We start from the raw sequence: 57,671 nt of genomic DNA, 5'->3' as shown, positions 1-57,671 counted from the left end.
GGCCGCATCTCGGTGATCACCTCTACGCAGGTGCCCTTCCACGTGCGCCGCATGGTCGCGCAGTCGCTCGACATCCCGCAGTCGCAGGTGCAGGTTATTAAGCCGCGCATCGGCGGCGGCTTTGGCTCCAAGCAGACGGGCTGCTGCGAGATCTTCGTGGCGTTCGTCACCCAGCAGACCGGCCGTCCGAGCTATTGCTGCTACACCCGCGAGGAGACCATCACCGCGGGTAACTCGCGCCACCAGATGCAGATGACCGTCAAGCTGGGCGCCATGAACGACGGCACCATCACAGCTATCGATCTGCACACGCTGTCCAACGCCGGCGCGTACGGCGAGCACGCCACCACGACGATCGGCCTTTCGGGCCACAAGAGCCTGCCCATCTACAACCACGTGAAGGCGAGCCGCTTTAGCTGGGACGCCGTCTACACCAACACCAACCGCGGCGGCGCGTATCGCGGCTACGGTGCCACCCAGGGCCAGTTTGCCGTGGAGAGTGCCGTCAACGAGCTCGCCGACATGCTGCACATGGACCCCGCCGACCTGCGCCTTAAGAACATCGTGCGCGAGGGCGAGACCATGCCGCAGTACTACAACGAGAAGCTCAACGCCTGCGCACTCGATCGCTGCCTGCTGCGCGCGATGGACATGATCGGTTGGCGCGACAAGCCGCTGGCCGTGGACCTGGGCGACCGCGTGCGCGCCCTGGGTTGCGCGCTCACCATGCAGGGCTCGGGCATCTCCAACGTGGACATCGCCGGCATCGACATGCGCCTGGAAGAGGACGGCTTCATTACCATCGGCACCGGCGCCACCGATAACGGTATGGGCGTCGACACGATCCTGGCGCAGATTGCCGCCGAGGAGCTGGGCGTGGAGAGCTCGCTGATCGTGGTGCGCGGCGTGGACACCGACGTGTCGCCGTTCGACGCCGGCTCGTACGCGAGCTCGGGTACGTACGTGACGGGCCTGGCAGCCAAGAACGCCGCGACCGAGCTGCGCCAGAAGATTTGCGCCAAGGCCGCCCAGATGTGGGACGTGGACGCCGCCGACGTGGTCTTCGACGGCCAGTACGTGCGCCTGTCCGATGAGCGTGCCGCGCGCGAGCAGAACCGCTACCTCACGCTGCGCGACTTTGCCAACCTGTGCGTCAAGAACATCGCGGGCGGCGACGCACTGACCTCGCACGCCTCTGCCTGTCTGCCCGTTTCACCTCCGCCGTTTATGGCCGGCATTGCCGAGGTCGAGGTCGACAAGGCCACCGGCAAGGTAACCGTGGTGGACTATGCGGCGGCTGTGGACTGCGGCACCGTGATCAACGAGGCGCTCGCGCGCGTCCAGGCCGAGGGCGGCATTGCCCAGGGCATCGGCCACGCGCTCTACGAGATCGTCGAGCACGATGAGCGCGGCCGTCTGCGCACCGGCAACTTCATGAGCTACAAGCTGCCCACGCGCTTGGATATCGGTAGCATTCGCGTGGCCTTTGAGCCGAGCTACGAGCCGACGGGTCCGTTTGGCGCCAAGTCGATCGGCGAGGTCGTCATCAACACGCCGCTCGCCGCCGTGGCCTCGGCCGTGGCACACGCCACCGGACATCAGGTTCGCTCGCTGCCGATTACGCCCGAGAAGGCCCTGCTGGGGGAGTAGCGGGTCAGCGAACAAATCGTAATTGGCGGGGCGGGGCAACTCGCCCCGCCTTTTGCACTCGTGGTGAGGTCGTGAGCCTGTAAAAGGTGTGCGTGCGCTTGCCGCTCGTATCTGCTATCATTCCTAGTCTGTGCGCTCATGCGGGCGTGGCGGAATTGGTAGACGCGCCAGATTTAGGTTCTGGTGGGATTCCCGTGAAGGTTCGAGTCCTTTCGCCCGCACCAACGCACCCGCGTCGGCTTTTGCCCTCGCGACGCTTGTTGCATAAAGGTACCAGCACCTCAGATAAGCTGGGCAGTATGAGGAGGAACGTGTTGAACATCACCGCTTCTGACGTCAAGGACGCCAAGCTCACCGCTACGGTCACCATCCCGGCCGCCGACGTCGACGCCGCGATCAAGAAGGCCTACAAGGAGACCGCCAAGAAGTACCGTTTCCCGGGCTTCCGCGCCGGCAAGGCCCCCCGTCCGGTCATCGACTCCGCTCTTGGCGCCGAGGCTACCCTCGCTCAGGCCACCAACGACCTGATCGCCGCCAACGAGCCCGTCGTCCTCAACGAGCTGGACATCGTCCCCACCAAGAACGGTGACTACAAGGAGCTCGACCTCGCCAAGGATCACGAGGACTACACCTACACCGTCGAGTTCTCCCTGCGTCCTGCTGCCGAGCTCTCCTCCTTCGACGCCGTCGAGATCGAGATGCCCCCTGCGGAGGTCACCGAGTCCGAGATCAACAACCAGGTCGAGATGCTCCTCAACTACCGCGCTACCTTCGAGGACGTCGAGGGCCGCGCTGTCGAGGCTGACGACTACGTGACCGTTGACCTCAAGGCCGTTGAGAACGCCGACAACTTCGCCGCCGAGGGCCGCATGCTCATCGCCGGTAGCGACAGCAACCCCGCCGAGTTCAACGAGGCCCTGATCGGCGCCAACGTTGACGACGTCAAGACCGTCACCTGGACCGACGAGGTCGAGGAGGGCGAGGAGGCCGAGACCCACACCGTCGAGGTCACCGTCAAGGGCATCAAGGTCCGCAACACCCCCGAGCTCACCGACGAGCTCGTCAAGTCCGACTTTGGCTTCGACAGCATCGACGCCATGCGCGACGCCATCAAGATCGAGATCGAGCAGGACAAGGCTTCCCGCCTCCCGGCCGAGAAGGAGAACCGTTGCGTCTCCGCTCTCGCTGAGCGTCTGCAGCTCGACGAGATGGACGCCGACTACGAGCAGTCCGTCTTTGAGGAGCTTGGCCAGAACTTCCTGTCCAACCTCGCTGCCCGTGGCATGACCCTCGACACCTGGCTGCCCGCTTCCGGTCTGACCATGGAGCAGTTCATCGGCGACCTGCACAAGCAGGCCAACGACGTTGCCCGTGAGTCCCTGGCGCTCGACGCCCTCGCCCGTGAGCTCAAGATCGAGGTCACCGAGGACGACATTAACGCCGAGTTCGAGAAGGCCGGCGTCAAGGACGTCGAGGCTTCCAAGGCCGAGTTCATCGCCGATGGCCGCATGCCTGCCGTCCGCGAGTCCATCCGTCGCTCCAAGGCCGTCGACCACCTGGTCGAGAACGCCAAGGTGACCGAGGTCGACGAGACCGCCAAGGACGCCGAGTAATTCTCGCCACCTTGCCCACGAGCGCATGCGTGCGCCCGTGATGGGGTAAAGTTATACACCGGTTATCCGGTAGCTTCGTACGGTGCCAGCCAATGCATAGCATGCGGGCACCGTACGTTTATCTAGAACCAATTTGGTCCGCAAGAGAGAAATGGAGATGCGTATGATCGCTAAGTTCGATTCCGCCCTCGTGCCATACGTTATCGAGCAGACGCCGCGCGGCGAGCGCAGCTACGATATCTATTCGCGCCTGCTCAACGACCGCATCATTTTCTTGGGCGAGGAGATCAACTCCGTCAGCGCCAACCTGGTCGTTGCCCAGCTGCTGCATCTTGAGAGCCAAGATGCCGAGAAGGATATCTCGCTCTACATCAATTCGCCCGGTGGCGAGGTCTACTCCGGCCTGGCAATTCTAGACACCATGAACTTCATTAAGCCGCAGGTCTCCACCATCTGCGTCGGTATGGCCGCGTCTATGGCCGCCGTGCTGCTTTCGGCCGGTGCCAAGGGCAAGCGCTTCTGCCTGCCGCACTCCAAGGTCATGATTCACCAGCCCAGCGGCGGTGCTCAGGGTCAGCAGACCGAGATCGAGATCGTGGCCGAGGAGATCAAGAAGACCCGTCGCGAGCTCAACCAGATCCTGTCCGACGCCTCGGGCCAGCCCATCGAGAAGGTCCAGGCCGATACCGAGCGCGATAACTACCTGACTGCTGCCGAGGCCCTCGACTACGGCCTGATCGACCGTATCGTCACCTCGCGCGACCTCGCCGCGAAGGACGCCTAGGATGGCCGGTAACATGCAGGACAATTTCGACGAGAACGGCAACCCCATCCGCTGCTCCTTCTGCGGAAAAGAGCAGGGACAGGTCCGTCGTCTCGTAAAGGGTCCGACCAACATCTTTATCTGCGACGAGTGCGTTGCCGCCTGCTCCGAGATCTTGGAGGAGTCGCTGGCTTCGGACTTTATGGATGCTGCCCGCAATGGCAAGCTGCCGGGCTTCCTCAACGATCACGGCCAGGCTGCATCCCAGCCCGCCGTGGACCCCGAGGCCGAGGGCTTTGAGCTCGAGGACGACGCCCGTCAGGTCATTACGCACGTGCCGACGCCGCACGAGATCTATGACGAGCTTTCGGCCTATGTTATGGGCCAGGAGGACGCCAAGCGTGCCATGTCGGTTGCCGTGTACAACCATTACCGCCGCGTGATCGAGGGCGGTGCTGCGCTTTCGGCCTTTGACGACGGTTTGGACTCGCAGCTCGACGATGATATGGACGAGGTGGAGCTCGCCAAGTCCAACATTTTGCTGCTCGGTCCCACCGGTACCGGTAAGACCCTGCTCGCCCAGACGCTCGCGCGCATCCTCGAGGTGCCGTTTGCCATAGCCGACGCTACCGCGCTCACTGAGGCCGGTTATGTGGGCGAGGACGTGGAGAACATCCTGCTCAAGCTCATCAATGCCGCCGATGGCGATATTGAGCGCGCGCAGGTTGGCATTATCTACGTGGACGAGATCGACAAGATCGCCCGCAAGGCAGAGAACCTGTCCATCACCCGCGATGTCTCGGGCGAGGGCGTTCAGCAGGCACTGCTTAAGATTCTTGAGGGCACGGTGGCAAGCGTTCCGCCCACCGGCGGCCGCAAGCATCCCCAGCAGGAGCTGCTGCAGATCGATACGACCAACATCCTGTTTATCTGCGGTGGTGCCTTTGTGGGTCTGGACAAGATCATCGCCGACCGCGTGGGCAATAAGGGCGTGGGCTTTAACTCTGAGATCGCCGGCCCCACCTCGGTCGACGAGAACGACCTGCTGCGTCAGGTGCTTCCGCAGGACCTCAACGCCTTTGGCATGATCCCCGAGTTTGTGGGACGTACGCCCGTCGTCACGCAGACGCAGGCGCTCGACGAGGACGACCTGGTGTCGATTCTGACCGAGCCCAAGAACGCCGTGGTGCGCCAGTACCGCAAGATGTTCCAGCTCGAGGACGTTGAGCTTGAGTTTGAGGACGCGGCCCTGCACGAGATCGCCCGCATGGCACTTGCCCGCAAGACCGGCGCCCGCGGCCTGCGCTCCATCTGCGAGGACGTACTGCAGCAGACGATGTTCGACCTGCCCAGCGAGGAAGGCGTTGCCAAGGTCGTCGTAACCGAAGCCTCCGTAAAGGGCGAAGAGCAGCCCCAACGTATCTACGGCTAGACTTGCCTAAAACGTGCTTGCAAATAGCCTCCGACCACCCGCGGTCGGAGGCTATTTTATATATACGCAATAACCCCAACTACCTGTGTTATTCTGTGTGTTTGTTTAAGCAAAAGCGAAGTCAATTCAGACTGAAGTAATCGATACCTAAGGGGAGGAATGTAGGCCCGATTTTCGTAGATTCCGCACGAGCCGAAGAACACTTAATGTGTTCTTCGTGCGAGCCAGGACTTGACCGAGCGAAAATCGGGCCTACATTCCTCCCCGATGGGCAAGGGAGAGATATATGGAAGAAATGCCCAAGAACTACGATCCGTCGACCAACGAGCCGGCGATCCTGCAGAAGTGGCTCGATGGCGGCTACTACAAGCGCCGCGAGGGCGTGGGCGACTGCACCGTTACCATTCCGCCTCCCAACGTGACCGGCAAGCTCCACATGGGTCACGCCACCGACGACTCCATCCAGGACGCCATCATCCGTATGGCTCGCATGCGCGGCAAGTCTACGCGCTGGGTGCTCGGTACCGATCACGCCGGTATCGCCACGCAGACCAAGGTCGACAAAAAGCTCAAGAGCGAGGGCATCAGCCGCCTGGAGATTGGCCGCGACAAGTTTGTCGACGCCTGCTGGGACTGGACTCACGAGTACGGCGGCATCATCGTCGAGCAGATCAAGCGCATGGGCTGCTCCGTCGACTTCGACAACGAGCGCTTTACCATGGACGAGGACTACGCCCAGGCTGTGCGTAAGGTCTTCTGCGACTGGTACCACGATGGCCTGATCTACCGCGGCAAGCGCATCGTCAACTGGTGCCCCAACTGCACCACCGCTATCTCGGACGACGAGGCCGAGTACAAGGACGAGAAGGGCCACCTGTGGCACCTGCGCTACCCGCTGACCGAGCCGGTCAACGGCCAGGACTACATCGTCGTCGCCACCACGCGCCCCGAGACCATGCTCGGCGACACGGGCGTCGCCGTCTCCCCGAAGGATCCCGAGAAGGCCGCCTTCGTGGGTAAGACCGTCAAGCTCCCCATCGTCGACCGCGAGATTCCCATCTTTGAGGATTGGCATGTCGACGCCAACTTTGGTTCCGGTTTTGTCAAGGTCACCCCGGCCCACGACCCCAACGATTACGCCATGGGTCAGGCTCACGACCTGCCGCAGATCAATATCTTTGATGAGCACGCGGTGGTCGTCGAGGGCTACGGCGAGTTTACCGGCATGAACCGCGACGAGTGCCGCGAGGCCGTCATCAAGTGGTTTGAGGAGCACGGCCTGCTCGATCACGTCGACGAACTCGATCACTCCGTCATGCATTGCTACCGTTGCGACTCCGCGCTGGAGCCGTGGCTGTCCGAGCAGTGGTTCGTCGCCGTCGATAAGCTCAAGGGGCCGGCGCTCGACGCCGTCAACTCCGGTAAGGTCACTTTCCACCCCGCGCGCTGGACGCAGACCTACACCACCTGGATGGAGAACCTTAAGGACTGGTGCATCAGCCGCCAGCTTTGGTGGGGCCACCGCATCCCCGTGTTCTACTGCGAGGACTGCGGCTGGGAGGACGCCCTCACCGAGGACACCGACGTGTGCCCTAAGTGCGGCGGCCATCACGTGCACCAGGACGAGAACGTGCTGGACACGTGGTTTAGCTCGCAGCTGTGGACCTTCGCCACGCAGGGCTGGCCGCAAAAGCCGGAGCTGCTCGAGGGCCATCACCCCACGACGGCGCTCGTCACCGCGCGCGACATCATCGCGCTGTGGGTCGCCCGCATGGTCATGAGCTCGCTGTACTTCCTGGACGAGGTGCCGTTTAAGGACGTCGTCATCTACCCGACGATCCTGGCCAAGGACGGCAGCCGCATGTCCAAGTCCAAGGGCAACGGCGTTGACCCCATGGACCTCATCGGCATGTACGGCGCCGACGCCATGCGCTTCAACCTGCTGACGCTCTGCACCAACAACCAGGACGTCAAGTTCGACGCGAACATCGACAAGAAGACCAAGAAGCTCATCGATAGCCCGCGCACCGAGCAGGCCAAGTCGTTTGTGACCAAGATCTGGAACGCCAGCCGCTTCCTGCTTATGAACATGGAGGGCTACACGCCCGGCGAGCCCGTCGTGGAGACGCCTGCCGACGCGTGGATGTTCAGCCGCCTGGCCAAGGCCGTGAAGATGGTCACCGAGGGCATCGAGCAGTACACCTTTGGCGACATGGCCCGCGGCGTGCAGCAGTTCTTCTGGAACGAGGTCTGCGATTGGTATGTCGAGGTCACCAAGGCCCGCCTGAAGGGCGAGGGCCGTCTGCAGGCGCAGCGCAACCTGATCTTTGTGCTCGACACCTCCATTCGCCTGATGCACCCGCTCATGCCGTTTGTCACCGAGGAGATCTGGGACAACATGCCGGCGAGCGTGCTCGACCTGGACGCCGAGGGCAACGTTGACCGCGCCGAGGCGCTCATGATCGCCAAGTGGCCCGAGCCCGCCGACTACGCCAAGTACGTCGACGAGGACGCCGAGCGCGCGTTTGAGCTGTGCCGCACCGTCGTGTCTGCCGCCCGCGCCACGCGTTCGCGCTATCGCTTGAGCCCCAAGGCCGAGCTCGACGCTGTCGTGCGCGCCGGTGCCGAGGACGTCGAGAAGCTCGAGAGCCTGCGCTCCACGATTGAGCCGCTGGCCAACACGGCTTCGCTGGTTATGGGTACCGACGTCGAGAAGCCGGCTGCGAGCATTGCCGTGGTCGACAGCGGCGTCGAGGTCTTTGTGGTGCTCGAGGGCAAGGTTGACCTTTCGGCCGAGAAGGCACGCCTGGAGAAGGAGATCGCCGCGGCCCAGAAGGAGCTCGCCGGCTGCGAGAAGACCCTCGCCAACGAGGGCTTTGTGGCTAAGGCCGCGCCTGCGGTGGTCCAGAAGAAGAGGGACCGTGCAGCTGAGCTCAAGGAGATCCTGGCGGCGCTGACTGCTCAGGTTGCTGACTTCTCGTAAGGTTCACTCGGGGGCGCGTCCCGATGCTTTGCTCTCCGCTGCGGACAGTCCTGCGCAAGACGGACAGCACATTAAGTGCTGTCCTTTGCGTGCGGAACTTGCGGCGAGCAAAGCATCGGGCCGCTCCTAGTTCGTTTACGTTGTTGTTTGCATCTGGCGTGTTAGGGCCACTGGGTTGTGGCCTTGATCTCGCTGCAAGCGGGTAAAGGCTGATATTGTCAACGTGAGGGGCTCATTCTTTTTGATGGGCCTCTTTTTCTGTTATGGGGGACTTTGGGTTATGGCTAAGCGTTCGGGGTCGTATGTCGTTCCTTTCTCGTTTGAGCTGCTTTCGTTTGATGAGGCTGTGGGACTTGCTGCTGATACGGGGCGGATTTCTGGGGATGCTGGTCCTCTGCTCGAGACGGTTGTCGATATGCTCGATGAGCTGGGACGTCCGGATGAGTATTTCGATTGCATTCAGGTTGCCGGTACCAATGGCAAGACTTCGACCACGCGTTTTTCGGCTGCTATCTTGCGTGGTGAGGGGTTAAAGACCGCGCTGTATACGTCGCCGCAGCTGGTGCGCTATCCCGAGCGCATGGAGGTCGATGGGCGCGTCGTGAGCGATGAGGCCTTTGCCCGTGGCGTTTCCGCCGCTGTTGAGGCGGGACATCGCGTGAATGCCCGTCGTGTGGCGGCGGGGGAGCGTGCCTATGCCATCACGCCGTTTGATCTGCTGACGGCTGCCGCACTTGTCGTGTTTGCCGAGGCCGCGGTGGATGTTGCTGTGCTCGAGGTCGGCATGGGCGGACGCTGGGACGCCACGAGTGCGACCGATCCCGTCGCCGTTGCCATTACGGGCATCGGGCTCGACCATACACGCATTCTGGGAGATACGCTCGAGGCCATTGCGGTGGAGAAGGCTGCGGTTATTAAGCCTGGGCGCCTGGTTGTTTTGGGCGAGGGTACGCATGAGGCAAGTGTTCAGCGCGTGATGGATGCACGTTGTCGCGAGTGCGGCATTGTGCCGCTCGTAGTGAACCATGCCACGACCAAAGTGCCGGAGCACGTGGGCAATACGGTTGAGTTTAGCTGCACCACGCCGCGTGCGATCTATACGTCGAGCATGGTCAAGCCGGCCTATCAGCCGCAGAATGCCGCGTGCGCGATTATGCTGTGCGAGGGGTATCTGGGTCGCGAGCTCGATCATGACAAGCTCGATGCGTCGCTTATGGGCTGCCCCACGCCGGGCCGATTTGATGTGCTGGGAACTGATCCGCTTAAGCTGATTGACGCCTGCCATAACCCTCAGAGCTGCGAGAACTTTGTGAGCGCGCTGGACGAGATCGATCCGTGCGTGGAGAACCGCCCCACGTTGCTGTGTGCCGCGCTGGCCGACAAGGACGTGGCTGGCATCGTCGACGTGCTGATTCCGGCCTTCCCCCGTGTGGTCGTGACGCAGACCGATTCCGATCGCGCCCTGCCGGCAGAGGAGCTCGCCGCCCTTGTGGACGCTGACAAGCTCGCGGGCGTGTACCCCAGCGTATCCGAGGCCCTCGCAGCTTTCGAGGCCGCGGGCGAGCCCTTCGTAGCAGCCGGCACCATTACCCTAGCCGGCGAAGTGGCAGGCTTGCTGCGCTAACCCATCCCCTCATCAGTTGCGGTGAAATAGGGACTGTTTTATGGGCTAGAAGCCTTAAACAGTCCGTATTCCACCGCAACTTCTAGGGGAGCTTTGGTGGCGTGCCTAGTCTAGGCGGACCGGATCGTGGGGGTAGGCGTTGAGAATCTCGACGCCGTTCTCGGTCACCAGGGCCAGGTCCTCGATGCGGACACCGGTGCGGCTGGGGAGGTAGATGCCCGGTTCGATGGAGAACGTCATGCCCGGCTCCACGACCTGCTCGTTGACGAGCGAGACGTCGCCTGGCTCGTGGTCCTGCAGGCCGATCGAGTGTCCCAGGCGATGCGTAAAGTATTCGCCGTAGCCCGCGTCCTCAATCACGTCGCGCGCGGCACGGTCCAGATCGCACATGCGCACGCCCGGCGCGATGAGCGCCTCGGCGGCCTCGTTGGCGCGGCGCACGATATCGTAGATGCGCTCCGTCTCCTCGTCCGGCTCGCCCCAAAAGAATGTACGCGTCATGTCCGAGCAGTAGTTGCAGCGGCGTCCGCCAATGTCGAACAGCACCACGTCGCCACGCTTGAGTACGGTGTCGTCGGGCTCGTGATGCGGATCGCCGGCGTTGGCGCCAAAGCTCACGATGGGCGGAAAGCTAAAGCCCTCGCAGTCGTGCTTGCGGTACAGGCCGAGCATCTGGTCGGCAATTTCGCGCTCCGTTACGCCCTCGTGAACGAGCTTGATGGCGTCGACCATCACGGCGTCGTTGGCGGCCGAGGACATGCGCATGAGCTCCTGCTCGGCGGCATCCTTGTGGGTGCGTGAAGCGGTGACGGCAAAATCGCCTAGGAAAAACTCGCTCGCGGTATGGCGCTCCATAAGGGGCATCAAAAAGCCGGAACGCATGACGGTGTCGATGCCAAGCGGCTTGGTCGGATCGACCTCGCGAGCGATAGCGTCTGTCACGACTTCGGTGTCGGTGTGATAGGCGACGCGGGCATTGTCGTACTCCGGCAACTGATGCAGCGCGTTGACCAAGATCACGGGCTCGTCATCGCGCGCGAGCAGCACACCGCAAAAACGCTCGAACATATCGGCATAAAAGCCGGTCAGATAGTAAATCGACCACGGGTCGTTTACGAGCAGCTGCGCACCGGGGTGCTGAGCCTCGAGCGCATCGAGCACGCGCGCCACGCGCTGGTCATCGACATGTGCCATGAAACATCCTTTCGCTAGGCTGCCACCATGGTATCCCAAGCCCGGCACATAGGGACGTTCCTTTTATGCCGGCACTTCGGGACACTCCTTTGCATCCCATGCGCGCCCTCATAAGTTGCGGTGAAATACGGACTGTTTAGCGGCCTGAAGCCATAAAACAGTCCGTATTTCACCGCAACTGCGGAGGAGGACCGGGTGGATGGCGGGGTAGCTAAAAGAGCTCCGTCCCTAATTAGCTAAAGAGCCCCGTCCCCAATTAGCTAAAGAGCCCCGTCCCCAATTAGCTACTTAGGCTCGGTCGATGTCCATGCTGGCGATGAGGTCGATGTTGGTGTTGAGGAGGTTCTCCAGCACGACGTCGCCCATGCGGATGGGGGCGTTGACGACTAGGCCACGGATGAGGTTCATGGCTTGGGCGTGGAGTGCCAGCGGGATGGCATCGGCGGTGCGCACGGGCAGCAGAGCCTCATCGCCGCCGGATACGGCAACGGTGGTGGTGAGCACGCGCATGGGACAGGTGAGCTCCTGATGCGCGAATTTATCACCGCGCGGGCAGTTGTTGCCGGTTACGGAGCGCACTTCCACCACGGCGCCATTGGCGTCGCGCTCCACCTTTACGGTCAGGAGGCATTCGGATGGGCAGGTCGTGCAGTTGAACTGCAGCGTTTCGATTGCGTTATCGCTCATAGTCTATGCCTCCTCGACGGGATCGACGGACAGGACAATTTCGCTAGCACCCAGGTCGAGCGCTTGTTTGATGACCTTTGCCGGCAGCGGGAAGCTTTCCATGACGCTCGGTTTAAACGCGCGTCCCTTGCCCGCAAACAGTTCCTCGTCGCCTGCCAGAATGCGCACGCGGGCGGCGTCGACGGGCCGGCGCACGCGGAAGTTCAGCTTGGTGAGTGCCACAGTCGTAATGCGTCCCGGCAGCGCGTAGCCCGCGATGCCGGCAGGGGAGACCGAGAGCTCGCAGTCCGGAACGGCGCCCGCGCCGGTCCCCAGCGTGTACGCGGCCGCAGCTGCGCCAGCGCGCTCGGACTCAGTCGTCACGTTGTCGGCCAGGTCGTGCACGTGCAGAACGTTGCCGCAAGCAAAGATGCCTGGTATGCCCGTCTGCAGGCTCTGGTCCACCACGGCGCCGCGTGTGCGTGGGTCAAGCTCTACGCCTGCGGCAACCGAAAGCTCGTTCTCGGGAATCAGGCCCACCGAAAGCAGCAGCGTGTCGCACGGAACAATGCGCTCGGTACCCGGAATGGGCGCCAGGTGCTCGTCGACCTGACTCACCTCGACGGCCTCCACGCGATCGTGCCCGATCACGCGCGTCACGGTAGTGGACAGGTGCAGCGGAATACCAAAATCGTCCAGGCAGTTCTTCACATTGCGGCGCAGACCGTTGGCGTACGGCATGAGCTCGTACACGCCCTCGACCGAAATCCCTTCGAGCGTGCAGCGACGTGCCATGATGAGCCCGATATCGCCCGAACCCAAAATGACGGCGCGCGAGCCGGGTTTGAGATTTTCGATATTGATGTATCGCTGCGCCAGGCCGGCCGTAAACACGCCGGCGGGACGGCTACCGGGAATCTTGATCTCGCTGCGGGTGCGCTCGCGGCATCCCATGGCAAGGACGACCGCGCGTCCGGTGAGCCGCATCATGCCGGTGGGGCTCATGAGCGTGACGGTATGGACCGCGGTGTCTTCCGCAGGCTCGCCTGTATCAATCCCAATCACCATGCTGTTCAGGAACAGCGCAATGTCGGTTGCGTGCACCTGGTCGATGAAGCGCTGCGCGTACTCGGGACCGGTGAGCTCCTGTTTAAAGTGCGACAGGCCAAAGCCGGGGTGGATGCATTGGCGGAGGATGCCGCCCAGGTGCTGCTCGCGCTCCACGATGGCCACGCGCGCTCCGGCCTTATGCGCGGCCAGCGCGGCCGCTATGCCGGCGGGGCCGCCGCCGATAACGACCACGTCGAAGGCTTGCGTTTGTACGGCTTCTACGACGCCGCAATCAATCGCGCTCGATTTGAATTTCGCCATCCTAACGCACCCCCTTCAGCGGTCCCTCAACCAGCCAAGATCCGGCGTCCTCCAGTAATACCTCGCTGGGGTCGCAGTCCAGCTCTCGGGCAAGAATCGCCACCACACGGCTCTGGCAAAAGCCACTTTGGCACCGACCCATGCCGGCGCGGCAGCGGCGCTTGACGCCCTCCACCGAAACCGCGCCCGGCTGGCGTCGGATCGCGGCCACGATCTCGGCTTCGGGCACCTTCTCGCAGCGGCAGACGATCTGTCCCCACGCGGGATCGGACTCGATCAGCTCCTCCTTGCGCGCCAGCGGTGCGCGGCCAAAGTCGTCCGGCGCGCGGCGAATTGAGTTCCAGTCCGCCCGCTCGTGCAGCTCCACGCCCGCCTCACGCATCACAAGCTCCATGCGCTCGGCAATGGCCGGCGCGCTTGCCACGCCCGGCGACTGAATGCCCGCCGCCTGGAACAGCCCCGGCACCACGGCCGACTGTCCAATAAAGAAGTCGTTCGTTCCCTGAATGACCGGACGCCCGCCGGCAAATGCACGCACCACGCGACGCGTATCCAGATCGGGCACCAGCTTGTGCGCACCGGTCAGGAGTGCGTTGACATCGGCAGCGTAGGTCTGCGTGTCGCCCGGCTCGCGCACAGCGGCGGTCGCGGTAATCACGGTGTTGCCGTGCACGGTACCCGTTACGATAACGCCCTTGGACACCGGCGTCGGCACGGGGTAGAGCGGCATGAGCGTGCGCGGCTCCTTTTCCAGCACCACGATGTTGCCCTGACGCCAGACCATCTGGAACTCCTCGGCGCCTGCCATATGCGAGATGTCTGCGGCGCCGTTGCCCGCGGCGTTGATCAGGTAGCGGCAGCGCACGTTGCTAGCGGGGGTCGCCAGCGTAAAGCGCGCGTCGTCGCCCGAGCCCGCGACTTCAATCGCTTCCACCGGCGCAGACCGCATAAACGTCACCCCGTTGGCCACGGCGTTCTCCAGTGCGGCGATGGCAACCTCAAACGGGTCGACAAAACCGGTCGAAGGGCACCACAACGCGCATGTTGCATCGGCACTGGCGCGCGGCTCCAGCTCGTGGATGCGGTCGGGTCCGACAATCGACAGTTCGGGTACGCCGTTGACAAGGCCGTTGCTGCGCAGCTGCTCCAGATGCGCGCGGTCCTCGTCGTTAAAGCCCAACACCATCGACCCGGTGCGGCGGAACAAAAATCCCAGCTCCTGGGCCCACGTGCCATATAGCTCGCAGCCGCGGGCGTTGACCTGCGCCTTTACGGTTCCCGGAGCCGGATCGTAGCCGGCGTGAACCAGGCCGCCGTTGGCCTTCGAGGCGCCCAGCGCAATGTCGTTGGCCGCCTCGACCACGCATATGGACAGGTCATAGCGCGCGAGCTGCCGCGCGATGGCGCACCCGGTGATGCCGGCGCCCACAATCGCGATATCAAACGTTTCTGCCACGGTGCCTCCCAGACGAGTTGACAGGCTGTCAATAAGACTATCCTACGGTCTGCACACTCCCAGCGCGGCGGCAATGCGGTGAACAGCCCCGCAACACCCGCCAACGGCAGAAAAGGGGAGACGTGGCAACGTCGACAACCTCGTCCGCCGACAACTACGGCAACCTTTCGTCTCAATCTGTAACAGCTAGCTGACGATTTTGGTTCTAGATGCTACAGATCAAGACAAACCTTCAGGCGGATTTTGAATGTCTCGATCTGTAACAGTAAGAGGGGTTTTGGGGCCCAAGATGTTACAGATCGAGATTGAAGTCGGGGAGGGGCCCTGTGTCTCAATCTGTAACACCTAGACCCGGATTTCGCCTCCACCTGTTACAGATTGAGATGTTTGTGTCCGCGCCAGCCCCGTACCCAGCCGTGGTCCCATATAAACAAACCCCGTGGTAAACTTGACCGGACTGTTAATATTCCGAAAGGTACCCGTAATGTCCAAGTACATCTCCGAGCTCATGTCGCCGCAGCTTATGGGCGTCGTCTATGCCTTTGTTGGCTTTATCATCGCCCTGTATGTGCTGTCGGTCGTCTATGTGTTCATCGATGCTCGCCGCCGCGGCGCCAGCGCCTACGTGGCATGGGGCATCATCGCCCTCATCCCGTTTGTGGGTCTCATTGCCTACCTGGTTCTGCGCCCGCACTCCTACGCATCCGACCGCGAGGAGCAGGAGCTGGACATGGCCCTGCGCGAGCGTCAGCTTGCCCAGTACGGCACCTGCCCGCAGTGCGGCGCGCCCATCGAGAAGGACTTCGTCGTCTGCCCGGTGTGCGATACCCAGGTTCGCAACGTGTGTCCCAGCTGCCATCGCCCGCTCGATGCGCACTGGAAGGTCTGCCCCTACTGCCGAACTCGCATCCAGTAACGCATCCATCGCCGGGCCTGCCGCAAGCCACGGGCACCGTGCGTCCCGCGTAAGCCACGCGCGCAACCCGCCCCACACGATGAAGCATGCGTAGAAAATCGCCCGCCGTGCCATTAAGGTGCGGCGGGCGCTTGTATACCAAGGCAACCTGCCTATAATGATGCAAGTTAAAACGCCGAGCGCATCGCACGCACTTGCATCAGGCATCCGAGAGGAGAAAACATACCCATGAAGGCACTCTACAATGACGGTTCGGTGGCCGAGCTCCCGCAGGACGAGGTCACGCACGTCATCCGCCACTCTGCCGCGCATATCATGGCGCAGGCCATCAAGCGCCTGTACCCCGAGGCCGACTTTGCCTACGGTCCCGCGACCGACAACGGCTTCTACTACGACGTCGACCTGCCCGAGGGCGTCAAGATCAGCGAGGACGACTTCCCCGCGATCGAGGCCGAGATGAAAAAGATCGTCAAGGAGAACCTCAAGTTCACCGTCTTTGAGAAGCCCCGCGCCGAGGCCATCGCCCTTATGGAGGAGCGCGGCGAGAAGTACAAGGTCGAGCACATCGGCGACCTGGACGACGACGCCCGTATCACCTTCTACCAGCAGGGCGACTACATCGACATGTGCGTCGGCCCCCATATCTGCTACACCAAGGCGCTGAAGGCCTTTAAGCTTACCGGCGTCTCGGGCGCTTACTGGAAGGGCGACAAGGACAACAAGATGCTCACCCGCATCAACGGTGTCGCCTTTGCCACCAAGGAAGAGCTCGACGAGCACATGCACATGCTGGAGGAGGCCAAGAAGCGCGACCACCGCAAGATCGGCCGCGAGATGGACCTCTTTATGATGCGCGACGAGGCCCCCGGCTTCCCGTTCTTCCTGCCCAACGGCATGATCCTTAAGAACACGCTGCTGGACTACTGGCGCGAGATTCACCACAAGGCCGGCTACGTGGAGATCTCCACGCCGCTCATCATGAACAAGCAGCTGTGGAAGACCTCGGGCCACTGGGACCACTACAAGGACAACATGTACTCCACCGCCATCGACGACGAAGAGTACTGCATTAAGCCCATGAACTGCCCTGGCGGTGTGCTGGTGTACGCCTCCAAGCCGCACTCCTACCGCGAGCTGCCCATCCGCGCCGGCGAGATTGGCCTGGTGCACCGCCACGAGCTGCGCGGCGCCCTGCACGGCCTGTTCCGCGTGCGCTGCTTTAACCAGGACGACGCTCACCTGTTTGTGCGTCCCGACCAGCTGACCGACGAGATCGTGGGCGTGGTTAACCTCATCGACTCCGTGTACCAGAAGTTTGGCTTTAAGTACCACGTTGAGCTTTCCACCCGCCCCGAGGACTCCATGGGCTCGGACGAGGACTGGGCGCGCGCCGAGGAGGGCCTGCGCACCGCTCTGGAGAAGCTCGGCATGGATTACGAGGTCAACGAGGGCGACGGCGCCTTCTACGGCCCCAAGATCGACTTCCACCTGGAGGACTCGCTCGGCCGTACCTGGCAGTGCGGTACCGTGCAGCTCGACTTCCAGATGCCGCTCAACTTTGATCTGGAGTACGTGGACGCCGACGGCACCAAGAAGCGCCCTATCATGCTGCACCGCGTATGCTTTGGCTCCATCGAGCGCTTCATCGGTATTCTGATTGAGCACTTTGCGGGCAAGTTCCCCACCTGGCTGGCTCCCGTGCAGGTCAAGGCACTTCCGGTCTCTGAGAAGAGCCGCGACTACGCCCACGAGGTCTGCGCCAAGCTTGAGGAGGCCGGCATTCGCGTGGTCTGCGACGACCGCGACGAGAAGATCGGCTACAAGATCCGCGAGGCTCGCAGCATCGACCGCGTGCCCTACATGCTCATCCTGGGCGAGAAGGAGGTCGAGGCCGGCAACATCTCCGTCCGCGACCGCTCCAACGAGACCGTTCAGATGAGCGTTGACGAGTTTGTGGCCAAGGTGCTCGAGGAGATCAAGACCCGCGCTTAAGGTAAACTTCACAACAATTTACAAAGGCGACCGTCCACATAGGGCGGTCGCCTTTTTTCATGCCCAAATAAGAAAAGCCGCTGGTCGAGCGGCTTTTTTTGTTGCACAAAAAGGTACGCAATATCGCTTCGTCGCCCTCGACGATCCCTGTCCCGTACGAAGCACTTGATCATCTTGCTGAAACCATCGGCAGGAAGGTCCTTAGAAACGAGCTGGGCGCGGTGATCGACGTGAGTGACCATCCGGCCCTGTTTGACTATCTTGATTTGCTAGCAATAAAGAACGGGCCCGACAAGGAGGAGCTCGACGAAATTCTCGCAAGACTCGATGACGGCAGAACGCATCTCTGCTTGGAAGATTTGGAGATAGTCGAGCCAAAGCATCCTGGCTATATCCTCAAATATGCTTCTTGGCTTTCCGAACATATACACAATGATGGGGTTTGGCGGTTTTTCGGCAACTGCGGAGACGAAAAGCGCGTCTCCGCTCTAGATTCGTACTTCGAATCCAATCCCTCACCGGCCGTCAACCTGTATTTTCTCGCACTTGAAGGATATCCTACTTTCGACTATAACCTCGCTTTCCTACGCTGCCTTTTACGCCTTGACAGCTCAATGATTGACCGTTTTTTGGAGTACGTTGCCAACCTCGACTACCGACAAAGGCACGATCTCCTGCGAAGAATCAGCTCGTTTTGGACCGTCCAGGATGATCATGCCTGGAATCTGCTGAAAGCAATGATCGATGAAGCGCTGAGCGAACCACTCGGCAGGCTTGAAATAGCCGTTTTGTTTCCCGTTCATGACGCAAATGCGCTCTCGAGCGATATTTTTTGGGAGCGCTTGGAATATACCATCCGCGAAAGGATCGCCGACGCAAATAGCCTCGATAGAATTAGCTGGGCCTTGTCCGATTGCAATGACGAGACGAGGATTAGGGCTATCACCCTCATTCTGACGCTCGATAAAGACGGGATATCGATCAACCATTTGGATCTCCGTCGATCTTCAATGAGCGGGTCCCCTGAAAAAGGCTTTATTCCAGCAAAGCTCAAGGAGATTGAGGCGATTGACTCGATTGCTGCTCAGCTGCCCGCAGGTGTTGCATATTTAAAACACAGAGAATGGCTGTCAAAAGTGAAGTCATCAATTGAAAGAGACATCGAAGACGAAAAGTGGAGGCTATTCCACGGCAGGCAGTAATCGACTTTAACACCTAGAATTAGGAAAAGCCTCGGGGCTCCTGCCTAGCCCTTCGACCTGCACTGCGTGCAGAAGACGGTCGAGGGCGAACCGTGGTGCAGCTCCATGAGCTCGAGCTGCATCGCCCTGAACAGGTCCTCGGGCTTGTTCAGCAGCCGCTCGTCGATGTTTGTGTCAACGGCCTACTGAATACTGTTCAGTTTTACGCTACCACTGACAGCGAGGTCGAAGTGGCTCGTTGCTATTTCGAAGCCGCGCGCGCGGCGCGGAAGGGCGGCGTGGACCCCGAGGCCACTGCCTACAAGCTCGACAAGATGATTTGGTTGCTCTGCACAAGCGACTTTTACCTCGAAGGGGGTCTAAAGCTCTTTTCAACCAATGCACTTGTTGAATCGAACCTGAGCGCTTATTCGGGGGATGGCATTTAAATCGGAGCCACTTTCAGAAAAGCGGCGCTGCAAACGCATGCCAAAACTGGCAAATTATTATGAAAGGTAATCTTATGGCAAACGCAGAGGAATCAACTAAGGCCGGTCTATCGCGCTTGCAAGACGACGCAAGGCCGACTATTTGCAGCGACTCTCTCGAACTTATTTCGAATATCGCAGAGGTTGGCCTGGACGAAATTCTCCAAAACGAGTTCTTGAAGGACATCCCCGTCATCTCAAGCCTAGTGAGCATCTACAAAATCGGAAACAATATCCACAATGCGCATCTGCTGAAGAAGTATGCGTGTTTCCTCGATGAGTTCAACCGCGACTCTTTTGAAAATGGCTCATGGAACAAGTACAAGCAATACTTTGAAGAGTCAAATAGGAAGCGCGATATTGAGTACCTGCTTATCCTGCTCGAAAGATACATTGAGGAGGACAAAGCGCGGCGACTAGCAAAGATTTATGAGGCCTACCTAGATAAAGAAATTAGCTGGGACGATCTTCGTTTGTTTGCAGAGACTTTGGACAGATTTCTACCTGGAGACTACGAAATGCTTCGAGAAAAGGAAACTTTTCAGACGCTCAGAGGCAGAGATGCAGAAGTTCTTCTTCGATTAACCGGACTGGGATTGCTGATTGAGGATATCCATCGGCAGCAGTGGGACGTAGTAGATACGACGCTCATCTTCGACGATCCCGACGAAATTGAGAAAGAAGAAAGGGTTTATCGTAGGACCGAATTTGGAAACAGGATGGTATCTATACTTGGCTAGCTACTGCAGACAGCAATCTGAGCGCGCTCTTGTCGTCTTGGTTAAACTGCTCGGATCTACCAGTGATTTTTACTGCATTAGGCATTCGTAAAGGGAATCGGTTCTTCACGATTCGCATCCTTTCTAGTGCTGCCTTTATTTAATGATCGAGATATGCTCGGCGACTGCGGTGTTCTGCCCCTTAGGTTACAGACGGTTGTTTCTATTGAGCTTCCAGAGGAAATACATGGGGTTCTCTTTTGCCTTGGCTTCTCGCAAGAAATCTGCGGATTGAGATGCAACGGCCCCTATGCCGGCAGCCCCGAGGAAGGCCATGGCATCAGAAGGTGATGCGATTCCGTATTGCCCCAATGTAAAGCTCGCAATTCCGATAGCGGCTTCAATGCCTGCGGAGGTGACTAATCGGGATCGCTCGTTTTTCATCACTAAAGATATCTTGTGAAGCTCGGGCTCAATTAGGTTGTTCTTCAGGTCAGCTAATGTCGAGGTGTCGATGGGCCTTTCGCTCAGGCCTTTGGACAAGGTATCCCTAAACACAAGAAACGACTCTTCGTTTCTAATGCGGCAATCAAGGATGCTACGCAACGTTGCATTTTCAGCAATGGGGAGGGGGCAAGATAACCGGCGAATGGGTATGGTCTGATCTTTTCGAGGATAAAGGGTGGAAGTTGCGGACTCGAGGAACTCAATCTGAGCTGGACGAGTGGTTAAATACGAGCTATTCGAAAAATAGGGATTGACGAGGGCTTGAAAGCAATCGTCCAACAATGGCAGTAGGATAGTCAAGATGCTGCCTTTCTCCAGCATGTCTCTATCCAATCGCGTTTCGCCTTGGCTTGCATAGAGCGATTCGTATTCAGACGGGATTACCAGGAAATCGACATCCATCTCATCATGGGACCCATATGCATCCATTCCCTCAATCGCTACATACAGATTCCCATCTGGTGCTTGTTTTAAAGTGCACGAGGTAGAGGAACAGAATTGTCGTACGAGTTCATCCCAATAACTCGATATCAATCCTTTTGCTTTTGATTCTCTTTCGATTTGTCGCGCTAGGCAATCTTTGCAAAGAGGAATGTAATTGCTCGAAAATCCGAGTATTCCAGCTTTGACTATGTCTTCGACTCGCATGGTCAAATAGATCCCGAATGCAAGTTCATCGACTGAGACATAATCATCGTGCCCCATTTCGAATGCCGATTCTATAGGGCAATGAATCAGTGTTTTATCTGCATACAATGCTGAGAACTTTGCCAAATGGTAAATGTTTTGCTCTCGACAGGCATAGTCAGTGCAGGGGAATTTGCCTCCTTCAAGGGTGGAGTCAACAGAAAAATTGAACAGGGATTGATTTTCGATTTTTTCGATTGGGATAAGGGGTGCAAGGCCCCTAATAAAGGCGTCGAACCTCCTTTGCCCCAGTTCTTCTAGGTACGCAATTATTTCGGCAAGAGAGCTGTTCTTGAATGCGGCTAGATAAGAATAAAGGTCATCGTATGCATGAGTCGCCATTTCGCTCACCTACACTTTCGGAAAGAGTTTTGCGTCGTTATTTCCGAGGCGTCGTTGGGCTCGCAATCGACTCTAGTGTGCAGCTGCTTCTCGACGTACTCCCTCATGTTCTGCCTCCACATGTAACTAATTGATTTGCTATGTGCCATTATGAATGGTATATAGCAAATCAATTAGTTACATTTAATGGAGCATTGCGAGCGTGGCGCGCGCAAAGAAGAGTCGTTGTATGGAGGCTTCCGGCAACGGCCTTTTGTACGTCCGTGACTGTTGGGTGCTATCGCGGATGACGTCATTGTTGCCTGCACTCTCGATCCAAGGATGTAATTACGGAAGTGCGGGGAAAATCGAGAACCTTCGAGCACAACGCGATTTTTAGCACCAAAACCGCAGTTCGCGGAAGCGAAAACTGGGGCCTGGTTAGCATTTCTTCGATTTTCCCCGCACTTCCGAATTTGACCCCTTGCCGCACCTTGATCACGTCTTCAAGTGGCTGGTTCATCGCTAATGGAGTTTTCTGCGGTGCTTGAATTGCGGTGTTGTGATTAGGGCAAAAGGCTCTTGGCTCCGGGGAGGCTCATCGCACGAAAATTCAAGTTGCTGCTGAAGTAGGGCTTGCTTCGGCAGCGCTAACAATAAGGGCGGCTCTGCTAGTCTCGGGAGACCGCGGCATTCGGCGGGCCTGCCGAATGCCGCGATCAGTAGCGGTCAGTAGCGGTCAGTATATTCTTCGGAGCCGTTTCTCTGGGCTTCGGCGGACTTGCCAACTCGCGCTTGGGCACTACTCAGTAGATTACTCAGCAGTGCCCAGTAGATTACTCAGTAGTGCCCAGCAGGGGGAGGGCAGCAAACGCAATGGGCCTGTTTCCCGGCTAGGACCTGCAGCCTCAAACTTCGCTTGGCATCCTGTAGAACTGGTGCGGGTCTTTCGGGCTTTTCCCTACCCATTCCAACAGGCCTCGCCCGGCAAGGTCTTTCAGAGTCTTCGAGGCCGTTTTCCTACCGACATTGGACTCCCGCGCGAGGTCGGAGGTCGTGATTTTCCCCTGAGCGGCGGCAATTGCCATCGCTGCTCGTTCGCGCTCGCTGAGGAGCGGTCGGTTGTCGGCCGCGGTTCTCCTGAAGGCCGCTTTCTGTAACCCAGGACGCTCGAAGACGACGACGGTGCTGTTGACGGTCTGCTCGAAGCGGAACCTCACGCCGGCTGCCTCGCAGGCCTCCTTGATGCGCGGTATGCCCGTGCCGTACTGCTCGATGACGCCGGCGCGGAACAGGGTGCGCGCGATCGCGGGGTTTCGGAGGCCGAACTCGCTCGCGGTACCGTCTAGGTGCTCTTGCGGCGAGTCGCCCTCGGGGAACAGGCCCGGGCTCACGATCTGGACGGTGTCCATGAACACGTTGACCTCGACGGCGGTGCCGGTGGTGTAGTCGCGGTGGCACAGCGCGTTGGCAACCGCCTCGCGGATGGCCTCGGCCGGGATCTCGGGGATCTCCTTGCGGTACATGCCCGTCTCGCCGATGACGAACTCGCGCCTGATGTTCGACGTCACGAAGTACTCGGCGAAGTCGAGCAGCTTGAGCATGGTGCCGCACTCGCGGCGCAGGTCGAGGATCTTGGCCTTGGTGTTGCCGCCCAGAAGCCCCAGCTTCATCCTGGGGTAGGTGTCGGATCCCTCGCAGAACAGCTCCACCGCGGCGTTTCTTAGGCTGCCGTCGGGCGCGACGAGGTCGAGCCTTGCCAAGGTGTCCTCCACGCCGGCGAACCCGCCGCCCACGCGTCCGGCCCTGCCGCCGCGCGCGACGAAGTCACGCACCGCCTGCTCGTCGGCGTCGGAGACGGGCCTGCCGGACGGCAGCGAGTCCCACGGGCTACGGGCGCGCTCACGCTTGACGACCATGGCGCTCAGCTCCGAGGCCGACAGCGCTTTGTTCGAAGTCCCCACGCGGGTGAAGTAGCGTCCGTCGGCGGAGTAGGGGGCGTCGGCACCTGAGAAGGCAATTTTGATGTATCGCAGCCCATCATCGGCGTCGAGGCACTCGACCGTCGGGAACACCGCGGGCTCGATCTTGTCGGACACCCACGACGTCACCTGGCGCAGCGTTGCGTCGCTGACATCCTGGCCGATGACATCGCCGTTGTCCTTCACGCCGAAGTAGAGCTCGCCGCGGCCGTGCTTGTTCAGCATGGCGCTGATGGCTTGCAGTGCTTCTTTATGCTCGCCAGTGGACTTCTTGAACTCGACGGTCTCGCTCTCGCTGCCCAGGTTCATCCGCGCTGCCTTTCCCGTTCGTTGCTTGTCTCGTTGGATTATACCGTGGTCACCATGGGCGAAAACGTGGAAGCGCGCTTGCTTGCCTCTACCATGTTCTCATGCGCCTTAATGCCCTTTGTGAAGAATCGTCCCATTGGGAAACGGGTCCCTATGGAACGATTTTGGTATCAGGCATAGGGGGGCGCTATCGTGGATGTCGTCACCATTGCCTGCGCCCTCGATCCAGAGATGTAATTACAGAAGTGCGGGGAAAAATCGAAAACCTTCGAGCACAACGCGGTTTTTTTGTATCAAAACCGCAGGTCGCGGAAGCCTAAAACGGGGGTCTGGTCAGCATTCCTTTGGTTTTCCCCGCACTTCCGAATTTGGCCTCTCGCCACATCCCGATTACGTCTTAAAGTGGCGCAAAAAGCCGTGTGCTCTGCTTGATTTTGCTCAGGAATTATGCCTGAGGGGTAGTGGATTCGCCTTTCTCCGCCGTGCAGCGGCACGTGTAGGGCTCTCTGGCTCAGGCGCGAGTCGCTTCCCGTCTGAAAAAGTTCTTAAAACAGCTTTAAAGTTGCCTTTGGCCTACATTGACAGCGTACAATACGCATGTTTACCATGGCAAAAGCTAAATTTGGGGAGGGGGAGCGCACGGTGGAAGTGCTGGTTGTTGGCAATACCGCGTATGTCGATGACGACTTTTGTGCCAAGGCGTTTCCCGGTGACCATGTTCAGGTCGTGGCGGCCAACGAGGCGCGCCGCGACGGGTCGTCGCTCCATGCGTCTTGGAAAGAGCTGCTGCAGCACCTGGACCAGGCTTACGAATTCGACCGTGTGGTCTACCTCTCTACCTATCTCACGCCGCATACCGAGACCGTTGGCGACATCGAGCTGCTGCGCTCCGTCTTTCGAGCTTGCATGGGTCGCCAGATTCAGCTGCTGTTTGTGACTGGTCCCATGGGAGCGGACGGTGCGGTGGACGTTGCGGGGCAAAACGGCAAGGGCATCATTGCCCGTGCGGCCAACGACCTGTGCCGCTACTATGCGGTCCGCGACGGCATTCAGGCCAAGATCTTGCGCGTGCCGTATCTGTACACCGCCTCGCCCACGCTGGAAGACCCGATTTTGACCCCGCTGTTCGAGGCGTGCTCGCAAGGCTCTGCTGTCATGAGGGCTGGGGCGGACTCACCGCTCGGTGCCCTCTGCGCCGAGGAGCTGGCCGTTCTGGTGCGTCGCATCTTCGACAGCTGGGATGCCACATTCGAGGAACTCGAGGTTCCGGATAACTTTGCCCACACCGTGGGAGACCTGGGCGAGGCGCTCAAGGGCTTGTTCCCGGGGCTCGACATTACCTACGACGGGGACGCCGTCGTCTCCATTGCTCCGAGCGATACCGTCCGCACGCGCTACGGGTGGTTCCAGCGCTATGACGTGCTGCGCGATCTTTCGACCATACACGCCCGCTGGGAGCAGACCCTCGCGGGCAAGCGCCATCCGCTGCGTGCCGCCATCGACCGCATGCGCGGGCGGACACTGCCCATCAAATGCCTGGAGACCGCGCTGGCCTGGGTGCTCTTTGAGGGCCTGGAGCTGGTGTTTTCGCAGTCTGCTCAGCTTAACGTGCTCGACTACCGCCTGCTGTACGTGGTACTGATCGGCACGCTGTATGGGCTCGATTTTGGCCTGGTTGCGGCGCTGCTGGCGTCGGTGGGTTTGGCCGCGAGCTACTTTACTCAGTACGGTTATACCTTCCAGGGTCTCTTTTACGAGCCGTCCAACTGGCTGCCGTTTATTGCGTACTTTGTGGTGGGTGCCGTGTGCGGCTATGTGCAGCTGCGCAACAGCGAAGCCATTAGGGCGGAGCGCGATCAAAACGAGCTCGTGCGTAATCGCAATACGTTCCTCACACAGCTTTACCACGACGCGATCGAGGACAAGCGCGCGTACAGGCGCCAGATTGTGGGTCGCCACGACAGCTTTGGCAAGATCTTTGCCGTGACGCAGGAGCTCGACGTACTCAACCCACGCGACATCTATCGCAAGTGCTGCGAGCTTCTGGGCGAGATCCTCGAGAACGATTCGGTGGCGATCTACCATGTTTCGGGCGGGGCATTTGCACGCCTGGTGGCAGCAAGTCCCGCGATTGCCGAAAATGCCGCACGCTCGCTCACGCTTGAGCAGCTTGCACCTCTTTTGGGCGACGGGGGTCGTTCGAACCTGTGGGTGAACCGTGAGCTGACGCCGGGGTTTCCCATGTTTGGATACGCGATCGAGCGCGACGGGGCACCCGCCGTGTTGATCTTTGTGCGTAGTGCGGCCGAAAACCAAATGACCCTCTATTATCAAAACCTGTTCCGCATCTTGTGCGGGCTGGTCGAAAGCGCGCTGGGCCGTGCCTTTGACTATGAGGCGGTGGCGCAGGATAAACGCTGCGTTGACGGCACTTGCGTGCTCAAGCAGGCGGCCTTTGGCCAAGAGCTCGCGGCGGAGCAGGCGCTGGCAGATAGCAAGATGGGGAGTTTTTTGCTCCTGCGCGTGGTACCGGGCATGGAGCCTGTCGGCGAGCTGGTGGGCGCAATTGGGTCGGCAATCCGCGAGATCGACGCGGCGGGCTTGGTCGACGGCAACGTGCTCTACCTGCTTATGCGCCAGGCAAAGGCGTGCGATCTTCCCATTATCCGTAAGCGCCTGAGCGCAAAGCATATTGCGGTGGAGCCCGTCGACGGCGAGGGCATCGTGGCGCTGTTGCAGCGCATCGCTTACACCGGTGACGGTGAGGGGGGTGCCGCTTGATCTCGCTTGTCGTTGCTGCCGTCTTGCTGCTGATTCATTCGCTGGTTTGCCTGATGCTGTGGACGCTCATGAAGCTGGGCCTGCTGCCGGTGCGCGGGCACATGCTGGCTGTAATAGTGCTGGTGCCGCTGTGGGGCCCGTTGCTGGTGGTTTTGCTATCGGTGCGCAGCGCGGTGCTTGGCGAGTGGCTGAAAGAGTCTGCGCTGGAGTCGCTGCGCTTCAACGACGACCTGCATCGTAGTATGTCGGTACCGAGCGGTGAGGACGATGCAGGCGTAGTGCCGCTCGAGGAGGCGCTTATCGTCAACGACCCGGCATACCGGCGCCGCCTAATGCTCTCCATGCTCACCGAGGAGCCCGACGCGTACCTGGCGCAGCTGCAGGCGGCTAAGCTTAACGACGACGTTGAGGTGGCGCACTATGCCGCGACGGCGGTGGCGCAGATCTCCAAGGAGTCCGACCTTAAACTGCAGCAGCTGGAGCGTGCCTTTAAGACGGACCCGAGCGCGCAAAACCTCAACGAATACTGTGATTTTCTTGGTGAATACTTGGGCTCGGGCTTGGCTGAGGGGCGCGTTGCTCAGATTCAGCGCCAACAGTACGCGCGCCTGCTTGCGCGTCGCTGCGAGCGCGAGGATACCCTTGAGCTGCGCATTCGATACGCGACGGCGCTGGCCGATGTCGGACAGATCGACGAGGCGCAGGCCGTGACCGACCAGCTGGTACTCGACGTGCCCGAGGAGCAGGAGGTTTGGATGCTTTGCCTGCGCCTGGCCGTGATGCGCCGCGACGGTGACGAGGTCCACTGTGTGATCGATGCGATTGACAAGCAACATGTGTATTTGAGCGCCGACAACCGCGAAAAGTTGGCGTTTTGGCGCGATGGGGAGGAGGCCCGATGAGCGTGGCGCAACATATCCGAGACCGTGTGGGCCGCTTTCGTTGGATGGGACTCCTCGTGGTGTGGGCGGTCTTTATTGCCATGGCCGCCGTGCTGCTGGTGGAGCGTGCCGGCGTGCAGTACAGTGCGGGCCAGCATAGGCTGGGGATGCTTGCCGCCAACGACGCGGTGCCGGCCTCCTCGGCAATCTTTGGCCAAAAGCCCACGTGCCTGGTCATTACAGACTCGGACCAAGATGGCGTCGACGACGTCAAAGACCAGTTCGACCAGATTTTGCTGGACATGAAGATCGCCCATCGCGACGTGGATCTTGCCCTGGATGGTGCGGATGCCATTCCCTCGCTGACCTCCTTCGATCGCGTGATTTTGCTCATGCCGTCGCTCGATGGGCTCGGTACGCACCTGAGCGACATTATGAGTTGGGTGAGTGCCGGCGGTTCGCTTATGCTCGCCATGCCGCCGGATAACTCGAGCTATCTGCAAGTGATTGCCTCCAAGCTTGGCATTGAATCGGCCGGATATGACTATGTAAAAGCCGAAAGCATTGTGCCGAGTGAGGACTTTATGCTGGGCGGGGGAGAGCGCTACGAGCTCTCGGACCCCTTTGATTCGTCGCTTTCAGTATCGCTGCGCGAGACGGCGCGTGAGTGGGCTAAGACTGGCGATGCGGGCGCCCCGCTCATTTGGTCTAATGACTGCGGTAGCGGGCGCACCGTGGTGTGCAATATCGGTATCTACGACAAGGTCATGCGCGGCTTTTTCGCCGCGGCGATCAGTCTGCTGGGCGATGCTACGGCCTATCCGGTCATCAACAGCGCCGTGTTCTATTTGGACGACTTTCCTAGCCCCGTGCCCTCGGGCGATGGTACTTATATCAAGCGTGACTACGGCCTTTCCATTGCGGATTTTTACACCAAGGTCTGGTGGCGCGATCTGCAAAAGCTCGCGCAAAAATATGGCATTCGCTATACCGGCGTGATGATCGAAAACTACGAGGACGCGGTCAACCAGACCGAGCCCGCGCGCCAACCCGATACCACGCAGTTTCGATATTTTGGCGGCATGCTGCTGCAGATGGGCGGCGAGCTGGGCTTTCACGGCTACAACCATCAGCCGCTCGCGCTCTGGGACACCGACTACGGCACGCTGTACGTCTACAAGACCTGGAAGAACAAAGAGACGCTCGTCGCTTCGCTCAACGAACTTATCGCGTTTCAGGACGAGGTTCTGCCCAACGCTCATGGCTCGGTTTACGTACCGCCGTCGAATATCCTTTCGGCCCGAGCGCGCAAGCTCATCGGCACCGACGTTCCGCGCATTAAGACCATCGCCAGCACGTATTTTGAGGATGGCACCGACCTGCCCTACGTGCAGGAGTTTGGCGTGGCGAGCGACGGCATTGTGGAGCAGCCACGTATTGTCTCGGGCGGCATGGTCGACGATTCCTATATGCGCCTGGCAGCCGTGTCCGAGCTCAACATGCACTACGTGAGCACGCATTTTATGCACCCGGACGACTTGCTCGATCCCGATCGTGGTGCCAAGGAGGGCTGGGAGGTCTACAAGGGCGGCCTGGTCGACTACCTGGAGTGGCTTACCAAATCCGCGCCCGACCTGCGGCACCAGACGGCGTCGGAGTGCTCCGGTGCCATCCAGCGCTTTTCGTCCGTGACGGTGAGCGTGGATACCAGCGCGGATGCCTGGACGCTCAGCCTGGGCAATTTCCACGACGAGGCGTGGCTCATGTTCCGCGCCAATAATGGCGAGCCGGGTGCGGTGACGGGTGGCGAACTGACGCACCTTACGGGCAATCTGTATCTGCTCAAGGCAAATGATAAGACCGTGACGATCGAGCGCAAGGAGGGTGGCGATAAATGAGAATCTGCTTGGTACTCGAGGGTTGCTACCCCTATGTGCACGGCGGCGTATCTACCTGGATGCATGGCTACATTACGGCCATGCCCGAGCACGAGTTTGTGCTGTGGGTGATCGGCGCGCATGCTGCCGACCGTGGCAAGTTTGTCTACGAGCTGCCCGGCAACGTGGTCGAGGTGCACGAGGTGTTCCTGGACGATGCCCTGCGGCTTTCGGGTGAGCAACATGAAGCCAGTTTTAACGACCGTGAGCGCGAGGCGTTACGCCGTCTGGTGTCGCTCTCCAATCCGGACTGGGACGTGTTATTCGATATCTTCTACCGCCGTCGCGTGCATCCGCTCTCGTTTTTGCAGAGCCGCACGTTTATGGATATCTTTCGCGACGTGTGCCTGGCCGAGTATCCCTACACGCCCTTTGCCGATGCATTCCACACCATGCGCTCCATGTTGCTGCCCGTGCTCTACCTGTTGGGCAGCGAGGTGCCGGTGGCCGATGTGTACCATGCCATCTCGACCGGCTACGGTGGTCTGCTCGCCTGCCTGGGCTCAAGCGTTCACCATGCGCCGGTGCTGTTGACCGAGCATGGCATCTACACCCGCGAGCGCGAGGAAGAGATCATTCGCGCCGATTGGGTGGTGCCGTCGTTCAAGGACCGCTGGATCCGCTTTTTCTACCTGCTTTCGGAGGAAATCTACCGCCGCGCCTTCCGCGTGACGAGTTTGTTCCATAACGCCCGCAAGACGCAGGTCTATATGGGCTGCGATGCGGACAAATGCCTGGTTATCCCCAACGGCATCCAGTTCGACCGCTTTAAGGATATTCCCTTAAAGCCCGATGACGGCTGGGTGGACATTGGCGCGGTGGTGCGCTTGGCGCCCATCAAGGACGTCAAGACAATGATTTATGCCTTCTTTGAGCTGCACGAGCGCCTGCCCAAGGTGCGCCTGCACATTATGGGCGGCGTGGACGACGAGGAGTACGGCGCCGAGTGCCACGCGCTGGTCGATACCCTAGGCGTGCGCGACCTGATCTTTACCGGCCGCGTCAACGTGGTCGAGTACATGGAAAAGCTCGACTTTACCATTTTGACGAGCATCTCCGAGGGCCAGCCGCTCAGCGTGCTGGAGTCGCTTGCAGCGCGCCGTCCCTGCGTGACGACCGAGGTGGGCTGCTGCCGCGAGTTGCTCGAAGGCGCCCCGGGCGACGACTTTGGCGTGGCGGGTTTTGTGACGCCGCCCATGTATCGCAAGGGCTTGGCCGATGCCATGGAGCGCATGTGCGTGAGCCGCGCCCGTCGCATTGAGATGGGGGAGCGCGGGCAGCGTCGCGTTGCCACGTACTTTTTGCACGAGCAGATGCTCGCCAACTATCGCGCGCTGTACGACGAGACGGCGCGTGCGTTTGACCTGCCCAGAGAGGGGGAGTAGCCGGTGGCCGGAATCGGTTTTGAGCTTAAGCGCCTGTTTAGGCGCAAGGGCCTTTTTGCCACGATGCGCGCTTACGGCTACGCCGGCATTGTGTGCACGGGTCCCATGCTGTTGGGCGTGCTGCTCCAGGTGGGTATCTTGGTGCTGTGCGGTCTGTGGGGCGTAGGGCGTGCCAACCAGGATCTGCTGGTGTGCATGGTGACCTACACACTGCTGGCCTCGCTTTTGCTCACGAGCTTTTTCTCCATGCCGGTCACGCGCTTTTTGGCCGATATGTTGTTTGCCGAGCGCGAGGATGAGATACTGCCTTCGTTTTGGGGCTCCAACGCCATCATGCTCGTTGCGGGCACGGTGCTCTACGGCGTCTTTTTGCTGTTCTCGGGCGCCACGCTGCTGCAGGGGCTGCTGTGCCTGTGGCTGTTCAACATTATGATCGTCAACTGGAACGGCATGAGTTACCTCACGGCCATCAAAGACTACCGCGGCATCCTGTGCAGCTTTGCGGCCGCCATTGGCGTGGCGTGCCTGTGCGCCCTGGCCGCGCTGGCGCTGGGGCTGCCGCCGGTCGAGGGCCTGTTGGCATCAATTGCTCTGGGCTACGGCGTTATGCTCGCCTGGGACGTGGTGCTGCTATACCGGTATTTTCCTCAGAGCGACCGCAGCCCCTGGCTCTTTTTGCAGTGGCTCGATCAGTTTATGCCGCTGGCGCTTACGGGCCTGTTCACCAACCTGGGCCTCTTTGCGCATTTGGTGATAATTTGGGCCGGTCCCATTGGCGTGCAGGTCAAGGGCTTGTTTTATGGTGCGCCCTACCACGATGTGCCGGCGCTTATCGCGTTTTTGACAATCCTGGTCACGTCCGTCAACTTTGTGGTCTCGGTCGAGGTCAATTTCTATCCGCGCTACCGCGACTACTACAGCCTGTTCAACGACGGTGGCGTGGTGGGCGACATTGTGGTGGCCGAGGAGGAAATGCTCTCCACGCTCAACCGAGAACTGCGGTTTTGTGCGCTCAAACAGTTGTTTGTGACCGCGGCGGTCATTTCGCTCGAGACCACGGTGCTCTCGGCCCTACCGTTGGGCTTTAATAACCTGATGCACGGGTATTTTCGCACGCTGTGCGTGGGCTATGGCCTGTATGCCGTGGGCAATACGGTGTTGCTCATCTTGCTGTACTTTACCGACTACAAGGGGGCCGTGCTGGCCTCGGGGCTGTTTGCTGGTGTGGCCGGGCTAGCGAATGCCGTTTCTCTGCTCTTGCCGCAGCAGTTTTACGGCTTTGGCTTTTTGTTGGGTGCAGCGGTGTTTTTTATCGTGGCGCTGCTGCGGCTCGATACCTATACCGCCAACTTGCCGTATCGTATCCTGAGCCAGCAGCCCATGGTGGCGACTGACAAGACGGGCTGGTTTACCGAACTTGGCCGGGTGCTCGACCGTGTTGAGCAACGCTACGAGGCCAAGCGCGTGGGCGGTGAGCCGCGCAGTGCGTTTGAACGTATGGTGGTTCGCCTGTACCAAAAACATTGGGGAGGTTCTGATGATCGATAAGTTGATGTCTCGCCGCTGCCTGATCGAGGCGGCTGCCGGTGCGCTGTTGCTTTCGGGCTGCTCGTCTCAGGACGAATCCTCGACCAAAAAGGTCAAAAAGCAGGACAAGATTAAAAAGGCTGAGGCCTCGGGCGAGACCAAGCACCTTCGCGATAAGGACGAGCTGTACGAGGTCTACGACGACTCGGGCATTGTGACCATGTACCTGACGGTCTCGCGCGGTAACAGCTCCGAGAACACCGATCATAGCTGGGCCGAGATCAATACGTACTCGGTGTATGACTACGCCGACATGGGCGTGACGCGCTATCAGGTAATGGGGCTTTTGCAGGCGGGCGACGAAGACGGCCCGGTGGCCGGCGAGGTTGGTTATGGCGAGGAAGCGCCCAATGCTACCGTGCAGGTGCGCGGCCAGACGTCGAGCATGAACTCGCAAAAGAATTACAAGGTGGAGCTCAAAAAGGGCAAGGGTACCTGGCGCCAACAGCGCGCGATTGCGCTCAACAAGCACATGGGCGAGGGTATGCGTTTTCGCAACAAGATGGCCTATGACCTTATCCGCGGGATTCCCCAGATGATGGGCCTGCGCACGCAGTTTGTGCATCTGTGGGTGTGCGACCAGACCGAAAAGTCCAACGATACCTTTGAGGACTACGGCCTGTTTACGCAGGTGGAGCAGCTCAATAAGACGGCGCTTAAGGCGCACGGCTTGGATAAGAGCGGGCACCTGTACAAGGTGAACAGCTTTGATTTCCATCGCTACAAGGACACCATTAAGCTTGCCGATGATCCCGACTATAACCAGGCAAACTTTGAGGGCATGCTCGAGATTAAGGGCGATACGGACCACACCAAGCTCATCGAGATGCTCGATGCGCTCAACGACGAATCGCAAAAGATAGATAACGTGCTCGACACCTACTTTGATACCGAGAACCTGGTCTATTGGCTGGCGTTTCAGATCCTTACGGGCAACTGCGATACGCAGAACCGCAACTGTTATCTGTACAGCCCGCTCAACTCAAATACCTGGTACTTTTTGGATTGGGACAACGACGGCATGCTGCGCAAGCTGGAACTTTCTCTTACCGGGTTTTCGGACTACGCGAGCTGGGAGCGCGGCGCAAGCAACTACTGGGGCAACGTGCTGTTTAACCGCGCGTTGCGCAGCAAGGCGTTCCGCGGTGAGCTCGATCGCGCCGTCAAGGACCTGCGTACGTATTTGACCGAGACGCGCCTGACCAAGATGATCAAGCATTATCGCGAGGTTACCGAATCGCTAGTCTTTGCTTCGCCCGATATCGATAATCTGCCTGTCACCAAGGACCAATATGAGCAGATCGCCGCGGCGATTCCCTCCGAGATCGAGGAGAACTACAAGAGCTTTCGCGAGAGTTTTAAAAAGCCCATGCCTTTCTACATCGGCGTGCCGCAGATCGATAACGGCAAGCTGCGCATTAACTGGGATGCGTCCTACGATTTTGAGGCGCGCGACATTCGCTACACCGTTGAGCTTGCGCGCGACTATGCCATAAGCGACGTGGTCTTTAAGGCCGAGGATGTGCTGCTTCCCGAGGTGACCTGCGATGCGCCCGATACCGGCCAGTATTTTGTGCGCGTGCGTGCCACCAACTCCGACGGCTATACGCAAGATGCGTTTGACTACTATGTGACCGACGACGGCAAGCACTACGGCATGAAGTGTTTTTACGTGCAAGACGGCGGTAAGGTCGTGGAGGATACGTATGAGGAGGGCTAGCGCGCTGCTTGAGCGCCTGGCGGCACCGCCTGTGCGTGCCACGCAGGAGCGTTACCGCCACGAGCTCAAATATCTCATTAACGAGGGCGAGCACGCCGCGCTTGCCTGTCGCATGGCGCCTGTATTTAAGCTAGACAAACATGCGCGGGCGGGCGGTTACACCATTCGCAGCCTGTATTTTGACGACTACTGCAACTCGGCCTACGAGGAAAAAGACGCCGGCATTCTCATGCGCAAAAAGTATCGCGTACGCATCTATAACGGCAGCGACAAGGTGATTAAGCTCGAGCGCAAAAAGAAGTACGGTAGCTGGATCTATAAGGAGGACGCGCCGCTCACACGTGGCGAGTTTGAGCAGATTCTGGCTGGCGACTACGGCTTTTTGCTGAGGAGCCCTTATCCGCTCTGTCGCGAGTTCTACATCGAGTGCATCTGCAACATGATGCGCCCACGGACCATTGTGGACTACGAGCGCGAGCCGTGGGTGATGGACGAGGGCACCGTGCGCATTACGTTTGACATGAATGTGCGTGCCGCGGTGGGAAGCTTCGATATCTTTGACGTGACGCTGCCCGCGTTGCCGGTCCTGGAGCCCGGTAAGCTGGTGATGGAGGTCAAGTTTACGGAGTTTTGCCCGCAGCTGGTGCGCGATATGGTGCCGCCGGGCGCGGCCGAACTCACGGCGGTCTCTAAGTACTGCCTGTGTTATGACAAGACCGCCTACCTGCGCGGATTTAATTACTGGGAATCGGATTTTGGGAACCGAGGGGATATTTAGACCATGAGCACCAGGGACTTTTTTAAGAACTCCGTCTTGGAGGCGTTCGGTCAGGTCGACCCTGCCAAGATTGGCCTTTCGCTGCTCGTGGCGCTCGCCATGGGCATCCTGATCTATTACGTGTACAAGCGCTTTTTTACCGGCGTGGTGTATTCGCGTAGCTTTGCCGTGACGCTCGTGGGCATGTGCGTGCTCACCTGCATGGTCACGCTCGCGATCTCGACCAACGTGGTCATCTCGCTCGGTATGGTCGGTGCTCTGTCCATCGTCCGCTACCGTACGGCGGTCAAGGACCCGCTCGACCTGCTGTATCTGTTTTGGGCCATTACCACGGGCATTACGGCAGGCGCCGGCATGTATGCGCTCGTGGGGCTTACGGCAGTGGTGATCGTGGTGATGATCGCCGGCTTTGCGAGCCACCAGGACAAGGCGCGCGTGTACATGATGGTCATCCACTACACGGGCCAGACCACCGGCGACGATATCGTGCGCGCGTTTGGGCGCACCAAGTTCACCGTCAAGTCTAAGACGATGCGCGGCGACAAAGTCGAGATGGCCGTCGAGCTCTTCTCGGACGGCGTTGACATGCCCTATGCGGACGCTATTCGCGCGCTTGACGGCGTGGAGGACCTCACACTCATCCAGTACAACGGCGAATACCACGGCTAATTATGTTCCGGTGTTCTAACGAACGCCGGACCGCTCGACGCTGCGCGGGCATCTGCCGGGCGATCTGCCGCTCAAACCGTCGCTCGCGTACATGAAGTACGCTTCGCTCCTCTTTCGCGGCACCTCGCCACGGCAGCTGCCCGCTCGCTGACGTTTGCTCGACCTGGGTGATATTGATTTATCCGAAGCGCCGTCACGGGTATCATGGTGAAAGCGATTTCAATGACAGGGGTGCTCGTGGTAAAGATGAAAGATGTGGCCGAGTTGGCTGGCGTTTCGAGCGCCGCGGTCTCGCGCTACCTCAACGGTGGATATATCTCGGCGGACAAGGCCGAGCGCATTAAGCAGGCGATTGAGCTGACCGGATACGTGCGATCTAGTCAGGCTCGCGCGCTGCGCACCGGTTCCACCAAGCTCATCGGCGTCATCGTGCCTAAGATTAACTCGGAATCCGTGAGCCGCATTACCGCCGGTATTGGCCAGGTGCTCGGTCGCCGTGGCTACCAGATGCTGCTCGCGAATACTGATAACGTGGCCGAGCGTGAGCTCGAGTATCTCGACCTGTTCCAGAACCACCCGGTCGATGGCATCGTGCTCGTGGCGACCATGATCACCGACGAACATCGTGCGGCCATTGCGTCTTGCCGTGTGCCCATTGTGCTGATCGGTCAAAACGTCGAGGGCGCGGCTTGCGTCTACCATGACGATTACGAGGCCGCCTTTGAGCTGGGCCAGGCGCTCGCGAAGCATGTTGAGGGCAAGATTGCCTATATCGGTGTTACCGAGGAAGACCGTGCCGCCGGTTACGACCGTCGTCGTGGTTTTGAAGCGGGCTTACGCGCCGCGGGTGTTGCGCTCGATCCCGAGCTGATTCGCCGCGGGTCCTTTACCCTCGATTCCGGCTATCGTGCGTCGCGCGAGCTGCTGGGCGAAGTGCCCGATGTTTCGTTTATCGCCTGCGCGACCGACACCATGGCGGCGGGCGCCTTGCGCGCGCTTGACGAGGTGCGCGGTATGGGCGAGGGCGTGCACCGCGTGAGCGGTTTTGGCGACAACGCATTTTTGAGCGCGCTGACGGGCGGCATTCCCACCGTGCATTACGGCTACCTGACCAGCGGCGTCGAGGCGACCAATATGCTGCTCGACGCACTCGATGGCGAGGAGGGGGAGAGCGGTCTCAAGACGCTCAAACTTGGGCATCAGCTCATGAATGTCTAGGCCTTGGACGCGTCTGCCTGCCTTTGAGCCCCTGTTTTTTGTCCTAAAACTACCATTCGCCGGCTTATTTCTACCGTTCACCCTACTGTGAAAACGATTACAGACATATGAGACTGAAAACGATTACAGTGTAAGTGTCAAAGATGGCCGGGTGCAGATGCGCCCGTTGGAGGAAAGGGAAGTCATGGACTACCGCAAATCAGCCCAAGAGGTGCTCGACAACATCGGTGGCGCCGGCAACGTTGTTTCGGCCGCACACTGCGCCACGCGTCTGCGCCTTGTGATTGCCGATAACGCCAAGGTCGACAAGGAGGCCCTCGAGAATATCGACGGCGCCAAGGGCGTCTTTGAGGCCCAGGGCCAGCTCCAGATTATTTTTGGCACTGGCACCGTCAACAAGGTCTACGACGAGTTCATTGCGCTCAGCGGCGTCGAGGCTGCCACCAAGGCCGAGGTCAAGGAGGCAGCGGCGCAGCAGCAGAACATCTTTATGCGTGCCATTAAGGTGCTCGGCGACGTCTTTGTCCCCATCATCCCCGCCATCGTGGCTTCGGGCCTGCTGCTGGGCATTATGAGCGCCCTCAACTTTATGGCCTCCAACGGCTTTATCGCGCTCGACACCAATAACTTTATTTATAAGATTGCCGACCTGGTCTCGGGCACGTCCTTTGGCATTCTGCAGATCCTGATCGGTTACTCCGCGGCTAAGGCCTTTGGCGTCAACCCGTACCTGGGCGCCGTCGTCGGTGGTGCATTCATCAACTCCTCGCTGCAGAGCGCCTATACGGTTGCCTCCGAGGGCGTGCAGACCATGGTCAACGTCATCCCCGGCGTGTACAGCTTTGAGTGGGTCGGCTATCAGGGTCATGTGATCCCCATCGTCATCGCCTGTGCCATTCTCGCCTTCCTCGAGAAGCGCCTGCACAAGATCGTTCCCGAGATGTTCGATCTCTTTGTGACTCCGCTTGTCTCGGTGTTCGTGACCGTGCTCGTGACTCTTGTTGCCGTCGGCCCCATCTTTGTCTGGGCCGAGAACGCCATCCTCGGTCTGATCCAGACCCTGCTGACCCTGCCCTTCGGCATCGGTTCCTTTATCGTCGGCCTGTTCTATGCCCCCACGGTCGTTACCGGTATCCACCAGATGTACACCGCCATCGACCTGGGCCAGCTCGCCCAGTACGGCGTGACCTATTGGCTGCCCATCGCCAGCGCTGCCAATATCGCCCAGGGTGGCGCCGCACTTGCCGTTGCCTTTAAGACCCGCGATGCCAAGATCAAGGGCCTGGCGCTTCCTTCCGCTCTGTCCGCCTTCATGGGCATTACCGAGCCGGCCATCTTTGGTGTGAACCTGCGCTTCTTTAAGCCTTTCATCGCCGGCTGCATCGGCGGCGGTTGCGGTGCCCTGGTCTGCGCTCTCACCTCGCTTGCCGCTTCCGGCACCGGCGTTACCGGCATCTTCGGTATCCTGCTGTGCCTGGCACAGCCCGTGCAGTACGCGATCATGTTTGCGGTCGCCGCGGTCGTGTCCTTTGCCATCTCGTTTGTCCTGTACAAGGATGAGCCCAAGGCTTCCGAGCAGGCCTAAGAGTTTTTGATTGAGGGGTGCCCGCGGGTTGTATGCTCGCGGGCGTTTCCCGTATCTGGTGCCGATCTCTGGCGCCTTGTAACTTTCGATCCGTTAGGACTTTGATATGTCTAATGCACTTGGCCGCGACCTTGCAAAGTTGGTTGCCGCTGTTGACGCCGCCGCCTCTGAGTGCGGTCATGGCGTGTATGGCCAGCGCTTCCATATTATGCCGCCGGCTGGCTGGCTCAACGACCCCAACGGTCTTTGCCAGGCGGGCGGCGTGTTCCATGCCTATTTTCAGTATGCGCCGTTTGATGTCGAGGGTGGCGTTAAGGCTTGGGGTCATGCGACGAGTCGCGACCTTATGACGTGGGACTACGTTGGCGCTCCACTGCTGCCCGACGAGCCGTTCGATTGCCATGGCGTGTATTCGGGCTCCGCGCTTGCCGAAGACGGTCGCATTCGCGTACTGTACACGGGCAACGTGAAGCTTTCCGATGCGGACGGCACGTACGACTACGTCAATACCGGCCGCCGCGCCGATACTGTTTATGTCGAGAGCGTTGATGGTCTTGCCGGTCGGGAGTTCAGCCAAAAGCGCGTGGTGTTGGCGTCCGAGGATTATCCCGAGGATTTGACCTGCCACGTGCGTGACCCCAAGGTGTGGCGCGATGATGATGGGCGTAATCACATGGTGCTGGGCGCGCGTCGTCGCGTGGACGGGCCGCATGTCGAGAGCCGTTTTTGTGCGATGCACGGCGAGGGTGCCGGGCGCGATGTGGGCGAGATCCTGGTGTATGGCTCGCCCGATATGCTGAGCTGGGAGCTCGAGAGCCGTGTTTCTACGTCCGAGCGCTTTGGCTTTATGTGGGAGTGCCCGGGGTATCTGGAGCTTGAGGCGGATGGTGGTGTGCCGGCGAAGTGGCTGTCCTTCTCTCCCCAGGGGCTTGAGGGCGGCCGTTGGGACCGCGGCAACGTATACGCTGCTGGCTACATGCCTGTAACGGGCGACATTACCGGTGGCAATGACGCTTATGAGCTGGGCGAGTTCCGCCTGTGGGACGCCGGTTTTGACTTCTATGCTCCGCAGGAGTTTACGTCCGAGGATGGTCGCCACATTTTGATCGGCTGGATGGGCATGCCCGATGAGCCGACCTATGACAATGCGCCCACCGTGGCGTGCGGCTGGCAGCACTGCATGACAGTGCCGCGCGAGCTTACGGCCGGTGACGGCGGCGTGGTGCTGCAGCAGCCGGCGCGCGAGATCGAGCTCCATTATGCCTCGGTGCGTGTGGGGGAGGGCTCTTTGGAGGTTGCCGGCGATACCTGCTTTGACGTTGTTGTTGACGGTGTCGACGGCGCGTTTACCGCGACCGTTGATGGCGAGCTAAAGCTGGTGCTTGTTCCCGCCGAGGGCGAACTGCCCTCGCGCTTTGAGATGCGATTTACCGATGAGAGTCGCGCTTCTGCCGGCTGCGGTCGTGCCGTGCGTTGGGAGTCCGTCGACGAGGTTAGTAACGTGCGCATTGTTGGCGATGTTTCCTCGGTCGAGGTGTTTGTGAACGATGGTGCGCTCGTGTTCTCGACGCGCATCTATCCCGAGGCCTATGGCGTGACCGTTGACGCTCCGGGCGCGAATGTGACCTACCACGCGCTCAACATCTAAGCGATTCGTCGCATATCGGCGCTATACTGCAGCCGTAGCCCACGATGCGGGAAACATCCGCATCGTGGGTTTTTGTTATGGAGGGAAGGTGCCGTATGGGCGTACAGCAGCTAGAAGAGGCCTGGGCTTTGAGGGCCAGCGCGCGTGAGGCGCGGTTGCTTGCGGCGTCGCATGTGCCGGCAGCGCTGTCGTTGCTGGGGATTGTACGGCCCGGCGATCGTCTGGTGGCCTTTGCGGATGACTTTGCCGATGCGTTTGCGAGCGGCTTTGATGACTGCGATGTTGTGCTCGTGGGCTCGCCGTCCGCCGAGGCGTTTGCCGCCGCATCCGAGGGCTTTGATGCTTCGTTTGATGCCGAGGGTCCGCACCTGTGGTGGTTCGTCAACTCCATCGGCGGGTTTGGTCTGCGTGTGCCCGATCTGCGTGCGCTGGGTCGGGCGGCGCGTGAGGCCCATGCGCTGCTGGTTGTTGACAACACCGTGGCGTCGGCTTTTGGCTGCGATCCGCTGCGGCTGGGTGCTGCGCTGTCGTTCGAAGCGCTTGACCGTGTGTGCGCCGGTGAGGCTCCACGCAAGCTCGTTGCTGCTTCGGTGGCGCGCTCGCAGCTCAAGCGCCATCGTGTGGATGCCGCTGCCGAGTGCGCGCACGTATTGTTTGCAGGCTGCGGTGCGTCGGCGCTCGACCTTTCTGCCGAGGAGACCGACGTGCTGGAGCGTGGGCTTTCCTCGCTTAACGTCCGCATGCAGGCGCATTTCGACCGCGCCCGTGCGCTGGCCGAGTATCTGGCCGCCAACGAGATGGTGCGCAACGTTCGCTATCCCGGGCTGAGTTCGCATCCCGACCATGCGGCTGCAACGGGAATCCTCGAGCACGGCTTTGGACCGGCAGTTGAGTTTGATCTTATCGAACGTAGCGCGGGCGAGCTGTTCGATGCTTTGCCCGGGGAGTTTCGCACATCGCCCGCCGGCGGCGCAACGACGCGCCTTTCGGCCCCACGCGGCAAGCAGGGGAGCACCATCCGCCTCTTCGCCGGTACCGACGACCCCTTGATCGTGGCCGCCACCCTAGACAATGCCCTCCGATGATTATTCTGGGACGGGGATTAAAAAATCATTGTGTACCTAATGATTTTTTAATCCCCGTCCCAGAATAATCATCTATGGTGACCGACCAGCTAAAAAAGCCCCGTCCCAAATTGGCTACTCTTTGATGCTGGCGATGAGGGCGTTGGCTTTGGTGGCGATGACGTTGTTAATGTCGGCCTGCAGCTCTTCGTAGACCGCTATGGCTCGCTCGCCGGCGGGGGTGAGGGTGGATCCGCGGGCGCCGTCGCGCTCGATGAGCTTGCAGCCCAGCTGACCTTCGGCCTCGTTTACAATGCGCCAGGCCTTGGAATACGCCATGCCCATGCTCTTGGCGGCGCGGTTGAGCGAGTGCTCGCGGGCAATACCCTGCAGCAGCAAGACGCAGCCGTGGCCGAACACGCCCGGCAGATCCTTGTCGCACGCTTGAATGACCAACTTTGCCGTCGTCTTGTACTCCATGTGCTCCACGTCTCCCCGCTAAAGTGTTTGCTGGGCAAACGCATAGCCTGCGTCAAACCCTCGTGTGCTCTTCTTAAATCATGCATTGTAGCAGTCAAAGTGCGTTAAGATACTTCCCCAGTATTGGGCGCCCAAGGTTGGGCTGGGTCCTACGAGGCCTGCAGCCGACCGGTCGCATGGAAAAAGGAGAAACATGGCTACGTTCTTTCCCGGTGAGTCCCACACGTTTTCGGAGTATCTGCTGGTTCCTGGTTACTCGTCCTCGCAGTGCATCCCCAACAACGTCTCTCTTAAGACGCCGCTAACCCGCTTTAAGCGCGGTGAGAAGCCGGCAATCACCCTGAACATCCCCATGGTTTCCGCCATCATGCAGTCCGTCTCGGGCGTCGATATGGGTGTCGCGCTCGCTACCGAGGGTGGCCTGTCCTTCATTTACGGTTCCCAGAGCGCCGAGTCCGAGGCCGCTATGGTCAAGGCCGTCAAGGATCACAAGGCCGGCTTCGTTCAGTCCGATTCTACGCTGACCCCCGACATGACCATGGAGCAGGTCATCGAGCTCAAGGAGAAGACCGGTCACTCCACTATGCCGGTCACCGACGACGGCACTCCCAAGGGTAAGCTCCTGGGCATCGTCACCAGCCGTGACTATCGCCCCAGCCGCGATGACCACCAGACGAAGGTCTCCGAGTTCATGACCCCGCGTGAGCAGCTCATCGTGGGCGACAAGAACATCAGCCTCAAGGTTGCCAACGACGTCATCTGGGACAACAAGCTCAACGCCCTGCCGATCGTCGACGACAACGATCACCTGATGGGTATTGTCTTCCGCAAGGACTACGACAGCCACAAGACCAACCCCAACGAGCTGCTCGATGGCGACAAGCGCTACATGGTCGGCGCCGGTATCAACACCCGCGACTATGCCGAGCGCGTGCCGCTGCTCATCGAGGCCGGTGCCGACGTTCTGTGCATCGACTCCTCCGAGGGCTTCAGCGAGTGGCAGAAGCGCACCATCGAGTGGATCCGCGCCAACTATGGCGAGGACGTTAAGGTCGGCGCCGGTAACGTCGTCGACGCCGAGGGCTTCCGCTTCCTTGCCGACTGCGGTGCCGACTTCATCAAGGTCGGTATCGGCGGCGGCTCCATCTGCATTACCCGCGAGACCAAGGGCATTGGCCGCGGCCAGGCCACCGCGCTGATCGACGTCTGCCGCGCTCGTGACGAGTACTACGAGGAGACCGGTGTCTACGTGCCCGTGTGCTCCGACGGCGGCATCGTCTACGACTACCACATGACGCTCGCCCTTGCCATGGGTGCCGACTTCATGATGCTGGGCCGCTACTTCGCCCGCTTCGATGAGAGCCCGACCGAGCGCGTCAACGTGAACGGCCAGTACATGAAGGAGTACTGGGGCGAGGGTTCTGCGCGTGCCCGCAACTGGCAGCGCTACGACCTGGGCGGCGCCGCGAAGCTCAGCTTCGTCGAGGGCGTCGACTCCTACGTTCCCTACGCCGGTTCCCTCAAGGACGGCGTGGGCGGCACGCTCTACAAGGTTAAGTCCACGATGTGCAACTGCGGTGCTCTCTCGATCCCCGAGCTCCAGGAAAAGGCACGTCTAACGCTGGTCAGCTCCACCTCCATCGTCGAAGGCGGCGCCCACGACGTAGTCGTCAAGGACTCCCAGCAAAGCGTCAGCTACCGCTAAGCGGCTTTCCCAAGCACCGCACCTTGCCGTTCAAACCGTCGCTCGCGTACCAAAGTACGCGTCGCTCCTCTTTCATGGCAATCTGCGGCACTTGGAAAACCCGACCATGCTTGGGCGGGTAACAATTAGTGGTTGATTCAAAACCACGTTATTTAGATAAAGCGAGATGCGTGCAAGTCGCAGGCATCTCGCTTGTCGTATTTGCTATCATCAGTCAAGTTAACCTTAGGGTCGGTCGGCTTAGCTTTGTTCGCTACAAGTTCCGCACGCAAAGAAGAGCACTAAATGTGCTCTTCGTCTTGCGCAGGACTGTCCGCAGTAGCGAACAAAGCTAAGCCGACCGACCCCAGCTAAGATTAAAGGAGCTGATATGTGCGATTGCACAGATCATAAGGACGAGATTCCTGCCTACGACGCGCAGGCCATCGAGTCCCGGTGGATGAAGGCCTGGGAGGATTCCAACCTCTTTGCCGTCGACACCGACGACAGCAAGCCCAAGAAGTACGTGCTCGAGATGTTCCCGTATCCGTCGGGCGACCTGCACATGGGCCACGCGCGCAACTACACCATCGGCGATGCCATGGCCCGTCAGGCTCGTATGCGCGGCTTTGACGTGCTGCACCCCATCGGCTTTGACGCCTTTGGCCTGCCCGCCGAGAACGCTGCCATCAAGCACAACACACAGGCTGCCGCCTGGACGTATAAGAACATGGACCAGGCGCTCGCCACGATGAAGCGCATGGGCTTCTCCTACGATCTGGATCGCATGGTCAAGACCTGCAGCCCCGACTACTACCGCTGGGGCCAGTGGATCTTTGAGAAGATGTGGGAAAAGGGCCTGGTCTACCGTAAGAAGAACCCGGTCAACTGGTGCCCCACCTGCAAGACCGTTCTGGCCAACGAGCAGGTTACCGAGGGCAAGTGCTGGCGCTGCGGCACCGAGCCCGAGAAGCGCGACCTGGAGCAGTGGTACTACAAGATTACCGAGTACTCTCAGGAGCTGCTCGACGACCTGGAGAAGCTCCCCGGCTGGCCCGAGCGCGTCAAGCAGATGCAGGCTAACTGGATCGGTCGCTCCGAGGGCGCCGAGGTCGACTTTACCCTTTGCGACCAGGATGGCGAGCCCATCGAGGGCGACGAGGGCAAGATCACCGTCTTCACCACGCGTGCCGATACGCTCTTCGGTGTCTCCTTCTTTGTCCTGGCTCCCGAGTACGCGCGTCTGCACGAGCTCGTCGAGGGTACGGAGTACGAGGAGGCCGTGACCAAGATCGTCGAGGACTCCAAGCATATCTCCGCCGTCGAGCGTGCCCAGGGCACCCTCGAGAAGCACGGTGCCTTTACCGGCCGCTACGTGGTGAACCCGGTCAACGGCGAGAAGGTCCCCGTGTGGGTTGCCGACTACGTTGTTGCCGACTACGGCACCGGCGCCGTCATGGCCGTTCCCTGCGGCGACCAGCGCGACTTTGAGTTCGCCCGCAAGTACGACCTGCCGATCGTGCCGATCATCCTGGACGATGACGACCGCGCAGCCGTCGAGGCTAACGGTGAGACCATCGATACCTTCCATGCCGAGACCGTCGACTGGGATTGCGCCCACGCTGCCGAGGGCACGCTCGTCCAGTCCGGCAAGTACACCGGCATGCGCGGCGGCAAGCACTCCGAGGGCGAGGCTGCGATCGTGGCCGACCTCGAGGCCATGGGCTGCGGTCGTCGCAAGGTCGAGTTCCGTCTGCGCGATTGGCTCATTTCCCGTCAGCGCTATTGGGGCAACCCCATCCCGGCCATCCACTGCGAGCACTGCGGCATCGTCCCCGTACCCGAGGACCAGCTGCCGGTGACGCTGCCCGAGAACCTGGACCTGGGCGCCGGCGAGACCCTCGCCGAGTGCAAGGAGTTCTACGAGACCACCTGCCCGGTCTGCGGCCGCCCGGCCAAGCGCGAGACCGATACCATGGACACCTTCACCTGCTCCAGCTGGTATTACCTGCGCTATACCGACCCGCACAACACCGAGCTGCCCTTCTCCCGCGAGGCTGCCGACCGTTGGATGCCCGTCGATAACTACGTTGGTGGCATCGAGCACGCCATTCTGCACCTGCTCTACAGCCGCTTCTTTACCAAGGCACTGCGCGACCTGGGCCTGCTGAGCGTGGACGAGCCCTTCACCAACCTGCTGTGTCAGGGCATGGTCAAGGACGAGAACGGCGATACCATGTCCAAGTCCAAGGGCAACGTCGTTCCCCCGAGCTCGGTCATCGAGCCCTATGGTGCCGACACCATGCGTCTGGCGATCCTGTTTATCGCCCCGCCCGAGAAGGACTTCGACTGGGACCCCAAGGCCGTCGAGGGCGCCAACCGCTTCATCAAGCGCGCCTGGCGTATCGTTTGGCAGCTCGTCCAGTCCGGCGACGCCAGCGTGGCTTTCGACAAGTCAGCGCTCGACGAGGTTGCGATGAAGCTCTATCGCGAGCGTCACCGCACCATCGCCAAGTGCACCGAGGACTTCGATCGCGGCCAGTTCAACACCGCCATCTCGGCCGTCATGGAGCTCGTCAACGCGGCGAGCGCCTACCTCAACGCCACTGAGGTCGCTTTCCGTGACAAGGCGCTGTGCTACGGCGTGGCTAAGGATATCGTGAGCGTCCTTGCCCCCATCTGCCCGTTCTGGGCCGACGAGCTGTGGCATGAGGCGCTCGGCTGCGAGGGCAATGCCTACACCGCCGCCTGGCCCGAGTTCGACTTGGCCGAGTCCATCGAGGACACGGTGCAGATCGTCGTCCAGGTGCTCGGCAAGGTCCGTGGCCGCATCGACGTCGCCCGCGACGCCTCCAACGAGGAGATGCAGGCTGCCGCCGAGGCCGCCGTCGCCAAGTGGCTCGAGGGCAAGACGGTCGTCAAGGCCATCTGCGTGCCCGGCAAGCTGGTCAACCTGGTGGTCAAGTAAGCACTGCGCGCTTAACTGACGCATAAAAGACGAGGGGCGATCCGGTTGGGTCGTCCCTCGTTTTGTGTTGTATGACCTGCTTAGTCAGTGCGTCGCACCGTCTTCTACGGGATGTGTACCAGGTCCCTAAAGTAAACGTTGCCCGTTGCCTCTTCGAACATCCAAATGTTGAGGTAGATGTCGTTGAGGTCGTTGTTCACATCAAAGTCCGGGTCGTCGAAGGTGCCCACAAAGGTGAGCATGGCGCGCGTTTCCTCGCCCGCTGCGACCTGCTGGCGCATGCGCACATCGCGGGCCACGCCGTTGACGTAGGCATAGGAGTCCACATCGCCAAACATCATGTCGACACCGGTGTTGTTGGTTACCGTAAAGACGAGCGCGGCGTCGCCGTAGCCGTCGGTGTCCTTGCCCACGCAGGTAACATGGAAGTTCTCGTCTGCCTCAAGGTCGATGGGGAACTGTTCTTGGGGGTCGGCACCCAAGCCCTGGGGATCGATTAGGTCTTCGTCTATTTTGTCGAAGCTCTCCGATGGCGTCGTTTTCTCGATGGCTTTGGTGCTGCCAGGGTTCGGTTCGCATGTTCCGGTTTTGCCATTGATGTTGTTGCAGCCTAAGAGGGCCAACGAGCACGTTGCGATGGCGAGCGCAGTTATGCAGGGGGTGCCTAGACGTTTCATGTGTGCCTCCTTGCCGTAGAGGATTTGGAATGGTTTGTCGTTGCGCGACTTGCTGGCTGGCTTGTTGCAGAATGCCCCTTAGCGTAAGTCTGATCGATAGGGGCTCGGGGAGGAATGCCCTTGGGGTCCGAACGGGCCTGTGGAATGGGACGCATGGCCCGTTTTGGGGCTGTTGAGGGTGCGCCGCATGGGGTTCCTCGACCAATTGTCCTATTCTTGTGGAGAAGCTGTGCGCACGCTGACCTGCAGATTCGTACTGTGCTTGCACGTTTCCGCAGCTATTGGTATAGTTTGCTTGCAAATGAAGTTGTAATTGAAAGAAGTGGGGTTTCGGCCCCGCTTCTTTTTTGTATGGATGGAGGTGCCGCAATGGTCAAGACCAAGACCGAGCAGGCGATCATCGACGCGCTCGAGGCCGTCGCTCCCCAGCACGATGTCGACATCGTCGACGTCGAGCTCGTGGGCGCCACCAAGGCCCCCTGCGTGCGCGTGCGTATCGAGGGTGCCGAGGGTCAGAGCCTGTCTCTCAACGACGTCACGGCCAACACCAAGTGGGTCGGCGATGTGATTGAGGAGCTCGACCCTATCTCTTCGAGCTATACGCTCGAGGTGTCGAGCCCTGGTATGGCGCGTCCGCTGCGCCGCCCGAGTGACTTTGCCCGCTTTGTGGGCGAGAACTGCGAGCTCACCTCTACAGCCACCGAGGGCCGTCGCAAGTACGCCGGCAAGATTGCCGCTGCGACCGAGACCGAGGTGACCCTCGAGCTCGAGGACGGCGAGTCCGTTACCCTCGATTTCTCTGATGTTAAAAAGTGCAAGTTGAAGCCCACCTATGACTTCAAGCCCGCGAAGGAAGGAAAGTAAGATGGCAGCATCCGACATGATGTCCGCCCTGATGGAGCTTTGCCAGGAGAAGCACATCGACCAGCTCTACCTGATCGACCGCCTGGAGCAGTCGCTCGCCAAGAGCTATGCCGAGATCCTGCATCTTGAGTGGGGCGCCAAGGTGACAATCGACCGCACCACCGGCAAGATCTACGTCTACCGCCTGGAGCCGATTGACGATTCCATGGACGAGGAGGGCAACTTCACCGAGTTCGAGGAGATCGACGTCACCCCCAAGAACACGAGCCGCATCGCCGCCCAGCACGCCAAGGCCGAGATCAACGCCATCGTGCGCAACTCCGCCCGCGAGCAGATCTACGAGGAGTTCTCCGGCCGCATCGGTGACCTCATCAGCGGCACCGTGCTGCAGTCCACGCCCGACTTCACGATCGTCAAGATCCGCGAGGGCGTCGAGGCCGAGCTGCCGCACTTCGACCAGCGCCGTTACGAGAACGAGCGCAACGAGCGCCCGATGGGCGAGCGCTACCTGCACAACCAGCACATCAAGGCCGTGATCATCGACGTACGCGACCCCAACTCCAACCTGCAACCGGTTCGCGGCGAGCACAGCCGTCCGCCGATTGTCATCTCCCGCACCCACCCCGAGCTCATGCGTCGTCTGTTTGAGCAGGAGGTGCCCGAGATCTATGAGGGCACCGTCCAGATCAAGTCGATCGCCCGCGAGCCCGGCCAGCGTTCCAAGGTAGCCGTCCACTCGCTCGACGACCGTCTGGATCCCGTGGGCGCCTGCGTCGGCCCCAAGGGCAGCCGTGTTCGCGCTGTCGTGGGCGAGCTCCGTGGCGAGCGCGTCGACGTCATCCTGTGGGATGCCGATCCTGCCGTCTACGTCGCCAACGCCCTGTCTCCTGCCAAGGTCACCCGCGTCCTCATCGACGAGGAGAAGGCCTACGCCGGCGTCATCGTGCCCGACGACCAGCTGTCCCTCGCCATCGGCAAGGAGGGCCAGAACGCCCGCCTCGCCGCGCGCCTGACCGGCTGGCACATCGACATCAAGTCCGAGACGCTTGCCGCCGACATCCTCAAGAACGTTCCCGTTCACGAGGAGCCCGCCGCCGACCTGATCGGTGACGAGGAGGACGAGGACGTCCGTCGCTGCGAGTACGTGTCCGAGGACGGCGTCCAGTGCCGCAACCAGGCTCGTCCCGGCTCCCGTTTCTGCGGTGTCCACGACACCGACGCCTTCGATGATGCGGAGGACCTGATCTAGCGCGCGGTCGCGCCGGGCAGGTCCCGGCGTGTCTCTCACGCTCGTTCAGTCTCTAGGCACCCAAGGTGCCAGAAAGGGTAGGTGAAGTCATATGGCAAAAGTCCGTGTGTCCACCCTGGCCAAAGAGTTCGGCATGACCTCCAAGGAACTGATGGGTCATCTCGCTGATATGAAGATTCCCGCTAAGTCCGCTTCCTCCACTCTGGAGGACGCCTATGTCGCCATGGTCCGCAAACAACTCGCCTCGGTGATCGAGGCCCGCGCTCAGGAAGTCGAGGCCGCCAAGAAGGCCGAGGAGCAGGCAGCTGCCGCCGAGGAGGCCGCACGCGCCGCCGAGGCCGAGCGCGAGCGCATCGCTGCCGAGAAGGCACGCGAGGAGGAGCGCCGCCAGTTTGCCGCAGCTCAGGCTGCCGAGGAGGCCGCCCGTGCCGAGGCTGAGGCCAAGAAGAAGGCCGAGCAGGAGCGCCTTGCCCGCGAGAAGGAGGAGGCTGCCCGCGAGGCTCAGCGCCGCGCCGTTCCCGCTTCCGACTCCGGTTCGCGCTTCCGTTCGCTGCTCGACCAGATCGCCGCACAGGAGACCGTGCTCAAGGAGAAGAAGGACGCCGAGGACAAGGCCAAGGCCGAGCGCGCCGCCGAGCGCGGTAACCGTCGTGGCGGCAACAACGACCGCCGCGGTGGCCGTCGTAACGATCGCAACGCCTCCGACAGCAACTCCGAGCGCAACGCCTCCGAGAGCCGTCCGCACAGCCATCGCACCAACGCCAGCAACAACGTCGCTGCTGGCATGGACTTCCCCAACCCCGACAAGCAGGGCAAGGGCAAGAAGCGCAAGGGCGGTCACAACAACGAAGAGGACCACTACAGCCGTATGGCTCGCGAGGCCGAGGAGTACAGTCGCGAGAAGGTACTCGAGGAGGCTCGTGCTGCCGTCGAGGAGGCCTCTCGCGAGTCCACCGGTCGCCGCAAGAAGCGCAAGGAGAAGCGCGAGCGCGAGGCTGCCAAGGCTCAGGAGGAGCGCAAGATAGAGGAGGCGTTGGCCCAGGGCGTGAACCCCGAGGAGCTCGACGCCATCAAGGTTTCCCAGGGCGTTACCGTCCAGGAGCTCGCCGAGGCGCTCGACGTTCCGGCCAACGACATCATCAAGCGCCTGTTCCTGCTGGGCACGCCGCTCACCATGACGCAGTCCATGTCTGACGACCTCGTCGAGCTCGTTGCCGACGACCTGGGCCGTCAGATCAAGATCATCACCCCCGAGGAGGAGAACACCTTCTCGTTCTACGACGATCCCGCCGACCTTAAGCCGCGCGCACCGGTCGTCACCGTCATGGGCCACGTCGACCACGGCAAGACGAGCCTCCTCGACGCCATCCGTCACACCGGCGTCGCTGCCGGCGAGGCGGGCGGCATCACGCAGGCCATCGGTGCTTCGCAGGTTATGATCAACGATCGCAAGATCACCTTCATCGATACCCCGGGTCACGCCACCTTTACGGCTATGCGTGCCCGTGGCGCCAAGGTGACCGACATCGTCATTCTGATCGTGGCTGCCGACGACGGCGTCATGCCTCAGACCGTCGAGTCGATCAACCACGCCAAGGCCGCCGGCGTACCCATCGTCGTCGCCGTTAACAAGATCGATAAGCCGGGTGCCAACCCCGACCGCGTGCGCCAGGAGCTCACCGAGTACGGTGTCATCCCCGAGGAGTGGGGCGGACAGAACATGTTCGTCAACATCTCGGCGAAGCAGAAGATTGGTATCGACGACCTTCTGGAGACCGTGCTGCTCCAGGCAGACGTGCTCGAGCTCAAGGCCAACCCGGACACCTTTGCCTCCGGCAACGTCCTCGAGGCCAAGCTCGACAAGGGCCGCGGCTCGGTCGCTACCGTGCTCGTGACCCGCGGTACCCTGCACGTGGGCGATACGCTGGTCGCCGGCCTCACCTACGGCCGCGTCCGCGCCATGCTCGACCCCAAGGGCCGCGCCGTCACCGAGGCCGGTCCCTCCGACGCCGTCGAGATCCTGGGCCTGCAGTCCGTGCCCAACGCCGGTGACGAGTTCCGCGTGTTCGAGGACGAGCGCGAGGCTCGTGCCCTTGCCGACGAGCGTTCGCTCAAGGCCCGTATCGAGGAGCAGAGCCGCGTCAAGCACGTCACGCTCGAGAACCTCTTCGAGACCATTGCCGACGCCGAGGTCAAGGAGCTCAACCTGATCATCAAGGCCGACGTCCAGGGTTCCATCGAGGCCCTTCAGGATTCGCTCGACAAGATGGATCAGTCCGAGGTTCGCATCAACACGATCCACTCCGCCGTTGGCGCCATCAACGAGACCGACGTCGTCCTGGCCGACGCCTCCAACGCCATCATCATCGGCTTTGGTGTGCGTCCCGACGGCAAGGCTCGCTCCGCTGCCGAGCGCGAGGGCGTCGAGATCCGTTGCTACGACGTCATCTACAAGTGCCTTGAGGAGCTCGACGCTGCCCGTATCGGTATGCTCAAGCCCACCGAGGTCGAGGTCTCCACGGGTACCGCGACCGTCCTGGACACCTTCAAGGTGCCCAAAGTCGGTATCGCCGCCGGTGTCCGCGTCGAAGAGGGCGAGATCGCCGCGACCGATTCCGTGCGTCTGGTGCGCGACGGCATCGTGGTCTTCAACGGCAAGATCGCCTCGATGCGCCACTACAAGGACGAGGCCAAGAGCCTCAAGAGCGGTTCCGAGGGCGGCATTGGCCTGGAGAACTTCCAGGACATCAAGCCCGGCGACCAGATCGAGGGTTACCGCATCGACCAGGTTGCCCGTACCGAGTAGGGGGTAGCGCTATGAAGCAAACGCAGGCAACCCGCCGTCTGGGCGAGCAGCTTCGCGAGAAGCTCGGTTATATCCTGCTCTTTGAGGTTTCCGATCCGCGTCTCGACCTGGTTACTTTGACCGCGGTCGAGGTCGCGGTGGACCGTTCGTTCGCGCGCGTGTACGTATCGTGCGATGCGAGCCGCTACGACGAGGTCATGGAGGCGCTCGCAAGCGCCAAGGGCCGTATTCGCAGCCTGTTGGCTCGCTCGCTCGATTGGCGTGTCACGCCCGAGCTCGATTTTCGCATCGATCGCTCGACCGATGAGGCCGAGCGCATCACGCGTGCGCTGGAAAACGTTCCCGCCACGCTTGCGATCGAAAAGGACGAGGACGGCTATCCGATAGCGGATGCCGCCCAGGAGGCAGCTTTAGATGACTAATTCCGCCGACCTCGCCTCGTGCGAGTCTGCAGATATTCAGCGACGCATCCTCGAGCTCATCGAGGGTGCGTCCTCCATTGCGATTTCGGGACATACTTCTCCCGATGGCGATGCCTTGGGCTCCGTGTTGGGTCTGGGCCTTTCGCTCATGAAGTTTTTCCCCAACAAGGACATTGCGCTGCTGCTGGCAGACGATGATCCGGTTCCGCGCATCTACCGCTTTATGGAAGGCTCCGATCGCCTGGTACCGGCATCTGCGTATACCGGCAATCCGGACCTGTTCATCTCGGTGGACGTGCCGGTCGTCGAGCGTCTCAATAATTCCGCCGAGGTGCTTCGTCGCTCCAAGCATGTGGTGTGCTTCGATCACCATCCGGCGCGCGAGGAGTTTGCCGAGCTCAGCCTGAGGCGCGTCGAAGCTGCAGCCTGCGCCATGATCATCGACCGCTTCTTGGACAATTGCGGCATTGTCGCACGTGATGGCGTTGCAACCTGCCTGCTGTGTGGCTTGGTTACCGATACCGGCCGTTTTCAGTACCAAAACGCCGACGCCGCCGCGTTCCATGCAGCCTCGCGTCTGGTTGCCCACGGTGCCGATCCGGCGCGTGTGGCACTCGAGGTCTACCAGAGCATGCGCGTTGAGTTTTTGCACCTCAAGTCCATCGTTATGGGCCGCATTAAGACGGTGGCCCACGGGCGCGTCGCGTATAGCTACGCGTACCAGAGTGACCTTGAGGCCTGCGGTGTCACCTCGGATGAGTGCGACGGTCTGGTTGACGTGGTGCGCTCGGTGATGGGCGTCGAGGTCTGCCTGTTCCTGAAGGGCATTGAGGGCGATACCAAGGTGCGCGGCAACCTGCGCTCCAAGGGTGACCTCAACGTGTCCGAGATCGCTGCTGCCTTTGGCGGAGGCGGACATCCTGCTGCCGCCGGTTTCTCCAACAACGGAACGATTCTCGAGACGCTCACCGTGGCACTTCCCATGCTGGCCGAACTGGTAGGGGAGGATCTCGCTTCGGTGACCGTCGAGCTTTAACTTTTTGGATGGTACATGGCTCGTCGTACGCCTTCTCAACTGAATATGCTGCTTGCCGTCGATAAGCCGGTGGGCTGCACGTCCCACGATGTGGTTTCGCAATGCCGGCGTGCCCTCCATGAGCGGCGCGTCGGTCATGCCGGCACGCTCGACCCCATGGCATCGGGTGTCATGGTGGTGGGTGTAGGCCAAGCCACCCGTTTGCTGGGCATGCTAACCCTCGATACCAAAAGCTACGTCGCCGACATCTCGTTTGGTGCCGAGACCAATACCGATGATGCGGAGGGCGAGGCGGTCCGCACGGTGGCTATTGCCAACGAGTTGCGCGATCCTGCCTATGCCCGTGAGCGCTTGGCGGCCATGCTGGGTCCGCAGATGCAGGTGCCGCCGGCGTTTTCGGCTATCTCGGTCAATGGCGTTCGCGCCTACAAGTCTGCTCGCGAGGGCAATGCGGTGGACCTACCTCCGCGCCCCGTCGAGGTCTATGCCGCCGACCTGATCGCCGTGGGCGGCGAAGGTGATACGTGTGTGTGGACCGTGGTGTTTTCGGTGAGCAAGGGCACCTATATCCGTGCGCTCGCTCGCGACTTGGGCCGCGCCTGCGAGAGCGCCGCGCACATTTCCGCGCTGCGCCGCACGGCTTCCGGTGTTGTTTCCATTGGCGCTTGTCATGCGGTCGAGGAGCTTTCTCCCGAGTCCGCGGCTGGCTTTGCCCTGGATCCCATTGCGGCCCTGGGCGCCACGCGTGTTGACTTGCCGGGCAATCTTGCCGAAGACCTGCTCTGCGGCCGACGCATTCCCGTTGAGCGTGCGCTTGCCGATTTTGATGCCTCGAAGGCGCCTTTTGCGTTGGTGCTCGATGGGGGACTCAAGGCGCTCGCCCGCATTGAGAGTGGCCGCTTTGTCATGGAGCATGTTTTCCCGCAGGCAATCGGCGGTGTTCGATGATGTTATCCGCTCGCGAGCTCGCGCGTATCTTTTTCGAAGGCGAGTCGGACGAGGCTCGCATCGTTACTGCCGATGCGTTTGATGAGTGCGAGCACTTGGGTGCTGCCTCGATCGCCATTGGCGTGTTCGATGGCGTTCACCGTGGACACCAGGAACTCATCGAAGCGCTTGTCCGTGATGCCCGTGCCCATGGCTGCAAGGCGGTCGTGGTCACTTTCGATCCCGATCCGGACGTTGTGGTGAGCCCATCGCCCGCTCAAAAATTGATGACGACGGCCGACCGTCTACATGCCCTGGCACTAACCGGGGTCGATGCGGTCGTGGCCGTTCCCTTTACGCCCGCGGTGGCGGCACTCGACCACGTCGGTTTTCTCGCACTGTTGTCACGCGTTGTCGACATTCGTTCGATTCGCGTTGGCAGCGACTTTAGGCTGGGTCGCGGCGGTGCTTCTGGTGTTGCCGAGATGCGCGCCTGGGGTGCCACGCGCGGTGTTGACGTTTATGGTCACGACCTGCTTTGCGAGGGCGGCGAGGCCATTTGCGCCACCCGCATTCGTCGCGAGTTGGGACAGGGCCATGTGGGGCTTGCTGCTGGGTTACTCGGCCGCCCGTATATGGTGCGTGGCGGTGTTATTCGCGGCCGTCACGAGGGTTCTGGCATGGGCTTTCCCACGGCAAACCTGCAGGTTCCCGACGGCATTCAGGTGCCTGCCGATGGCGTGTATGAGGGCCTGGTGCTCGTCGATGACACCGTATGGCCTGCTGCCGTTAACGTCGGCCTGCCGCCGACGTATGCCGACGATGCCGCTTCATCGCATCTCGAGGCTAACTTAATTGGTTATACGGGCGACCTGTACGGCGCTTCCGTTTCGCTGGCGTTTACGCGCTGGCTGCGTCCCTCGCGTGTTTTCGAATCGCTGGACGAGTTGATCTCGACCGTCGAGGGTAATATCGAGGACATTCGTCACAACTTGGGCGAGCAGGGGGTGAGCATCCGTGATTAGCGATGAGGAAAAAGACCAGGTACGCGCTGCGTCCGACCTAGTTGCCATCGTGCAGGAAACGGTTGAGCTCAAGCCCCGCGGCCATGAGTTTTGGGGCTGCTGCCCCTTTCATGGCGAAAAGACGCCGTCCTTCCATATTATCCCCGCTACGCAGGTCTGGCACTGCTTTGGCTGCGGCGAAGGCGGCGACGTCTTCACCTATATCATGAAGCGCGAAAACCTGAGCTTTCCCGAGTCAATCCGCTATTTGGCCGATCGTGCGGGTATTGAGCTGCATGACACCGGAGATCGTCGCGAGCGCGGTACCAAGCGTGCCCGCATCTACGATCTGTGTGCCGAGACCGCCCAGTTCTACCACACCATGCTTATGCGCGGTAAGGACGGCCGTCCACGCGAGTACTTTGCCAGCCGTGGTATGGGTGGCGACGTCTGCCGCCGCTACTGCCTGGGCTTTGCACCGGGCCGCAACGCGCTGGTGTCGCACCTGTCCCAGGCGGGTTTTACCCCGCAGGAGATGATCGACGCCAACGTTGCCGTGAGCCGCGGGCGCGGGCAGCTTGTCGACCGCTTCTACGACCGCGTGATGTTTCCCATCTTTGACGAGCAGGGTCACAACATTGCCTTTGGCGGGCGCATCATGGGTGACGGCCAACCCAAGTACCTCAACACCGCCGAGACGAGCGTGTTCCATAAAAAGCGAAACCTCTATGGCTTTAACTGGGCCAAGGAGTTTATCGTCGCGCAGGATACGGCCATCGTGGTGGAGGGCTATACCGATTGTATCGCCTGCTGGGAGGCGGGGATCAAAAACGTTGTCGCCACGCTGGGCACCGCGCTCACGGAGCATCACGTCAAGACGCTCACCCGCTTTGCCAAGCGTATCGTGTATATGTTCGATGGCGATGCCGCGGGCCAGAAGGCCGCCCGTCGCGCGATTCAATTTATCGAGCAGGATTCGATGGACCTGCGCTGCGTGGTGCTGCCCGACGGCAACGACCCCATGGAGTTCATCACAGCGCATGGTGGACAGGAGCTTCAGGCGCGCATCGACGCTGCCGAGCCGCTCATGGACTTTGTCTACCGTTCGCTGCAGGAGTCGAGTGACATCACCACGCCGGGCGGTCGTGCCAAGGCGCTGGAAGATGCGCTGACGCTTATCTATCCGCTGCGCGATAGCTATATGATCGACACATACTTTATCCAGATTGCCGATCTGCTGGGTTTGGATCTGGAGACGGTTCGCGCGAGTTCGGGTCGCGTGTTTCGCGATGTCGCCAAGCGCGAAGATGCGGAACGACGTCGTGAGCAGAACTATGAACGCCAGCGGGCGCAAGCCGAGCGCTCTGTTAGCGCGGGCGGTCGGACGTCTGGTTCGCTGGGGGCATCTCGCGGTGCTTGGGCATCGGGCGCGACGCCGCCGGTGTCCGCGCCGGTCGAAGAAGAGCCGTATGACTACGTCCCGCTCGATGCCTACGGTGCCGCGCCCGTGGAGGTCGTCGACGACCTGCCGCCGATCGATGTGCCTGATGGTATAGGCTCTGCGCCCGCCGATGGCCCGGCAGACGCCTCGGCCCCTATGGTCCTGACCGATTTGGAACGCAAGTCCTTGGCAGGGGAGCGCGAGCTGTTGACGATGCTCACGAGCTACCCCGACCTGTTCCGCACGTATGCCGACCGCATCTGCTCTATCGAGTGGGTTGACCCTCGTCACGAGTCCATCGCATGGGCCGTTCTGGCAACGCCGCCGGGAACCGATCCTGCGGCCTGCATGGATGCGGCGCGCTCGGTGTGTCCCGAGGCGGCAACGCTTGTGAGTGCCGGGCGCATCTCGGCGACGAGCAAGCATCCCACCGAGACGAACATCGTGTTTATGCTCGATACGCTCGAGCTCTACACCATCAAGCGCCGCATGCGTGCCGCACAGGCCAAGCTGCGCCAGGACCGTTCGCTCGATGATGAGGCCCGTCGCGCGCTGACCGTGCAGGCCGCGCAGGATTCGCAGCGTCAACGCGAACTGCAAAAGTCGATCGGCGGCGTGGCGGACCCGTTCCGTTTGATTGGTCTGGAGGCCGCAGGCACCGAACAGGCCTAGATGTTGTGGTCAACCAGCGTATTCTCGCCTATATCCAGTCCTCTTTTTGGGTATAGACGTCTATGTGTGTGCTAAAGTATTGAGTCCTGTGGACTATGAAGGGAGAATCTGTGCCAAAAAAGACTGAGAGCACGGGTACTGGGCTGGAATCCTACGTTGCAAAGCTCATGGGCAACGGCTCAAACAGGACTTCGGTAACCGAGGACGAGATTCAGGTCGCCCTGAAGGATATCGATGTTTCTGACGAGCAGCTCACCGCGGTGTATTCCGCGCTGCGCAACAGCGGCATCCAGATTATCTCCGCGAGCGGTAACGACGACGCCCCCATGGACGT

The 57,671-nt window shown here is 60.6% G+C and carries 42 protein-coding genes and 1 tRNA gene (2 of these 43 cut by a window edge); 35 read left to right on the top strand and 8 right to left on the bottom strand.

The features are described 5' to 3' along the window. The 7 genes from ACRX4W_RS04190 to ACRX4W_RS04160 all read left to right on the top strand — a co-directional run. Nucleotides 1-1,650: the 3' portion of a molybdopterin-dependent oxidoreductase gene (locus ACRX4W_RS04190; RefSeq protein ID WP_432299336.1), read on the top strand. It extends 1,182 nt beyond the left edge of the window; 1,650 of the gene's 2,832 nt are visible here — the last part of the coding sequence; its start codon lies off the left edge, out of view; the stop codon is at nucleotides 1,648-1,650. 140 nt (nucleotides 1,651-1,790) lie between these two features. Then, a tRNA-Leu gene (locus ACRX4W_RS04185) sits at nucleotides 1,791-1,874 on the top strand. A gap of 87 nt (nucleotides 1,875-1,961) precedes the next feature. Continuing rightward, nucleotides 1,962-3,263 (top strand): trigger factor, encoded by a 1,302-nt coding sequence (tig, locus tag ACRX4W_RS04180; protein WP_432299334.1) that lies wholly within the window; start codon nucleotides 1,962-1,964, stop codon nucleotides 3,261-3,263. Between the two features lie 163 nt (nucleotides 3,264-3,426). Beyond that, on the top strand, nucleotides 3,427-4,047 hold the full coding sequence (locus ACRX4W_RS04175) for an ATP-dependent Clp protease proteolytic subunit (RefSeq protein WP_022095182.1): 621 nt from the start codon (nucleotides 3,427-3,429) through the stop codon (nucleotides 4,045-4,047). A 1-nt stretch (nucleotide 4,048) separates the two neighbouring features. Further along, nucleotides 4,049-5,458 carry an ATP-dependent Clp protease ATP-binding subunit ClpX gene (gene clpX / locus ACRX4W_RS04170; RefSeq protein ID WP_368145257.1) on the top strand — a complete coding sequence of 470 codons (1,410 nt, stop codon included), beginning with the start codon at nucleotides 4,049-4,051 and terminating at the stop codon, nucleotides 5,456-5,458. A 286-nt stretch (nucleotides 5,459-5,744) separates the two neighbouring features. Further along, the gene (locus ACRX4W_RS04165; protein WP_432299331.1) at nucleotides 5,745-8,441 is read left to right on the top strand and encodes a valine--tRNA ligase; all 2,697 of its coding nucleotides are present in this window, start codon (nucleotides 5,745-5,747) and stop codon (nucleotides 8,439-8,441) included. A gap of 280 nt (nucleotides 8,442-8,721) precedes the next feature. Further along, a complete protein-coding gene (locus ACRX4W_RS04160) occupies nucleotides 8,722-10,065 on the top strand; it encodes a bifunctional folylpolyglutamate synthase/dihydrofolate synthase (protein WP_117773596.1) in 1,344 nt (447 codons plus the stop codon). 105 nt (nucleotides 10,066-10,170) lie between these two features. Here ACRX4W_RS04160 and ACRX4W_RS04155 read toward each other — a convergent pair whose 3' ends face one another. The 4 genes from ACRX4W_RS04155 to ACRX4W_RS04140 form a co-directional block, all read right to left on the bottom strand. After that, entirely contained in the window at nucleotides 10,171-11,259 is a 1,089-nt protein-coding gene (locus tag ACRX4W_RS04155; RefSeq protein WP_432299329.1) for a M24 family metallopeptidase, read from the bottom strand. A gap of 288 nt (nucleotides 11,260-11,547) precedes the next feature. Further along, a complete protein-coding gene (locus ACRX4W_RS04150) occupies nucleotides 11,548-11,946 on the bottom strand; it encodes a DUF1667 domain-containing protein (RefSeq protein ID WP_432299327.1) in 399 nt (132 codons plus the stop codon). 3 nt (nucleotides 11,947-11,949) lie between these two features. Next, nucleotides 11,950-13,296: an NAD(P)/FAD-dependent oxidoreductase gene (locus tag ACRX4W_RS04145; protein ID WP_432299325.1), complete on the bottom strand. Its 1,347-nt coding sequence runs from the start codon at nucleotides 13,294-13,296 to the stop codon at nucleotides 11,950-11,952. Nucleotide 13,297: 1 nt separating this feature from the next. Further along, the gene (locus ACRX4W_RS04140; RefSeq protein ID WP_432299323.1) at nucleotides 13,298-14,752 is read right to left on the bottom strand and encodes an NAD(P)/FAD-dependent oxidoreductase; all 1,455 of its coding nucleotides are present in this window, start codon (nucleotides 14,750-14,752) and stop codon (nucleotides 13,298-13,300) included. Between the two features lie 484 nt (nucleotides 14,753-15,236). Here ACRX4W_RS04140 and ACRX4W_RS04135 point away from each other — a divergent pair, with 484 nt between their 5' ends. The 5 genes from ACRX4W_RS04135 (at nucleotide 15,237) to ACRX4W_RS04115 (ending at nucleotide 20,069) form a co-directional block, all read left to right on the top strand. Continuing rightward, nucleotides 15,237-15,668 carry a double zinc ribbon domain-containing protein gene (locus ACRX4W_RS04135; protein ID WP_055251579.1) on the top strand — a complete coding sequence of 144 codons (432 nt, stop codon included), beginning with the start codon at nucleotides 15,237-15,239 and terminating at the stop codon, nucleotides 15,666-15,668. A gap of 228 nt (nucleotides 15,669-15,896) precedes the next feature. Further along, nucleotides 15,897-17,660 carry a threonine--tRNA ligase gene (gene thrS, locus ACRX4W_RS04130; protein ID WP_432299321.1) on the top strand — a complete coding sequence of 588 codons (1,764 nt, stop codon included), beginning with the start codon at nucleotides 15,897-15,899 and terminating at the stop codon, nucleotides 17,658-17,660. A 98-nt stretch (nucleotides 17,661-17,758) separates the two neighbouring features. Beyond that, a complete protein-coding gene (locus tag ACRX4W_RS04125) occupies nucleotides 17,759-18,862 on the top strand; it encodes a hypothetical protein (protein WP_432299319.1) in 1,104 nt (367 codons plus the stop codon). Nucleotides 18,863-18,954: 92 nt separating this feature from the next. Further along, nucleotides 18,955-19,290: a hypothetical protein gene (locus ACRX4W_RS04120; RefSeq protein WP_117774269.1), complete on the top strand. Its 336-nt coding sequence runs from the start codon at nucleotides 18,955-18,957 to the stop codon at nucleotides 19,288-19,290. 74 nt (nucleotides 19,291-19,364) lie between these two features. Further along, nucleotides 19,365-20,069: a hypothetical protein gene (locus tag ACRX4W_RS04115; RefSeq protein ID WP_117774270.1), complete on the top strand. Its 705-nt coding sequence runs from the start codon at nucleotides 19,365-19,367 to the stop codon at nucleotides 20,067-20,069. Nucleotides 20,070-20,255: 186 nt separating this feature from the next. On the opposite strand, the gene ACRX4W_RS04110 is transcribed toward ACRX4W_RS04115, so the two are convergent. Next, nucleotides 20,256-21,584 carry a hypothetical protein gene (locus tag ACRX4W_RS04110; RefSeq protein ID WP_432299317.1) on the bottom strand — a complete coding sequence of 443 codons (1,329 nt, stop codon included), beginning with the start codon at nucleotides 21,582-21,584 and terminating at the stop codon, nucleotides 20,256-20,258. An 887-nt stretch (nucleotides 21,585-22,471) separates the two neighbouring features. After that, nucleotides 22,472-23,854, bottom strand: coding sequence for an RNA/DNA-binding domain-containing protein (locus tag ACRX4W_RS04105; protein WP_117774272.1), 1,383 nt, complete (start codon nucleotides 23,852-23,854; stop codon nucleotides 22,472-22,474). 642 nt (nucleotides 23,855-24,496) lie between these two features. Between ACRX4W_RS04105 and ACRX4W_RS04100 the strand changes: the two genes are divergently transcribed. The 12 genes from ACRX4W_RS04100 to ACRX4W_RS04045 all read left to right on the top strand — a co-directional run bounded on the left by ACRX4W_RS04100 (nucleotide 24,497) and on the right by ACRX4W_RS04045 (nucleotide 41,128). Beyond that, nucleotides 24,497-26,635, top strand: coding sequence for a DUF4118 domain-containing protein (locus ACRX4W_RS04100; protein WP_432299315.1), 2,139 nt, complete (start codon nucleotides 24,497-24,499; stop codon nucleotides 26,633-26,635). After that, nucleotides 26,632-27,537, top strand: a complete 906-nt coding sequence (locus ACRX4W_RS04095) for a hypothetical protein (RefSeq protein ID WP_343001451.1) — start codon at nucleotides 26,632-26,634, stop codon at nucleotides 27,535-27,537. Before ACRX4W_RS04100 ends, ACRX4W_RS04095 begins: the two co-directional genes overlap by 4 nt. Continuing rightward, nucleotides 27,534-29,414 (top strand): DUF2194 domain-containing protein, encoded by a 1,881-nt coding sequence (locus ACRX4W_RS04090; RefSeq protein WP_432299312.1) that lies wholly within the window; start codon nucleotides 27,534-27,536, stop codon nucleotides 29,412-29,414. Before ACRX4W_RS04095 ends, ACRX4W_RS04090 begins: the two co-directional genes overlap by 4 nt. After that, the gene (gene pelF / locus ACRX4W_RS04085; protein ID WP_343001449.1) at nucleotides 29,411-30,838 is read left to right on the top strand and encodes a GT4 family glycosyltransferase PelF; all 1,428 of its coding nucleotides are present in this window, start codon (nucleotides 29,411-29,413) and stop codon (nucleotides 30,836-30,838) included. The genes ACRX4W_RS04090 and pelF overlap by 4 nt, the downstream gene beginning before the upstream one ends. Nucleotides 30,839-30,841: 3 nt before the next feature. Continuing rightward, nucleotides 30,842-32,386: an exopolysaccharide Pel transporter PelG gene (gene pelG / locus ACRX4W_RS04080; RefSeq protein ID WP_099431625.1), complete on the top strand. Its 1,545-nt coding sequence runs from the start codon at nucleotides 30,842-30,844 to the stop codon at nucleotides 32,384-32,386. Continuing rightward, the gene (locus ACRX4W_RS04075) at nucleotides 32,376-34,145 is read left to right on the top strand and encodes a CotH kinase family protein (RefSeq protein ID WP_432299310.1); all 1,770 of its coding nucleotides are present in this window, start codon (nucleotides 32,376-32,378) and stop codon (nucleotides 34,143-34,145) included. The genes pelG and ACRX4W_RS04075 overlap by 11 nt, the downstream gene beginning before the upstream one ends. Continuing rightward, nucleotides 34,132-34,923: a polyphosphate polymerase domain-containing protein gene (locus ACRX4W_RS04070; protein ID WP_117774279.1), complete on the top strand. Its 792-nt coding sequence runs from the start codon at nucleotides 34,132-34,134 to the stop codon at nucleotides 34,921-34,923. The genes ACRX4W_RS04075 and ACRX4W_RS04070 overlap by 14 nt, the downstream gene beginning before the upstream one ends. A gap of 3 nt (nucleotides 34,924-34,926) precedes the next feature. After that, the gene (locus tag ACRX4W_RS04065; RefSeq protein WP_117745996.1) at nucleotides 34,927-35,592 is read left to right on the top strand and encodes a DUF4956 domain-containing protein; all 666 of its coding nucleotides are present in this window, start codon (nucleotides 34,927-34,929) and stop codon (nucleotides 35,590-35,592) included. 246 nt (nucleotides 35,593-35,838) lie between these two features. Next, nucleotides 35,839-36,810 carry a LacI family DNA-binding transcriptional regulator gene (locus ACRX4W_RS04060; protein WP_432299407.1) on the top strand — a complete coding sequence of 324 codons (972 nt, stop codon included), beginning with the start codon at nucleotides 35,839-35,841 and terminating at the stop codon, nucleotides 36,808-36,810. Nucleotides 36,811-36,994: 184 nt separating this feature from the next. Further along, nucleotides 36,995-38,395: a PTS transporter subunit EIIC gene (locus ACRX4W_RS04055; RefSeq protein ID WP_432299307.1), complete on the top strand. Its 1,401-nt coding sequence runs from the start codon at nucleotides 36,995-36,997 to the stop codon at nucleotides 38,393-38,395. Between the two features lie 106 nt (nucleotides 38,396-38,501). Continuing rightward, nucleotides 38,502-40,043 (top strand): glycoside hydrolase family 32 protein, encoded by a 1,542-nt coding sequence (locus ACRX4W_RS04050; RefSeq protein WP_432299305.1) that lies wholly within the window; start codon nucleotides 38,502-38,504, stop codon nucleotides 40,041-40,043. A gap of 95 nt (nucleotides 40,044-40,138) precedes the next feature. Further along, the gene (locus ACRX4W_RS04045; protein ID WP_343001444.1) at nucleotides 40,139-41,128 is read left to right on the top strand and encodes a PLP-dependent transferase; all 990 of its coding nucleotides are present in this window, start codon (nucleotides 40,139-40,141) and stop codon (nucleotides 41,126-41,128) included. Between the two features lie 114 nt (nucleotides 41,129-41,242). Here ACRX4W_RS04045 and ACRX4W_RS04040 read toward each other — a convergent pair whose 3' ends face one another. Further along, nucleotides 41,243-41,587, bottom strand: coding sequence for a winged helix-turn-helix domain-containing protein (locus ACRX4W_RS04040; RefSeq protein WP_343001443.1), 345 nt, complete (start codon nucleotides 41,585-41,587; stop codon nucleotides 41,243-41,245). 193 nt (nucleotides 41,588-41,780) lie between these two features. Between ACRX4W_RS04040 and ACRX4W_RS04035 the strand changes: the two genes are divergently transcribed. Further along, nucleotides 41,781-43,292, top strand: a complete 1,512-nt coding sequence (locus ACRX4W_RS04035) for an IMP dehydrogenase (RefSeq protein ID WP_055251158.1) — start codon at nucleotides 41,781-41,783, stop codon at nucleotides 43,290-43,292. A gap of 370 nt (nucleotides 43,293-43,662) precedes the next feature. Beyond that, on the top strand, nucleotides 43,663-46,239 hold the full coding sequence (leuS, locus tag ACRX4W_RS04030; protein ID WP_432299302.1) for a leucine--tRNA ligase: 2,577 nt from the start codon (nucleotides 43,663-43,665) through the stop codon (nucleotides 46,237-46,239). 104 nt (nucleotides 46,240-46,343) lie between these two features. Here the strand turns inward: leuS and ACRX4W_RS04025 are convergent, their stop codons facing one another. Further along, nucleotides 46,344-46,916, bottom strand: coding sequence for a hypothetical protein (locus tag ACRX4W_RS04025; protein ID WP_432299300.1), 573 nt, complete (start codon nucleotides 46,914-46,916; stop codon nucleotides 46,344-46,346). Nucleotides 46,917-47,285: 369 nt separating this feature from the next. On the opposite strand from ACRX4W_RS04025, the gene rimP reads away from it, so the two are divergent. The 9 genes from rimP to rpoD all read left to right on the top strand — a co-directional run. Beyond that, nucleotides 47,286-47,780 carry a ribosome maturation factor RimP gene (gene rimP, locus ACRX4W_RS04020; RefSeq protein ID WP_432299298.1) on the top strand — a complete coding sequence of 165 codons (495 nt, stop codon included), beginning with the start codon at nucleotides 47,286-47,288 and terminating at the stop codon, nucleotides 47,778-47,780. A gap of 1 nt (nucleotide 47,781) precedes the next feature. Then, nucleotides 47,782-49,029 carry a transcription termination factor NusA gene (gene nusA / locus ACRX4W_RS04015; protein ID WP_117629484.1) on the top strand — a complete coding sequence of 416 codons (1,248 nt, stop codon included), beginning with the start codon at nucleotides 47,782-47,784 and terminating at the stop codon, nucleotides 49,027-49,029. 91 nt (nucleotides 49,030-49,120) lie between these two features. Further along, entirely contained in the window at nucleotides 49,121-51,835 is a 2,715-nt protein-coding gene (gene infB / locus ACRX4W_RS04010; protein WP_432299296.1) for a translation initiation factor IF-2, read from the top strand. A gap of 11 nt (nucleotides 51,836-51,846) precedes the next feature. Then, a complete protein-coding gene (rbfA, locus tag ACRX4W_RS04005; protein ID WP_006234038.1) occupies nucleotides 51,847-52,257 on the top strand; it encodes a 30S ribosome-binding factor RbfA in 411 nt (136 codons plus the stop codon). Then, on the top strand, nucleotides 52,250-53,293 hold the full coding sequence (locus ACRX4W_RS04000; RefSeq protein WP_432299294.1) for a DHH family phosphoesterase: 1,044 nt from the start codon (nucleotides 52,250-52,252) through the stop codon (nucleotides 53,291-53,293). Before rbfA ends, ACRX4W_RS04000 begins: the two co-directional genes overlap by 8 nt. Nucleotides 53,294-53,308: 15 nt before the next feature. Further along, nucleotides 53,309-54,241: a tRNA pseudouridine(55) synthase TruB gene (truB, locus tag ACRX4W_RS03995; protein WP_432299292.1), complete on the top strand. Its 933-nt coding sequence runs from the start codon at nucleotides 53,309-53,311 to the stop codon at nucleotides 54,239-54,241. Beyond that, nucleotides 54,238-55,245 carry a riboflavin biosynthesis protein RibF gene (gene ribF, locus ACRX4W_RS03990; RefSeq protein WP_432299290.1) on the top strand — a complete coding sequence of 336 codons (1,008 nt, stop codon included), beginning with the start codon at nucleotides 54,238-54,240 and terminating at the stop codon, nucleotides 55,243-55,245. Before truB ends, ribF begins: the two co-directional genes overlap by 4 nt. Beyond that, nucleotides 55,238-57,337 carry a DNA primase gene (gene dnaG / locus ACRX4W_RS03985; RefSeq protein ID WP_432299289.1) on the top strand — a complete coding sequence of 700 codons (2,100 nt, stop codon included), beginning with the start codon at nucleotides 55,238-55,240 and terminating at the stop codon, nucleotides 57,335-57,337. The genes ribF and dnaG overlap by 8 nt, the downstream gene beginning before the upstream one ends. 110 nt (nucleotides 57,338-57,447) lie before the next feature. Beyond that, a protein-coding gene (gene rpoD / locus ACRX4W_RS03980; protein WP_055286388.1) for an RNA polymerase sigma factor RpoD crosses the window boundary here: on the top strand, nucleotides 57,448-57,671 show its 5' end (the start). The gene runs 1,126 nt beyond the window's last position; 224 of the gene's 1,350 nt are visible here — the first part of the coding sequence; its start codon is at nucleotides 57,448-57,450; the stop codon falls past the right edge of the window.

It is taken from the genome of Collinsella aerofaciens (assembly GCF_964283865.1).
Classification (GTDB): Bacteria; Actinomycetota; Coriobacteriia; order Coriobacteriales; family Coriobacteriaceae; genus Collinsella.
The sequence above is the reverse complement of the archived record's forward strand: the minus strand, read 5'-3'. Positions and strand labels throughout refer to the sequence as shown.

Coding starts and splice junctions, on each gene's coding strand:
- ACRX4W_RS04145 (WP_432299325.1), bottom strand. CDS start 13,296: ATGGCGAAATTCAAATCGAGCGCGATTGATTGCGGCGTCGTAGAAGCC.
- ACRX4W_RS04150 (WP_432299327.1), bottom strand. CDS start 11,946: ATGAGCGATAACGCAATCGAAACGCTGCAGTTCAACTGCACGACCTGC.
- ribF (WP_432299290.1), top strand. CDS start 54,238: ATGATGTTATCCGCTCGCGAGCTCGCGCGTATCTTTTTCGAAGGCGAG.
- truB (WP_432299292.1), top strand. CDS start 53,309: ATGGCTCGTCGTACGCCTTCTCAACTGAATATGCTGCTTGCCGTCGAT.
- ACRX4W_RS04115 (WP_117774270.1), top strand. CDS start 19,365: ATGGCAAACGCAGAGGAATCAACTAAGGCCGGTCTATCGCGCTTGCAA.
- clpX (WP_368145257.1), top strand. CDS start 4,049: ATGGCCGGTAACATGCAGGACAATTTCGACGAGAACGGCAACCCCATC.
- pelF (WP_343001449.1), top strand. CDS start 29,411: ATGAGAATCTGCTTGGTACTCGAGGGTTGCTACCCCTATGTGCACGGC.
- ACRX4W_RS04135 (WP_055251579.1), top strand. CDS start 15,237: ATGTCCAAGTACATCTCCGAGCTCATGTCGCCGCAGCTTATGGGCGTC.
- ACRX4W_RS04105 (WP_117774272.1), bottom strand. CDS start 23,854: ATGAACCTGGGCAGCGAGAGCGAGACCGTCGAGTTCAAGAAGTCCACT.
- ACRX4W_RS04070 (WP_117774279.1), top strand. CDS start 34,132: ATGAGGAGGGCTAGCGCGCTGCTTGAGCGCCTGGCGGCACCGCCTGTG.
- infB (WP_432299296.1), top strand. CDS start 49,121: ATGGCAAAAGTCCGTGTGTCCACCCTGGCCAAAGAGTTCGGCATGACC.
- rbfA (WP_006234038.1), top strand. CDS start 51,847: ATGAAGCAAACGCAGGCAACCCGCCGTCTGGGCGAGCAGCTTCGCGAG.
- ACRX4W_RS04165 (WP_432299331.1), top strand. CDS start 5,745: ATGGAAGAAATGCCCAAGAACTACGATCCGTCGACCAACGAGCCGGCG.
- thrS (WP_432299321.1), top strand. CDS start 15,897: ATGAAGGCACTCTACAATGACGGTTCGGTGGCCGAGCTCCCGCAGGAC.
- leuS (WP_432299302.1), top strand. CDS start 43,663: ATGTGCGATTGCACAGATCATAAGGACGAGATTCCTGCCTACGACGCG.
- ACRX4W_RS04035 (WP_055251158.1), top strand. CDS start 41,781: ATGGCTACGTTCTTTCCCGGTGAGTCCCACACGTTTTCGGAGTATCTG.
- ACRX4W_RS04160 (WP_117773596.1), top strand. CDS start 8,722: ATGGCTAAGCGTTCGGGGTCGTATGTCGTTCCTTTCTCGTTTGAGCTG.
- ACRX4W_RS04000 (WP_432299294.1), top strand. CDS start 52,250: ATGACTAATTCCGCCGACCTCGCCTCGTGCGAGTCTGCAGATATTCAG.
- ACRX4W_RS04050 (WP_432299305.1), top strand. CDS start 38,502: ATGTCTAATGCACTTGGCCGCGACCTTGCAAAGTTGGTTGCCGCTGTT.
- ACRX4W_RS04055 (WP_432299307.1), top strand. CDS start 36,995: ATGGACTACCGCAAATCAGCCCAAGAGGTGCTCGACAACATCGGTGGC.
- ACRX4W_RS04045 (WP_343001444.1), top strand. CDS start 40,139: ATGGGCGTACAGCAGCTAGAAGAGGCCTGGGCTTTGAGGGCCAGCGCG.
- ACRX4W_RS04075 (WP_432299310.1), top strand. CDS start 32,376: ATGATCGATAAGTTGATGTCTCGCCGCTGCCTGATCGAGGCGGCTGCC.
- ACRX4W_RS04155 (WP_432299329.1), bottom strand. CDS start 11,259: ATGGCACATGTCGATGACCAGCGCGTGGCGCGCGTGCTCGATGCGCTC.
- ACRX4W_RS04060 (WP_432299407.1), top strand. CDS start 35,839: ATGAAAGATGTGGCCGAGTTGGCTGGCGTTTCGAGCGCCGCGGTCTCG.
- ACRX4W_RS04025 (WP_432299300.1), bottom strand. CDS start 46,916: ATGAAACGTCTAGGCACCCCCTGCATAACTGCGCTCGCCATCGCAACG.
- ACRX4W_RS04040 (WP_343001443.1), bottom strand. CDS start 41,587: ATGGAGTACAAGACGACGGCAAAGTTGGTCATTCAAGCGTGCGACAAG.
- rimP (WP_432299298.1), top strand. CDS start 47,286: ATGGTCAAGACCAAGACCGAGCAGGCGATCATCGACGCGCTCGAGGCC.
- ACRX4W_RS04090 (WP_432299312.1), top strand. CDS start 27,534: ATGAGCGTGGCGCAACATATCCGAGACCGTGTGGGCCGCTTTCGTTGG.
- ACRX4W_RS04065 (WP_117745996.1), top strand. CDS start 34,927: ATGAGCACCAGGGACTTTTTTAAGAACTCCGTCTTGGAGGCGTTCGGT.
- nusA (WP_117629484.1), top strand. CDS start 47,782: ATGGCAGCATCCGACATGATGTCCGCCCTGATGGAGCTTTGCCAGGAG.
- ACRX4W_RS04175 (WP_022095182.1), top strand. CDS start 3,427: ATGATCGCTAAGTTCGATTCCGCCCTCGTGCCATACGTTATCGAGCAG.
- ACRX4W_RS04110 (WP_432299317.1), bottom strand. CDS start 21,584: ATGGCGACTCATGCATACGATGACCTTTATTCTTATCTAGCCGCATTC.